The following is a 57199-nucleotide window of genomic DNA, read 5'->3' as shown; positions in this document are numbered from 1 at the left end:
CGCTCGCCTGGCGATCCTGGACCTCATCAGCCAGGCCATTGACGGTCCCGACGAGATGAGCCCGAACGCTCCTCGCATCATCACCGTCAAGGTTCCCGTCGACAAGATCGGCGAGGTCATCGGCCCCAAGGGCAAGATGATCAACCAGATCCAGGACGAGACCGGCGCCGACGTGACCATCGAGGACGACGGCACTGTGTACATCGCGTCTGCGGATGGTGCCTCGGCCGAGGCCGCCCGCACCATGGTGAACCAGATCGCCAACCCGCAGATGCCCGAGGTCGGCGAGCGCTTCGTCGGAACGGTGGTCAAGACGACCTCGTTTGGCGCGTTCGTCTCGCTGACCCCCGGCAAGGATGGCCTCCTGCACATCTCGCAGGTGCGCCGCCTCGTGGGCGGCAAGCGCATCGACTCCGTGGATGATGTGCTGCAGGTCGGCCAGCAGGTCGAGGTCGAGATCAACGAGATCGGCGACCGCGGCAAGCTGAGCCTGCACGCCGTCATCGATGGCGAGGCCGGAGAGCTGGAGGCCAGCGAGGGCGAGCAGAGTGAGCGTCGCGAGCGCCGTGATCGTTCGGAGCGCCGTGAGCGTCGCCCCCGGACCCGTACGCGCCGCCGCCGCGACGAGGACCGCGAGGACGGCGTCTCCGAGGAGTGAGTAACTCCCGGTAGCTGAATCAGACCGGTGGCCGGGACGGGGCATGTGCTCCGCCCGGCCACCGGCCCTTTTACGGCTACACTGTGAACGTTTCGTGCCAACCCCGCCCCCGGGGACGCAAGAGGAGAAAAATGACGCCGAAGCCGCTGCCGCTTGACGAAGCTCACCTGAGAATCGAGGACGGAGACACCCGCATCGATCGAACGATCCTGAGCTGCGGAGCGCGTGTTCTGTCGCAGGTAATCCCGGCGACCAAGAGCGCGGGAGTGTCCCTGTGGGTGCCCGTCGGCTCGCGCGACGAGGACGAGAAGACGGCCGGCTCGACGCACTTCCTGGAACACCTCCTCTTCAAGGGGACGCGCGCTCGTTCCTCCCTGGATATCGCGATTGCCTTCGACTCGGTGGGCGGGGAGTCCAACGCGGAGACCGCCCGAGAACACACCGCCTATTGGGCGCGCGTGCGCGACGCCGACCTGGACATGGCCATCGAGACGCTCGCCGACATGGTGAGCGACTCGCGCCTCGACGAAGCAGACTTCGCGACGGAACGCTGCGTGATCCTCGACGAGCTGGCAATGGGGGAGGACTCGCCCACCGAGACCGTTCACGATGCCTTCCAGCTGGCCGTTCACGGCGACCGCCCCATCGGTCGCCCCGTGGGAGGAACCGCGCGGGCCATCTCCGCGGTGACGCGCGACGACGTGTGGGACCACTACCAGGCGCACTATGGGCCCGCCTCCCTGATCGTGGCGGCCGCAGGCAACGTTGATCACGACCACGTGTGCGAGCGCGTGCAGGCCGCTCTCGACGCCTCACCATGGGACGAGCGCGCCGTGGCCTCCCCTCGGCCTCGCCGATCGACGCAGCGAAGCGCTCCCGCCGAGCACGACCGAGACATCACCCGCCGACGCGACGTGACGCAGGCCCACGTCATCATCGGCTGCGAGGGGCTACCCGCCACGGACCCCCAGGGACCGACGATGAGTGTCCTCCTGTCGATCCTGGGCGGGTCCATGTCCTCGCGCCTCTTCCAGGAGGTGAGGGAGAAGCGGGGCCTGGCCTACACCACCTACGCCTTCGACGTGGGCTATTCCGACACGGGAACCTTCGGCATGTACGCGGGATGCAGCCCCGACAACGTGGCCGAGGTCGAGACCATCATGCGCGCCCAGCTGCACGACCTCGCCAGCGACGGACCCACCGACGAAGAAATGACGCACGTGCGCGGCCAGGTTCGCGGCGGAGTCGTCCTCGGCCTCGAAGACAACTGGTCTCGCATGATGCGCCTGGGGCGCTCGGAGATCATTGGGCGCTACCGAACCATCGACGAGTCGTTGTCCGAGTTCGACGCGGTCGACGCCGCTGGCGTGCGCGAACTCGCCGCCTCCCTGGCGTCGACGATGGACTGCCGAGCGCTGGTGCTCCCCGAGACGTAGGGAACAACAGCAAAAGCCCCTCGCCGCGCGGTGTCGGAGGCGAACGAGGCGCGGGCACGCATACCCTGACACCAACCAATCAACGAGCGCAAGGAGAGCAATGATACGCGTGGCAGTAACCGGGGCAAAGGGACGCATGGGATCAAGCGTCGTCGACGCGGTGAGCAACGCCCCCGACATGGAGGTCGTGGCCCAGCTGGACGCGGGCGATGAGATCAACGCCGACAGTGTCAACGGCGCCCACGTCGCCGTCGACTTCTCCGTCCCCACCGTGACCGAAGCCAACGTGCACGCCCTCATCGATGCCGGCGCGGACGTGGTCGTCGGTACGACCGGGTGGACGCCGGAATCCTACGCGCGCGTCCGCGATCACGCCCGCGAGGCGGGGCGCGCCGTCCTGATTGCACCCAACTTTGCGATGGGCGCCGTCCTGGCCATGAAGTTTGCCGCGCTCGCGGCCCCGTACTTCGAATCCGCCGAGGTCATTGAGATGCACCATCCCGGGAAGATGGATGCCCCCTCCGGCACGGCGGTTGCGACGGCGCTCGGTATAGCGCAGGCTCGCAGACAGGCGGGCCTGGGCGAGCTTCCCGACGCGACGCAGACCGACGAGCTGGGCGCCCGCGGCGGCCGCGTGGACGGCATCCCCGTCCACGCCGTTCGCCTGCGCGGGCTCACCGCCTCCGAGGAGATCCTCCTGGGCAACGAGGGCGAGCAACTCGTCATCCGAACCGATTCCTTCGATCGCTCCTCCTTCATGCCCGGCGTGCTCCTGGGCGTGAGAAGTGTGCGCGGGCGCACGGGACTGACCATCGGGCTGGATCAGGTGATGGACCTGTGAGCGCGCCCGCGAGCGCGGATCGCTCGGTCAGGCCCGCCCAACGGGGCGACGAGGCCGCCATCGCGCCCCTGCAGTTGGCTTCGTGGCGGGCGCTGATGGGCGAGGAGACGCTCGCCGCCCAGGGAGTGAGCGAGGAGTCCCTCGCCCGCCTGTGGGGGCGGACCCTGGCCCGTCCCAGGCCCGCGGGAGGGACGACGCTCGTCGCCCTCCACGGCGCCCGGATCGTCGGCTTCGCTCTGGCCGGACCGGACGACGCCGCTGCCGGCTGCGAGCCCGAGACGGACCGAGAGGGCGCGACGCAGGTGTATGAGCTGGTGGTGGACGAGGACTTCCGGCGCTGCGGACACGGCTCGCGCATGCTCTCGGCGATCGCCGACCTCACCCGCGGGCAGTTGCGCGCGTGGATCGGGGACTCTGACGAGCAGCGCCAGCGCTTCTTCACCTCGGCGGGTTTCGCCCCCTCGGGCGCGGTTCGTCGCCTGGGAGAGGGGACGACACAGCACATGTGGTGGGCGCACCGCGACTAAAGGCCCGCCGCGAAGGCGAGGCGCGCTCATATGACGCTCGACATGCGACCGCCCCGGCTCTTCGGTTCCGCGCCGCGCGTAAGATGGGGAACATGAGCAACATTCCTCCCCGCCGCTTCGGTTCTCTTGCCGCCGCCATGGTCACCCCCATGACACAGTCGGGTGACGTCGACCTGGATTCCGCTCAGCGCCTGGCAACCAAGCTCGTCGACGAAGGATGCGACACGATCCTCCTGTCGGGAACGACGGGGGAGTCCCCGACGACTCATCAGCCCGAGAAGAACGACCTGACCGACGCGGTCCGCGAGGCCGTGGGAGATCGGGCGTTCATCCTGTGCGGCGCGTGCTCGAACGACACGGCGCACGCCGTTCGAATCGCTCAGGGAGCGCAGGAACACGGCGCGGATGGCCTCCTGGTCGTCTCGCCCTACTACAACCGGCCCTCGCAGGAGGGGCTGCGTGCTCACGTGCGGGCGGTCACCGATGCGACCGACCTACCGATCATGCTCTACGACATTCCCGGTCGGACGGGCATCGCCTTCTCCGACGCGACCCTGGACATCCTCGCTCAGCACCCCCGTATCCTCGGGGTGAAGGACGCCACCGGCGACGTGGAGACCGGCGTGGAACGCATGCATCGAACGGGCCTGGAATACTACTCGGGCGATGATGCCCTGAACTTTGCGTGGATGACCGGCGGAGCCTCGGGCTTCATCTCGGTCGTCACCCACGTCGCTTCCGCCCACTATCGTCGGATGATCGAGCTGCTCGACTCCGATCAGGTGTGGGAGGCCCGCGAGCTCTCGTACTCGCTGCGCCCCCTCGTGCACGCAATCATGGGCGGGGGACAGGGAGCGGTCCTGGCCAAGTATGCGCTCTGGCTGCAGGGCGTTATCGATAGCCCGACCGTCCGCCTTCCCATGGTAGGCATCAGCGACGATGAGGTGTCCGCCCTGCGTCGCGCCCTGCGTCTTGCCGGGCTCCTGTGAGTCCCGCTCGGCCCGGAGCGTGGCGCCGCGGACCGGCCTCGGCCCCACGCCGGAAGCATTGATGCGCCAAGTGTGAGGGGGGCGACCCGCCAACGGTGAGTCCCGATGATGGGAAAGAGGCCGCGACGTGGCAGACTGGCATCATGAAGTCTTTGTACGAGAACCTCACCGAACCCGCGCCCCTGGAAGAGGGCGCTCTGAGAGTCATCCCGCTGGGAGGCCTCGGCGAGGTCGGGCGCAACATGAACGTCCTGGAGTACCGGGGCAAGCTCCTGGTCGTGGACTGCGGCGTCCTCTTCCCCGAGGAGAGTCAGCCGGGTGTTGACCTGATCCTTCCCGATTTCTCGTGGATCGAGGATCGCATGGACGACGTCGTCGGCATGGTGCTGACGCACGGACACGAGGACCATATCGGCGCCGTTCCCTACCTGCTCAAGCTGCGAGGCGACATCCCCCTGTACGGCTCCGACCTGACCCTTGCCTTCGTCGCCCCCAAGCTGCGTGAGCACCGCCTGAGTGACCCTGGCTTCACCGTGGTCGCGGAAGGGGACCGCTTGAATGTGGGGCCCTTCGACCTCGAGTTCGTCTCCGTCACGCACTCGATCCCCGACGCGCTCGCCGTGTTCGTGCGCACCCGGGCCGGCAATGTCTTGATCACGGGCGATTTCAAGATGGATCAGCTGCCCCTCGACCGACGCCTGACGGATCTTCGTGCCTTCGCGCGCATGGGCGAGGAGGGGGTCGACCTGTTCATGGTGGACTCCACGAACGCCCTGGTTCCCGGTTTTATCACGCCGGAGCGCGAGATTGGCCCGGTTCTGGATCAGGTGTTTGGCGAGGCTGAGGGCGGTCAGATCGTTGTCGCTTCGTTTGCCTCGCATGTCCACCGCGTCCAGCAGGTCATCAACGCGGCCGCCCACCACGGTCGGCGCGTCGCCTTCGTGGGTCGTTCGATGGAACGCAACATGCGCATCGCCGAGGAGAAGGGCTACCTGTCGATTCCCGACGGCGTTATCGTGGACCTTAAGGACATCGGCGACCTGCCGCGCTCGCAGCGCGTGTACATGGCGACGGGTTCGCAGGGAGAACCCATGGCCGCCTTGTCGCGCATGTCCGTGGGATCTCACCGCACGGTGAGCATCGAGCCGGGCGACATGGTCGTTCTCGCCTCCTCTCTCATCCCGGGCAACGAGAATTCCGTCTATCGCGTCATTAACGATCTGACCCGCCTGGGCGCACGCGTCGTCTCGAAGGAGAACGCGAAGGTCCACGTGTCCGGTCACGCCAGCGCGGGGGAGCTCATCTACTGCTACAACATCATTCAGCCCAGGAACGTGATGCCCATCCACGGCGAGGTTCGCCACCTGGTCGGCAACGGTCAGCTGGCGGTCAAGACGGGTATCGACCCGCGGCACGTGGTCCTCGCCGAGGATGGCGTGACTGTCGACCTCAAAGACGGCGTCGCGCGCGTGTCGGGCGTTGTTCCCTGTGAGTACGTGTACGTCGATGGCCGCTCGATCGGCGAGATCTCCGAGGACGAGCTCGCTACGCGCCGCACCCTGGGGTCGGAGGGGTTCATCTCGATCTTCGCGGTCGTCGAGCGTGATTCGGGGACAGTCCTGGCCGGCCCGGAGATTCGTGCGATCGGCATGGCTGAGGACGACGACGTGTTCGAGGAGATCCTTCCCGACGTCACGCAGGCGCTCAAGGAGGCCGCCGCACCCGGCGGACAGGACCCCTACGTCCTGCAGCAGGCGATGCGTCGCGTCATCGGACGCTGGGTCGCGCGCCGTCTGCGTCGCCGTCCTATGATCGTTCCGGTGGTTACCGAGCAGTAAGCCGAATCGATCCGCCGAGGGACACGGTGCCCGGCGGAGCCGCGCGGACAAGAAAGGAAGATTCGTGTCGGGCCGTTTTATTTCGACGCACTCCGTTGCGCTGGTGTTGCCGATGCATATCGCGTACATGCCTGAGCGCGGCGGGTCGGTGCACGCCGATGCGGCGAGTTCACGGCCCGGTGGGGGCTTCACGACGCTGTGTGCTGCGGCCGCCATGGGCGTGCCCACGGCGGCCGCCTCGCCGCTGGGCACGGGCCCGAACTCCTTCGCGGTCCGCCAGCAGCTGGTCGAGGCCGGGGTGGACGTTCTCACCCCGGAGTTGGTCGGCGATATCGGCGTGGTCATCCAGCTCATTGACGAAGACGGGGCCATGCGATCGGTCGTCACAGCCGGCGTGGAATCCGAGCCGTCGAAAGCGACCCTCGAGCACATTGAGCTGCGCGAGGGGGACGTCGTTCACGTGGCGGCCTCCGACATGACCAGCGCACACGCGGCGTCCGAACTGAGCGAGTGGGCGGCTGCCCTGCCGGCCTGCGTGAGGCTCGTCGTCTCGGTGTCTCCGGCAGTCGCCCAGGTTCCGGTCGAGGCGTGGGAGACGATCTTCCCGCGGGCAGACGTCGTGACGATGAACAGTCGGGAGGCGTCGGCGCTCGCCGGGATCCTGGACGCCTATCGCCATGGGTCGACGATTCGTTCCTACCTGCGTGCCGACGCCGCGACCGTGCGGCGCGTGGGCGCGCGAGGAAGCGAGATCCAGCAATACGCCGACGCCCCCGTCGTGTCGATCCCCGCGTTTGAAGCGCGCGTCGCCGATACGGCGGGCGTGGGGGACACGCACATTGCCGAGATGTGTGCTGGTCTCCTCCTGGACTACGACTTGGAGACGGCATGCCTGATGGCCAACGCCGGGGCGGCCCTGGCAATCTCCCACGAGTCAGCGCTGCCCGTGCCGACGCGTGAGCAGGTGGAGAACGTCCTCGAAACCGGGGTAGTTACTAATATCCTGCGCTGAGGGAACGCGGCGCGCCTCCTGCCGGGGGGCGGCTCGGGCGATATCGTGGAGCAATCATGGCATCATCGTCTTCACGTTCCTCCTCCGGTAAAGGCCCGGCGCGTCCGCGCACGAAAGCGGCCTCCTCCCGATCCGCCAAGGCACCCCAGGGGCAGGGGGCGAAGCCGGGATTCCTGGCACGCTTCTTTTCTGCCCTCGGTCGGGCGGCTCTGGGTGCCCAGCGGGCGTGGAAGGCCACCGACCCTCAGGTCAAGCGCGATGCGGCGGCCTTCGTCGCCGTAGCGGCGGCGATCGTCATCGCCCTACGAGAGTGGTTTCAGATCTCCGGCGAGGCCGGAGATGCCATCCATCATGCCTCGGCGGGCCTCTTCGGCATCTTCTCGGTCGTCGTTCCGCTCCTTCTCGTCGCCTTGGCCGTCGAGTTGGTCTCGGCGCGGTCCGGTCGCTCGGCCCTGCCCCATCACGTTGCTGGCGGGATCGGAATCTCGCTGGCCCTGACCGGCCTGGTGCACATCTCCCACGGGAACCCCGGCCTCGAGCAGGACCCCGGCATTGAGGCGGCCGGGGGCGTCCTCGGCTGGTTCATTGCTCGCCCGCTCGTCCTCCTGCTGTCCGGGTGGGGCGCCGGCGCCCTCATGATCCTGCTCCTGGTGTACTCGATCCTGCTCGCCACGCGGACCGCCGTTGCCGACGTTCCCGCTCGTCTGCGCGATTTCGCGGCGCGACTGGGCGGGGCGGATCACAAGGACGGCGACGCGAGCGAGAGCGATCCAGCCAAGGAAGCGCGCCGGAAGACGCGCAGGGACCTGGCAGCCGGAGACGACACGTTCCTCGACGAATACGACGGGGACGAGTCCTTCCGCAAGGCCACCGACACGGAGTCCGGCGCGCAGACTCAGCTCCTCGAATCCGGTGCGGTTCCGACGACCCAGCCGGCCGACGCCCCGACGCCCCGGCCTCGCCCATCCTCGCCCGATGCGCCGACGGAGATGCTCACCCAGATGCGCCCCGCCGTCGCTTCCGCCGAGGAGCGCGAGCCTGCACGCGTGCCCGCGCACGTCCCACCGGCCGAGGAAGAACCCGCGGCCCCTCCGATCACCGACGAACCCGAGGGAGCATTCCAGCCCGACCTCGACGAGGCCATCTCCTACACGCTTCCATCCGACGACCTCCTGGTGTCCGGGCCGCCCCACATGACGCGTTCGGCGGTCAACGACCAGGTCGTGGCCGCGCTCGGTCAGGTTTTCGCGGACTTCAATATCGACGCGCGCGTCACCGGGTTCTCCCGCGGCCCGACGGTCACCCGCTACGAGGTCGTCCTGGGGGCAGGCGTCAAGGTCGACAAGCTCACGAACCTGTCCAAGAACATTGCCTACGCGGTCGCGTCGGCGGACGTTCGTATCCTCGCACCAATCCCGGGCAAGAGCGCCATCGGCATCGAGATTCCCAACGCCGACCGCGAGAACGTTGCGCTGGGCGACGTGCTGCGTTCGGCCGCCGCACGCCGCAACCAGCATCCGCTGGTCGTCGGCGTGGGCAAGGATGTCGAGGGTGGCTACGTCGTGACCAACCTGGCTAAGACCCCGCACATGCTGGTCGCCGGCCAGACGGGATCGGGTAAGTCCTCCTTCGTCAACTCGATGATTACCTCGATCATGATGCGCGCGACCCCCCAGCAGGTGCGCATGATCCTCGTCGACCCCAAGCGCGTGGAGCTCACGATCTACGAGGGCATCCCCCACCTGATCTCACCCATCATCACGGATGCGAAGAAGGCCGCCGAGGCCCTTGAATGGGTCGTCAAGGAGATGGACGCCCGCTACGATGACCTGTCGGACTACGGCTTCAAGCACATTGACGACTTCAACAAGGCGGTCGCCGCGGGACAGGTTCAGGCCAAGCCTGGTTTGCAGCGCACGCTCCACCCCTACCCGTACCTCCTGGTGGTCGTTGACGAGCTCGCCGACCTGATGATGGTCGCCCCCCGCGACGTGGAGGCATCGATCCAGCGGATCACGCAGCTGGCGCGCGCCGCCGGCATTCACCTGGTGCTGGCCACCCAGCGTCCCTCTGTCGATGTGGTCACCGGCCTCATCAAGGCGAACATTCCCTCCAGGCTCGCCTTCGCGACCTCGTCGCTGACCGACTCGCGCACCATCCTCGACCAGCCCGGAGCGGAGAAGCTCATCGGGCAGGGTGACGCCCTCTACCTGCCGGCCGGCGCGTCCAAGCCGATGCGCGTGCAGGGAGCCTGGGTCTCGGAGTCGGAGATTCACCAGGTCGTCGCCCACGTGAAGGGACAGATGGAGGCGCACTACCGAGACGACGTGGTCCCCGATAAGAAGGAAGCCAAAGTCGCCGAGGATATCGGCGACGACCTCGAAGACCTCCTGCAGGCCGCCGAGCTCGTGGTGTCGACCCAGCTGGGGTCAACCTCGATGCTCCAACGCAAGCTGCGCGTCGGTTTTGCTCGCGCCGGGCGACTCATGGACCTGCTCGAATCCCGGGAGATCGTCGGTCCGTCGGAGGGATCCAAGGCGCGCCAGGTTCTGGTTGCTCCCGAGCAGCTGCCCGAGGTCCTGGCGATGTTGCGCGGCGAATCCGCGGGCATTGGGGCGGGGCAGGCGCAAGCCGACGACGCGGGCGAGCCGGCCGTCCCGGGCGCGGGTACCGAGAATGCGGCGGGCGCCGCGGACGGCGGTGAAGCGGTCGATGCGCCCGCCCGCGCGCAGGGGATGGAAGCGCCGCACGGTCACGACGCGGGCGCGTCCGAGCCCGGCGATTCGCGCACCGGCGGGTTAGACCCGTACTCTGGTCATAACTTTGGAGGTTCGTCACCTACGTGGGTCGATGAGGAACCCGACGACGATGAGGACGCTTGGCAGCTGACAGGCCGCTGAGGAGAAAGGAAACGGACATGACCGATAACGTGTCGCGTGTACAACGAGAGAGCAAGGTATCCGTTGTGAATCTGCCGAACGTGCTGACCGTGACTCGTCTCGTTCTGGTTCCCGTGTTCGTCATCCTGGGGCTTCAGGATTCGTGGACCGCCCGGTGGCTCGCCTTCGTCGTCTTCGCTCTGGCCGCCATCACCGATCGCTTCGACGGGCAGCTGGCCCGCTCGTGGGGTCAGATCACCGACTTCGGTCGGATCGTCGACCCGATCGCCGACAAGGCGTTGACGCTGTGCGGATTCGTCCTCCTCAGCCTCCAGGGCTATCTGCCGTGGTGGGTGACCGCGCTCATCGCTTGTCGAGAGCTTGGAATCACCGCGATGCGCGCGTTCTTCCTACGCAGGGGCGTCGTGGTGTCGGCGAACAATGCGGGCAAGCTCAAGACCTTCATGCAGATCATCGCGCTGGGCACTCTGCTGATCCCGTGGGCGCACTTCCTGGAGCTTGCGAGCACGAGCGAGGCCTGGGTCGTCGTCATGATTCGCCTCGGGCAGGCCCTGGCGGGAGTCGCGCTCGCGCTGACCCTCTACTCGGGTTTCACCTACGTCGTGGAGGGGGCGCGTCTCGTGCGCGACGCGTCTGGGCAGAGCGTCGACGCCGGGGATGAGGCTCGGGCCGAGGAGCCGGAGACCAAGACCGAGGGAAGAACCCCGGCCGGTCAGCACGTCCAAAGTTGAGCCTGGGTGACGCAATGCATAGGTGGGATCGCGTCCCGGCGGAATAGGCGCCAATGCGGGCGCGTTGATGAGGTATGAGCGCATTCGGCGTCGAGACTGCGGCCTCTTACGTTGGTCCGATGCGCGAACTGGCGATGCGACCCCCGATCGAGAACGGCTAGAGTAACACTATGGAAAAGACACTGAGCGAAAGGCCGCTGCTGCGCAGCGAACTCGGCGATGTCCTGCGAGGCATCCGCCAGCGCCAGGGTCGAACCCTGCGCGAAGTCTCTTCTGAGGCACAGGTCTCCCTCGGCTACCTCTCAGAGGTCGAACGCGGGCAGAAGGAAGCCTCCTCCGAACTCCTTGACGCAATCACCTCCGCCCTGCGCGTTCCCCTCTGGTTCGTCTTGCGCGAGGTGTCCGAGCGCATGGCGGTCATCGATGGTGCGGTTGTTCCCGACGCTGTTCCTGATGACATCATGCCCGTCACGCTCATCTCTTGACGCGTGAAGCATTCGGAGTTCTACGAGGCGGTCGAGGCGACCTTCGGGTCGGCCCTCGGCCGCTCCTATGTCAGTGACCTCTACCTCTCCCCGCTGGGGGCGACCGCCCGAGAGGCGCTTGCAGGAGGAGCGGATCCAGACTCCGTGTGGGAGGCCCTGTGCGGTGAAACGGGGCGTGATGACGCGCGTTGGATCCACCGCGTCGATCCTCGCGAGCGTCGGAGGTGACGCGAGGCGCGGCGTGTCGCGTGAGCATCGAACACCTGTTCCATCTAAGCTGTCCTGCGGCGAGGCATCCACGCGCGTTGCCCACAGGGTAGCGCGCATCGGACGCAAACGACGATGGCCGGTCGCATACTCGTCATGGCGCCTCGGAGAGGGGCGGCATCTGGGCCAGGACACCCGCAGGCCGGAGAGGCCTGAAGACGAAAGGAACATCATGGCAGCCCGTAAAGCACCCGCGGCAAAGACGATCGCCAACGATCGCAACAAGGCGCTCGAAGTGGCGCTCTCGCAGATCGATAAACAGTTCGGCAAGGGCTCTGTCATGCGATTGGGTGACGACAACCGTCCCCCCGTCCAGGTGATCCCTACCGGCTCCCTCGCCCTCGACGTCGCCCTCGGAATCGGTGGCCTTCCGCGCGGCCGCGTCATCGAGATCTACGGACCCGAATCCTCCGGTAAGACGACGGTTGCCCTGCACGCGGTCGCGAGCGCCCAGAAGGCCGGCGGCAACGCTGCGTTCATTGATGCCGAGCACGCCCTCGATCCCGTCTACGCCCGCGCACTCGGCGTCGATACGGACTCGCTCCTCGTGTCCCAGCCCGATACCGGCGAGCAGGCCCTCGAGATCGCGGACATGCTGATTCGCTCAGGCGGCATCGATATCATCGTCATCGACTCCGTCGCCGCGCTCGTCCCGAAGGCAGAGATCGAGGGGGAGATGGGTGACTCCCACGTGGGACTCCAGGCTCGCCTCATGAGCCAGGCGCTGCGTAAGATCACGGGCGCGCTGTCTGCGACGGGAACGACCGCGATCTTCATCAACCAGCTGCGCGAGAAGATCGGCGTCTTCTTTGGATCCCCCGAGACGACCACCGGCGGCAAGGCGCTGAAGTTCTACGCCTCGGTGCGTATCGACGTGCGCCGCATCGAAACCCTGAAGGAGGCCGGAGCTCCCGTCGGTAACCGCACGCGCGCCAAGGTTGTCAAGAACAAGATGGCGCCTCCCTTCAAACAGGCCGAGTTCGATATCGTCTACGGCAAGGGAATCTCACGTGAGGGCTCCATCATCGACATGGGCGTCGAGGCCGGCATCGTGCGCAAGTCCGGCTCGTGGTTCACCTACGGGGACGACCAGCTCGGTCAGGGTAAGGAGAATGTCCGTCAATTCCTGGCAGACAACCCCGAGCTCGCGAACGAGATTGAGCAGAAGATCCTGCTCTCGCTGGGAATCGGGGACGCCCCCGAACCCGAGGCGCCCTCGCAGGAGGCCTCGGCCATTGACCCCGACGAGGACGCGGGCTTCTAGGCCGTGGTTCGCTACCTGGATCCCGAGGACCATCCGGAGCTGGGGGAGGAGCGCGCGCCTCGTTCCTCCCCCGGTGAGAGGCTGGCGCGTGCCCGCGAACGCAACGCCGCCCTGAGCGGGACCGAAGCCGTTGAGGAAGCCCGCGAGGTGGCTCTTCGCAAGCTTGACGCCCGAGCGTGCTCGCGCGCCGAACTGGTTGCCGCGATGGTGGGGCGGGGGTTTCGCACCGAGGTCGCCGAGGAGGTCGTGGCGCGCCTGGAGGCCGTCGGCCTCGTGGATGATCAAGCCTACGCGGACGCTCTCGTCCGGTCACGCTTCGCGGCGACGGGCGCCTCCGGGCGAGCCCTGCGCGATACGCTGTCGCGCAAGGGATTGGGGGCCGACGTCATCGAGCGAGCCGTCGCGCAGATCGACCGCGACGACGAGGAAGCGCGGGCTGACGACCTGGTTGCCCGCAGGCGACGCTCACTGCAAGGAGTCAGCCGTCAGACCGCCTATCGGCGCCTGGCCTCGATGCTGGCACGCAAGGGGTACTCTCCGTCGGTCGCGTCGGCCGCCGTGTCGCGCGCGCTGGCGTCGTGGGAGAGCGAGGAGGCGGCGCAGGAGGAGCCGTGGGACACGCCGTGAGAATGGACGATGTGGCAGTGGCCGCGATCATCGACAAGCTGGCGGGTGCAGGGTGGACGATAGCCACGGCAGAGTCTCTCACCGGAGGTGGCCTCGTGTCGCGCCTCGTCGACGTTCCCGGGGCCTCCAGGGTCGTGCGCGGCGGAGCGTGCACCTATGCGGTGGACACCAAGGCGTCGGTCTTGGGAGTGTCCGAGAGGCGCCTGGCGCAGACGGGACCGGTCGACCGGGAGGTTGCCATCGAGATGGCGCAGGGCGCGCGCACGCTCTTCGGCGCAACCCTGGGCGTGGCGACCACGGGCGTTGCCGGACCCGGAGCATCCGATGGCTTTCCTGCGGGCACGGTTCACGTCGCCTGCGCGTATCCGGGGGGACACGCCCATCGGCTGCTTCGCCTGGAGGGCGATCGAGCCGCCGTTCGCCGCGGTGCGATCGACGCGGCGCTGCGCCTCGTACGTGACGTGCTCGACTGAGCTTGCGCGCGGGCGGGCGACTAGACTTTTGGGCGATGAATACGATGACACCCCAGGACGCTGTGCTGCCTCGCACCTACGCGGTGCGCACGCTCGGCTGCCAGATGAACGAACACGACTCGGAGCGAATGGCGGGCCTGCTTGAGCAGGCGGGCTTGATTCCCGTGGAGAAGGTCCCCGAGGCCGCCGCGCGTGCCACCGACGCGGGGGACATGGGCGCGGACGTTGTCGTCATCAACACGTGTTCGGTCCGGGAAAACGCTGCGACCCGCCTCTTTGGGAATCTCGGCCAGCTGGCTGCCGTCAAGCGCAAGCGCCCCGGCATGCAGATCGCGGTCGGTGGGTGCCTCGCTCAGCAGATGCGTGACGGCATCGTGGAGAAGGCACCCTGGGTGGACGCCGTGTTCGGAACCCACAACATCGATGTTCTTCCCGCTCTGCTGCGCCGAGCCGAGCATAACAGCGAGGCGGCCGTCGAGATCGAGGAATCCCTGAAGGTCTTCCCGTCGACCCTTCCCACCCACCGCGAGAGCGTCTATGCCGCGTGGGTATCGATCTCGGTGGGCTGCAACAACACGTGCACGTTCTGTATTGTTCCCCGACTGCGCGGCAAGGAACGCGATCGGCGCCCCGGCGACATCCTCGCAGAAGTCGAGGCGGTCGCATCCCAGGGGGCTATCGAGGTGACCCTCCTCGGGCAGAACGTCAACTCCTACGGCGTTGGCTTCGGTGAGCGCGGTGCGTTCGCCGACCTTCTGCGTGCCGTCGGGCGAGTCGATGGCATCGAACGCGTGCGCTTCACCTCGCCGCACCCGGCGGCGTTCACAGACGATGTGATCGAGGCGATGGCGAACACCCCGACCGTGATGCCCAGCCTGCACATGCCGCTGCAGTCGGGCTCCGATGCGGTCCTTCGACAGATGCGCCGATCCTACCGGCGGGAGCGCTTCATGGGGATTCTCGAGCGCGTACGCGCCGCCATCCCGGATGCTGCGATCACCACCGACATCATTGTTGGATTCCCGGGAGAGACGGAGGAGGACTTCCAGGCCACGCTCGACGTCGTTGAGCAGGCGCGTTTCACGTCAGCTTTCACCTTCCTGTACTCTCCGCGCCCGGGCACCCCCGCCGCGGATCGCGAGGACCGGGTTCCCGACGACGTTGCGCTCGAACGCTACCAGCGTCTCGTGGCTCTCCAGGAGAGCATCTGCGCGCAGGACAATGCCGCATTGGTGGGAACCGACGTGGAGGTCCTCGTCTCGTCCGGCGACGGGCGAAAGGACGGGGCGACCCATCGAATCTCGGGCCGGGCGCGGGACAATCGCCTCGTTCACGTGGCCCTGCCTGCAGGCTTGGCAGCGGGTGAGCGGCCCCGCCCCGGGGACATGATCCGGGCGACGGTGACTTACGGCGCACCCCACCACCTCATCGCCGACTCTGGAACTCACGGAGGCCTCTTCGAGGTGCGGCGCACCCGAGCGGGGGATGCGTGGCAGGCTCGCCAGGCCTCGCCCGAGTCCGACGCAACGGTTGCCCTGGGAATGCCAACGCTTCGGGTCGGCCCCGTGCGCTAGCGCGCCTCGCAGCCGTGGGCGCACCTGACGGGTGTGCCGCAGCGGCCGTGCACGTTTGCGCGGTGGAGGCGGCGAAGCTGAGAAAACGTCAGCGCCAAACGTGCATGTGATGCAGTGCTCATGAGCTACCTTAGCTTCGTGGCGATCGTCACGACGATGAGACGATCGGCATGCGGGAGCACTCTTGGCAGTGCGGGTCGATCCGAGCCCCCCGAGCGATCGGTGCCTCGGCCGTTAGCGCGGCGCGCGTCGCACCGTCGCAAGTGGTCGGCGCACGCTACCAAGAGTGCCCCGCTCCCGGCGCGCAGTTCAGAGCCGGCAGCGGGGCACGGGTGGCGGGAGACGGCCCTCCCTCACGCCTCGGGCGTGCGATCCTGGCCGAGAAGGCCGGGCAGCTCACGCGCTGCCGATAGCCCGATGATGAGTCCCCTGCGCAGCATTGCGTGAATCTGTCGATCCGACAGCCCCTCACCCACGAAGAAACGCGAGGCAGCCACCATCACCCACTCATCGGAGTTTTCGATGGGAAAGACGGTCGGCTGCAGGTGGTCGGTGTTCCACCGATTCGCGACCTCCTGCAAAGACGCCTCGGTGTGGCCCTCGCCGACCGGAACAATACGCGTCTCGATCTGCGCCCACGGCGAGTCAGCCGGCTCACGGTGGATCTGGAAGCGTACATCCTCCAGCTCGGTCACGGCGATGAACTCGCCCGAGCCGTGCGGCAAACCGTCGCCCTTCAGGACGTTCTCGATACGCTCGATCGTCACCTCGGCGACCTCGGTGCCCCACTTGGCCGCGAAGTCGTCGGGCTCCATCGCGGGAGTCGGCGCGGCGGGAGCGGGCATCGCAGTGCCTCCCTCGCCGACGGTAAAGCTCTTCCACTCAGGCATCGCGGCCCTCCTTGGTCCACTGGTCGGGGAACGTCACATCAAGCTGGTTCATCATGGCCACCGATGCCATGATGAACTGGGAAACCTCGGCGGTGACCTGGGCGTCGGTGGCGCCGGCCACCCAGTTGAAGGTGTGTTGTAAACGCAGCGCGATCGTTCCCGCATCGGTGGGCGCGGAAGTGATCTTCGGTAGGTAGGTTGATGCGTTGAGCCGACGAACGGCGGACGCGATCGCTTCGGCGTGAGAGGCATCAAAGAAACGCGGGTACTCAGCGACCCCCTGAACGGGGTGTCCTTCGGGCACGGCGATGCGCAGGGTTCGGTTGGGCAGGATCGCCGCGACCTGACCGGTGGCGGACACGAAGGGGATGAGGCCCGCGGCCTCGACGGCGTGGGTGACTCTGTCGAGAGTCACCGGGGGCGTGTCTGTTGTACTCATGGCCCTAAGCCTAGCCGCTGCCCGGCGGTATCGGGCGCACCTGCCCGTACACTGGTTCTCATGGAGTCTTCGGTCAATCGCGCCTCTGACGTGCTCTGTGCGGTCGTGGGACCCACTGCATCGGGCAAGTCGGATCTCGCCCTCGAGCTGGCCCTCGTGCTTCCCGACGTGCTCGGCGCGCCGGGCCACGGGGAGATCGTGTCCGCTGACGCGCTGCAGCTGTACCGGGGAATGGACGTGGGAACCGCGAAGACTCCCGTGAGCGAGCGCCGCGGGATTCGCCACCACCAGATCGACGTGCTCAGCGTCCGCGACGAAGCCTCCGTCGCCGCCTACCAGAAGCACGCGCGAGCCGACGTCGCCGATATTCACGAGCGCGGCGGCGTGGCAGTGGTCGCCGGAGGATCGGGACTCTACCAGCGCGCCCTCCTGGACGTCATCGACTTTCCCGGCACCGATCCTCACGTGCGCGCCCGCCTGCAGCGTCAGGCCGAGGGCCCCGGCGGAGTCCGCAGCCTGCACGAGCGCCTCGCCTCCCTCGACCCGATCTCCGCGACCAGGATCGACCCGCGAAACGAGCGCCGCATCGTGCGTGCGCTCGAGGTCATCGAGGTCACAGGACGCCCCTATTCGGCTTCCATGCCGCGCCACGAGTTTTTCTCGCCTGCGATCATGGTCGCGCTGCGCCGCCCGCTGGAGTCTTTGGACAAACGCATCGGGGTGCGCACGCGGGCGATGATGCGCGCCGGCCTCATCGAGGAGGTCCGCTCCCTCATCGATGAGGGGCTGCGCGAGGCAAAGACCGCGTCCCGTGCGACCGGGTACTCGCAGGCGCTGGCCGTCATCGATGGCCAGATGAGCGAGGAGGAAGCCGAGGAGTCGATCGCGCGAGCGACGCGTCAGCTGGCCAGGCGTCAGTTGAAGTGGCTGCGCCCCGATCCTCGCGTCCACTGGCTGGACGTGGAGGAGCTCGGCGGGGAGGACGCCGTGGCCGCGCGGGCGGTGGACCTGATGCGCGCGCAGGCGGATCGGACGCCACGACGCGCCTAACGCGGTTTGCTCCTGCGCGGTAGAGCGCGAGGGCGCTACGGTGAGGTCATGGTGTTTCCCCAGCTTCCCCGTCACGCGCGCGTCTTCAAGGCCCACGGCGCGGGCAACTCCTTCGTCGTCGCGACCGATCAATTCGACCAGTACGACCCCAGCGAGGCTGAGGTGGCGACCCTGTGTTCGCCGGCTTTCGGCATCGGCGCCGACGGCTTCATCCGCGCGGTTCAACGCGACGGGAGTTGGTTCATGGACTATCGCAACGCCGATGGATCCAAGGCCGAGATGTGCGGCAACGGCGTGCGCGTGTTCGTCGATCACCTGAGGAGGGAGGGCCTCGTGGACCTGCCGCTCGGCGCGACGCTGGACGTGGTCACGCGCGGCGGAATCAAACGGGTCACCCCGCTGGAGGAAGATGGCGGGCACGGAGCCCACTACCGCGTCGACATGGGCGCGGCAGCTTCCCCCGCCAGCGAGACGATCGAGGTGCGGATCCCCGGCGTCGACGGCGTCCTGGGGGGCCTGTGGGTGGACATGCCGAACCCCCATACGGTCGTCGAACTGGCCGACGAGGAGACCCTGCGCGGCGTCACTCTTCCGACGATCGACGTGTCGCGCCTTGCCCCGGGCCAGCGCCCCTCCTACGCTCCCGAGCCAGCCTCGGGCACGAACCTCGAACTCGTCGTTGACCTGACCACGCCCGGCTCGTCGCTGGGCCACATCGCGATGCGGGTCCTCGAGAGGGGCGTGGGCGAAACCCAGGCCTGCGGAACCGGCTGCTGCGCGGCCGCCCTGGCAACGGCGTTGCGGCGCGGAGCGACGGCCCCCACCCAATGGGTCGTCGATGTCCCCGGAGGAAGGGTGAGCGTGGGGCTGGACGGAGTCATTGACTGGTCGGGGGGTACGCCGCGCGTGACGAACGCGTCCGTGCTGCTCACCGGTCCCGCGATGCGCGTCGCCGACATTCGGCTTGCGTGATCGCCCGGGCAACTCCGGCGTGCCCGCCTCCGGGAGCGGGGGAGGAGGAGCTGCCCCTCAGCCTCGGCGCACCTCGATGATGCGGTAGCCCTTCTTCGACGCGTACTTGCGCGCCGCCAAACCCTGATCGTTGAGCCACGCGATCAGCGAGTCCGCCCCGAGATGACGCTGGACCACCAGGTACGCGAACCCCTCGGGCGCCAGGCGCCCCAACCACTGCGAGAGCATCTCGTGCATCGCTTCCTTGCCGATACGCACGGGGGGATTGGACCAGATGACGTCGAAGAAGGTTGCTGAGCGCACAGACTCGGCGAGCGCTTCGCAGGCCTTGAGCGCGCGCACGCCGCTCGCTCCGTTGGCAGCCGCGTTTCGGGCCGTCAGGTCGACCGCCCGCGAGTTGACGTCCACCGCCCACACCTCGCAGCGGGGAGCCTCCAGCGACATGACGGTCGCTAGGGGCCCCCACCCGCACCCCAGGTCCAGGAGCGCTCCACGAGGGGGCAGGTCCGGGGCAACCTCAAGGAGCTGGCGCGTGCCGGTGTCCAGCTTGGAGGCAGAAAACACGCGAGAGGAGACACGCATCGACAGCGTGAAGCCGCGGGCGCTCACCTCAAGGAGGCGAGTCTCGTCGCCGCGTGCGGGGGAGGAGTCGGTGAAATACTGATCGTCCACGGCACTCAGCCTATCGCGGGCGCGTGCGACGGCGCAGATGAGGACCGTCCGTGCGACACTGGAATCCCCCCCATGAGAAGGACGGATATGGACACGACCCCCAACGGCTCCGACGACGCGACCGCGCGCCGCGACCAGCGCGTCAACGATGTTGTCGCGCGCATCCTTGCGCGTTCGGGGACCGCGCTCGCCTCGACCTCGGGGCAGGACCATTCGGGGGACGCCGGGGAACTCGAGCGCGAGGCGAGAGCGGGGACGCGGCGCGTCGATACGGGGGCCTCGGATCGCGACGACATTTCCGAGGTCGAGTACCGTCAGGTGCGCCTCGAGAAGGTCGTGCTTGTTGGACTGCGCACCACGCAGAGCGAGGAGGAGGCGGAGAACTCGTTACGGGAGCTCGCCGCGCTTGCTGAGACGGCCGGTTCCAGGGTTCTCGACGGCATCATTCAGCGCCGTTCCAAGCCCGACCCGGCGACCTACTTGGGGTCCGGAAAGGCGCGTGAGCTCGCCGAGATCGTTCGTGCCGTGGAGGCCGACACCGTCATCGTCGACGAGGAGCTAGCACCCTCCCAGCGCCGAGGCCTTGAAGACGTCGTGGATGCCAAGGTCGTGGACCGCACCGCCCTCATCCTCGATATTTTTGCCCAGCATGCCAAGTCGCGCGAGGGCAAAGCCCAGGTGGAACTCGCCCAGCTTGAGTACCTGCTGCCGCGACTGCGCGGATGGGGCGAGTCCATGTCCCGCCAGGCCGGCGGACGCGTCGCCGGGGGAGCGGGCATCGGGTCGCGCGGACCCGGCGAAACGAAGATCGAACTGGATCGGCGTCGTATCCGCACGCGCATGGCGAAGCTGAAAGCGGATATCGCCCGGATGGAGCCGGCGCGGCGCACGCAGCGTCAGTCTCGTCGCAGGGGGGCGGTGCCCTCGGTGGCCATCGCCGGGTACACCAACGCGGGCAAATCGACGCTGCTCAACCGCCTGACGGACGCGGGCGTGCTCGTCCAGGATGCGCTCTTTGCGACCCTGGACCCCACCGTGCGCCGGGCGCGCGCGGCCGACGGGCGCGAGTACACGCTGACGGACACCGTCGGATTCGTGCGAAACCTGCCGACCCAGCTGGTGGAGGCTTTCCGCTCGACCCTGGAAGAGGTGGGGCAGGCGGATCTCATCGTCCACGTCGTGGACGCCGCCCACCCTGATCCGGTGTCTCAGGTTCAGGCCGTTCGCTCCGTCATCGACACGATCGAGGGCGCCCGCGACATTCCCGAGTTGATCGCCCTGAACAAAGCGGACCTTGCCTCCCCCGAGCAGATCGCGCTTCTGCGCACCGTGTTTCCCGGGGCGGTGGCCCTGAGCGCGCGCACCGGATGGGGCGTGGACGCGCTGCGCGCCGCCGTGGAAGACATGCTGCCGCGCCCGCGGGTCTGCGTTGACGCTGTCCTGCCTTACTCGGCTGGCTCCCTCGTGCATCGGATCCACGAGGAAGGAGAGGTGGAACGGGAGGAGTACGTGGAGGCCGGTACTCGGATCGTCGCACGCGTCGATGTAGCACTGGCGGCCGTCGTCGCGCGTGAGGCGGTGCGCGGAACCGTCGCCGGCACGGCGGTGACCGGCGCGTGAGCGACGACCTGGTCGAGGCGTCGGGGCGAGTCCTCGATGCCGCCGTCGCCGCGATGGGCGGGGTCACCCGCGAGGGACAGGCATCGATGGTCTCCGAAGGGGCGGCCGCCCTGGAGGATCGCACGCACCTGCTTGTCCAGGCCGGCACCGGGACCGGCAAGTCGCTCGGATACCTCGTGCCTCTGCTGACGCACTGCGCGACGCGCGGGGTCAGGGGCGTCGTGTCGACGGCGACCCTTGCGTTGCAGCGCCAGATTCTCGTCAAGGATGCGCCCGTGGCGATCGATGCGGTCGCGTCGGTGACGGGTGTGCGGCTGAAGGTCGCGGTCCTCAAAGGCTGGCAGAACTACGCGTGCATGCACAAGCTCGACGGAGGGTATCCGGCCGAGGGGACGCTCTTCGAGGGCCGAGACCTGGAGGCGGGGCCGACGGGACAGCTCGGCGGCGAGATTATGCGCATCCGCGAGTGGATCGGCGAGACGGAAAGCGGGGATCGCGACGATCTGACGCCCGGTGTTTCCGACCGCGCGTGGCACCACGCGTCGGTGACCAAGCCCGAGTGCCTGGGCAAGCATTGCCCGCTCATTGACGAGTGCTTCGCTCAGGAGGCGCGCACGCAGGCCACCGAGGCGGATGTGGTCGTCACCAACCACTTCCTCTTCGGCATCAACGCGTGCACGGAGGGCGAGCTCTTCGGAGACTATGACGCCGTCGTCGTCGACGAAGCCCACGAGCTGGCCGATCGCGTGCGATCCCAGGCAGCCGCCGACCTGACGGTGGCACGCGTGAGCCGCGTGGCCCGTTCCCTCCGCTCCAACCTGTCGGTGGATTCGGCGGACCTCGACGAGGCTGGGGTAGGCCTCGGGGCTGCCCTTGCCCCCCTGCCCGAGGGCCTGCTGGAGTATCGGCCCGAGGCGCTCACGCACGCCATGACGGCGCTGGATGGGGCCGCCCGGCGCGCAAGCCACGAGGTCTCAGACGCGCAGGGGGAGCCGGCCGCCAAGGCGCTGGCGCGCGCGGCGGTTGACGAACTGATCGGAGCCATCGACGAATGGGGACGCGACCCCGACCGCTCGATTGCCTACATCACGAAGGATGAGTCCGAGAACGCGCGCCTGACGGTGGGGCCGCTCGACGTGTCGGGCGCCATCGGCGGCGTCGGAATTGGCCAGCGCCCCGCGATACTGACGTCGGCGACTCTGGCACTGGGAGGGAGCTTTGAGTATATTGCCGCCCAGGCGGGGATGGCGGTGTCGGGGGTGCCGTGGCACGGCATTGACGTGGGGTCCCCCTTTGACCACGCCCAACAGGGGATCCGGTACGTGGCAACCCACCTGCCGCCCCCGGGGCGCGAGGGCCCCTCCGATCAGCTGCTCGACGAACTCGTCGATCTCGCCCGCGCGTCGGCGGGGGGAGTGCTTGCGCTCTTCGCGTCGCGGCGCGGCGCCATCGCGGGCGCTCAGGCCCTGCGAGAACGCACGGACCTGAGAGTCTACCTGCAGGGGGAGGAGACTCTCGCTCACCTGATTCAACGCTTCCGCGACGAACGCGACTCGTGCCTGGTGGGTACCATCTCACTGTGGCAGGGCGTCGACGTGGTGGGGGATGCCTGTCGCCTGGTCGTCATCGACAAGATTCCTTTCCCGCGCCCCGATGATCCCGTCGCCAAGGCGCGCTCCATGGACGTCGAGCGCCGGGGTGGCAACGGTTTCATGTCCGTGTCGCTCACCCATGCGGCGCTCATGATGGCGCAGGGGACGGGACGGTTGCTGCGCTCGAACGAGGACCGTGGGGTCGTGGCGATCCTGGATCCGCGCGTTGCGACAAAGCGCTACGGCGGCTTCATCATGCGTTCCCTGCCACCCATGTGGCCGACTACCGACCCGCAGGTTGTGCGTGGTGCCCTGCGGCGGCTCGCCGCTTCCCGGAAGGAATAGATGCGGGAGGCCGGCCGGAGTAAAACGTCGTGCAGATTACGGTCGCGCCCGGGGCACTATCTGCGACAATAGAAATGCCCGCAGACTCTAGGAGACACTCGTGGAAAATCAAGCGCAGACCCTGTACCCGGCAAAGTCCTCCGGACGACCCTCCAAGATTGCCATCATCGGCGCCGGCGCCGTTGGCACGGCAGTCGCCTATGCGTGTGCAATGCGTGGCGATGCCCGTTCAATCGTCCTGCAGGATATCAACAAGGCCAAGGTTGAGGCCGAGGCCCTCGACATGGCCCACGGTATCCAGTTCACTCCGGCCGGATCGATTGAAGGATCCGACGACGTGGAGATCGTCGCCGGATCTGACCTGATCATCGTGACCGCCGGAGCTAAGCAGCAGCCCGGACAATCCCGCCTCGAGCTTGCCGGTTCGACGGTGAACCTGATGAAGAAGATCGTTCCGAACCTGCAAAAAGTCGCTCCCGACGCGCGCTTCATGTTCATCACGAACCCCGTTGACGTCGTGACCTACGCTGCGCTGAAGATCACTGGGCTGCCCCGCAACCAGGTCTTCGGATCGGGCACGGTGCTTGATACCTCCCGGCTTCGTTACCTCGTCTCGCGTGAGACGGGCGTGGCCACTCAGAATATTCACGCCTACATCGCGGGCGAGCACGGCGACTCCGAGGTGGCCCTGTGGTCCAGCGCGGAGATCGGCAACGTTCCCCTTTCGCAGTGGGGACCGACCCTCAGCGGCGGAGTGTTCGATTCCGCGCTGCGTGCCTCGATCGCGCAGGAAGTTGTGCAGAGCGCCTACAAGATTATCGAGGGTAAGGGGGCCACGAACTACGCGATCGGCCTGGCCGCCTCGAAGATCGCGGGTGCTGTCCTGCGAGACGAGCAGCGCGTCCTGACGATCTCAACGCTGCTCGAGGACTGGGAGGGCATCTCCGATGTCGTCATGGCGGCGCCAACGATCGTTGGGCGCGACGGCGCCGGGCGTGTGCTCAACCCGCCGCTGACCCTCAACGAGCGTGACGGACTGACCGCGTCTGCCGAGCGACTGCGCCAGGTCGCTCGTGACCTCGGCTTCTGACGGCGGATTCTCCTCATGGTGTGGCGCCGCCCCCTCGGGGGCGGCGCCACACCATTGGCCTAGAGCGAGCGAATGACGGTGACGACCTTGCCGAGGATGGTGGCCTCGTCGCCCGGGATAGGGGAGTAGTCCCGGTTGTGCGGAAGCAACCAGACGTGCCCGCCCGTGACGGAGAGCTCCTTGACCGTGGCCTCCCCGTCGATCATCGCCGCGACGTACTCGCCGTTGCGCGCCTCGTTCTGCGAGCGGATGACAACGTAGTCTCCATCAAAGATGCCCGCATCGACCATGGAATCGCCGCTGACCTCGAGCATGAAGAGATCCCCGTGTCCGGTCATGGACGTCGGCAGGCGGAAGACATCCTCGACGTGCTGTTCGGCCGTGATCGGTGCGCCGGCCGCGATGCGCCCCACGAGGGGGATTGGCGTACCCTCCTCCTCCACGTGCGAGATCGGGACCTCGATGCGAACAACGCCGCTCGACACAGGCGCGGAGCCGGTGATGCCGAGCTCTTCGCGTGCGCGCTGAGTCAGATCGAGGGCGCGGGGCAACCCCGGCTCGCGCACCAGGTACCCCTCCGCCTCGAGGGCGTCGAGGTGGTGCTTGACGGTCGAAGGTGAGGCCAACCCGACGGCAGATGCGATCTCGCGCACAGAGGGGGGAAAGCCGTTGGAGCTGAGCTTTTCGTTGATGACGCGCAGGATGGCGCGGTGTCGATCGCTGATAGGACGCTCTGTCATGGGCTCTCCTTGGTCTCGAGGCGGACGCAGATGTGCATGCAGTGGAGTCCACTGGATGCGTCAAGGATATGACGAGATCTGCCGGTCATGAAACACATGTTCGAGCGGGTCTCGACATTGGGTTCTACACATGCTATCGTACACGTGTTCGACGAACAGATGTTCGATTGAGTTGTCTTGGAGGTTCCTCATGAGTGTTCCCTTCGCTTCGAAGCACGCCGTCTCCTTCCCAGCGCGCCGCTCGCCGCTGCGTGCCGTGGAGGACTCCCCCCTGGCGACGGTTCGTGACATTTCCTCCGCGCCCTCGGCCCGGCGCCGCCTCTCGGCGCAGCGCGGCGATGATCCCTCCTTCCTTCGCGTTCCCGTCGCCCCCAGGCGGAGGGAGCGTTCCTCGCGGCGAGGCCTGGTAATGGGAGCAATCACCACGCTCGCCCTGACGGTGGGCGCCGGGGCGCTCGGTGTGGCTCTTCAGCCGAGCGCCTACGACGGTCCGACGGTCACGAAGTCTGTCGTCAGCGGAGACTCGGTGTGGTCGCTGGCCCAGGGCGTCAATACTGAACGCCCCCTCGAGGAGGTCGTCGCCGACATCGAGCGACTGAATGATGTGCGCGGTGCGCTCCAGCCCGGTCAACGCGTAGTCGTCCCCATCCGCTAGGAGCCTTTGTGGCACTGACAGGGCGCGGGGTGAGCGTGTACCGTTGAGGGGTGCACTGCCCGTTTTGCCATAACCCGGACTCGCGCGTCGTGGATACACGCATCGCGGACGACGGCGCGTCGATTCGGCGTCGTCGCGAGTGCACGCACTGCAAGAAGCGCTTTACGACGCTCGAAACCTCGTCCTTTCAGGTCGTCAAACGCTCGGGTGTGGTCGAGTCTTTTTCCCGGAACAAGGTTGTTTCCGGAGTGAAGAAGGCCTGCCAAGGCCGTCCCGTGTCGGATGACCAACTCGCCATCCTCGCCCAGCAGGTTGAGGAACAGCTGCGATCCACGGGCGTATCCAATGTGTCAACCAACGAGGTCGGCAAGGCTATCCTGCCGTTTCTGCGCGATCTCGACGTCATCGCCTATCTGCGCTTCGCTTCCGTCTACCAAGCCTTCGACACCCTCGAAGACTTCGACGAAGCGATCCAAGCGCTGCGGGAGCGGTCGACCGGCGGCGCACGGAAACAGACGGTCTCGGACGGGGCCCCCGCCTCGCCGTCGCAGCCCGCGAAAAAGCCGCGCAAAGCCCGCGCAGCGCGCAAGCGCACCGCGAACGCTCCCACCCTCCTGGGCGACGAGTAGCCCGTGCACGCGAAGAAGCGGCGTGCCCGGAGGCGCCGCTAGGGGCGCTCCTCGCTGCCCGGTTGACGCTCGTTGACGCGCGAGGTGAAGCGGCGCACCGCTGCCCCCGCTTCCGCAGACGCTCCCGACGCTGCCTCGCGGGCGCCGGCCACAGCCTCCGACAGAGACTCCCGGGCCCCTGCTACGGCCTCGGACAGCGACTCGCGCGCGTCGGCCACGGCCTCGGAGACGGACTCGCGGGCCCCAGCCACGGCCTCGCGCGCTCCGGCGGCCGCATCCGAGGCCGCCGCCTGTGCACCCATGATCTGCTCGCGGACCTTCTTGCGCATGACCTTGCCCAGCTGAGAACGGGGCAGCTCGCTCATGACGACGATCTGGCGGGGCAACGCGTAGTGCGCCAGCGACTTCTCTGCCCACGTGCGCAGATCCGACAGGGTCACGGACGCTCCCGCTTCCAAGACGATGGCGGCCACGACGTCCTCACCGGATTCACCGGCGGGAACCCCGATCGCCGCGACGTCACGCACGCCCGGCATGGAGCGCACCGCATCCTCGACCTGAGAGGGGTAGACATTGAACCCCGAGGAGTTGATCATCTCCTTGCGGCGGTCGGCCATGTAGATGAACCCGTCGCGCACCTGGACCAGGTCGCCCGTGCGCAGCCATCCATCGGAGGTGAACGCCTCGGACGTCTCCTCCTCCTGGTTCCAATAGCCGGAAAACACCTGAGGCCCTCGAGCGATGAGCTCGCCGACCTCGCCGAGCGCCACGTCCTGGTCGGGATGCTCGGGGTCGACGATGCGGACCTGGGTCGACGGGTAGGGGATCCCCAGCGCGCCCCGCGCTCGAGAGGAGGCCAGGGGCGACCCCAGGAGGATCGGGGAGGCCTCCGTCATCCCGTAGCCCTCAATCATGAGCCCGCCGGTGGCCTGCTCCCACTTGTCAGCCAGGGATGCCGACAGTGGCATGGCGCCCGAGAGGGAGAAACGAATGGAGGACAGGTCGGCCTCCCCTCCTGCGGCTGCAGCGAGCAGCCGCTCGTACATGGGGGGAACGCCGAGGAAGAAGGTGCAGGGCAGGCGTCGCTGGGCGGTGAGAACCATCGCCGTGTCGAACTTTGGGAACATCGCGATCGTTGCCCCCAAACGCAGGCCTGCGAGGAATCCGATCGTGAAACCAAAGGCGTGGAAGAGAGGCAGGATGCAGTAGAACACCTCGGCGCCCTCGTGCAGGACGGGCACCCATGCGATGGATTCTTCGACGTTGGCCATCAGATTCGCATGCGTGAGTGCGGCGGCCTTAGGCACGCCGGTCGTTCCTCCCGTGTGGATGAGGAGCGCGACGTCGCCGACGGCGGCGGGGCAAGAACCCTCCCACGGGGTGGCCTCGCGCAGGGCGCGGGCCCAGGAACGCACCCACCGCGGGTGCGGGCTCGAGAGCATGTCGCGCTTCTCGCGGGCCGCCTTGAGCGGCAGGCGCAAGGCCCAACGCGAGGCCGCGGGCAGAGCCGTCGTCAGATCCAGCGCAAAGGTCGTGTGCCCCCTGCCGAGAAAGGTGAGCTTGTCGAGGGACTTCGACCAGGCGATCGTGACGCGCGCCCCGTGCCTGCCGTACTCCCCTCGCAGTTCCTCCGCCGGTGCCAAGGGATTGTGTTCCACCACGATGGCTCCGAGGAGCATCGTGCCGAGCACGGCGACCGCGTGCTGCGGGCAGTTCGGGATTACTAGGGCGACTCGGTCGCCGGGGCGAACCCCCGCCTGGCGGAGCGCCCCGGCGCACCTGCGCATGTCCGCGACCAGCTGAGAGTAGGTGAGCGGGCGGGCGAAGAAGTCGATCGCGGCGCGGCTCGGGTAGCGGGCGGCAACCTCGGCGACCATGTCCGGTATGGTGCGGTCCGGGGTCGCGATCTCGTACGCAACACCGGGCGCGTACAGGGCGCGCAGCGACGACGTAAGCTCCATCTGTTCTCCTTCGGCAGCAATGACCCTACGATACCGTAAGTTCGGCGGACGTTTGGCCAGCTCGGGAGGCGATGAATGCGACAGTCCTATAGCGGAGTGGCAATCAACCGCACGGTCTCGGGCATATGCGCCAACTCTTCGAGGGCGCCACGCCCGAGACCCGCCGAAATGTCCGTGAGCGCGTAGCCCACCTCGTCGACGGTGGCCAGGATCTGCGCGTCGACGTTGGCCTGTGAGCTGGCGAAGATCTGATTGACGCGGGCCATGACGCCCGGCACGTTGCGGTGGATCAGGCGCACGCGGTAGCGCGAACGCGGCGCGGAGTTCATCGTCAGGTTCGGCAGGTTCACGCTCATGTCGGTGGAACCACTCGCCTGATACTCGCCGATCTTGGCCGCGACGAACCGGCCGATGTCGTACTGAGCCTCCTCGGTCGAACCGCCGATGTGTGGGGTGAGGATCACGTTGTCGAGCGTCGCCAGGGGAGAGGTGAAGGCGTCGCCGTTCGCGCGCGGCTCCGAGGGGAATACGTCGATGGCGGCGCCCCCAAGGTGTCCCGAGACCAGCGCGGCGTGAAGGGCCTCCACGTCGACGACGTGCCCGCGGGAGAGGTTGATGAACAGGGTCCCGGGCTTCATCAACGCAAACTCGTTGCGCCCGATGAGGTTGGTGTTGGATTCTTGGCCGTCAACGTGCACGGAGACGATGTCGGCCTCACGCAGGACGGCCTCCATGGTCGGCATCTGCGTCGCGTTGCCCAGGGCCAGGCGTTCGGCGGCGTCATAGAAGATGACGTTGAGCCCCATGGCCTCGGCGAGGACGGACAGCTGGGTGCCGATGTTGCCGTAGCCGATGATGCCCAGCGTGTGACCGCGCACCTCGTGCGCGCCGTCCGCGCTCTTGTCCCACACGCCGCGGTGCAGGCGAGAGTTCTTCACGGTGACCCGGCGGGACAAATCGATGATCTCGCCGATCGCCAGCTCGACGACGGAACGCGTGTTGGAGTAGGGGGCGTTGAACACGGCGATCCCCATCTCGGTTGCGGTCGCCAGATCGATCTGGTTGGTACCGATGCAAAACGCGCCTATCGCCGTCAGGTGCGGACGCGCGCGTAGGACCCGTTCGGTCACCTCCGTCTTGGAGCGCAGCCCCAGGTAATCGACGCCCTCGAGAGCGTCAATGAGGTCCTCCTCGGACAGTGCTCCGGTGACGCGGGTGACCTCAATGCCGAACTTAGCGAAGATGTCGTCGGCGATGGAGTGCGGGTTTTCAAGCAGCAGTGCGCGTGTCATGGTCCCATCATGTCAGATGAGACCATGCCGGGCGTGGGCATGCCGCCGTGTGGTCACGACGACCACTCGTCCATGCCCGCCGGAAGCACCTCGGCGTGGACAACGTGGACGTCGTGGGTGGCCCGAGTGAGCGCGACAAAAAGATCCCCGATGCCGTCCGCGGCGATCTCGCCGGGCTCAACGAGGACCACCGAGTCGAACTCGAGGCCCTTCGAGGCGACGGCCGACAGGAGGCTGACGCGCTCAGACAGCGCGGTCTCGCCCCCCAGGTCTGCCCCCCACGCCCGTGCGCGCTCCTCGCCCACGATGATCGCAATGCGGCCCCTGGAGGCCCCCGCCTCGCGGTCGAGTCGCTCCTCCGCCTCGCGGCGGGCGGCCTCGACCCCCTTGCGCAGGGCCTCCTCCGTCCGCGAGGCGGCTGCCCGGGTGGTTGGTTCCACCCGGGTCACTCGGTAACACCCCTCGACGTCGCGAACTGCCGTCATCGGATACAGCACGGGAGCGCCCGCACGGGCGAGCACCCCCTCGGCGAGCTTCGTGAGCGTCGCCGGGGTTCGGTACGAGACCGTCAGCGCATACTCTCCCGCCAGCGCCCGCGCGGCTGGCCCCAGAGCCTTCTCCCACGACGGCGGCCGCTCGTGGCCGCGTCGCTGATCCAAATCACCCACGACGGTGAAAGAGCGCGACGGGCACCTGCGCAGCAGGCACCGCCACGCCATCGGGGACAGCTCCTGGGCCTCGTCGACGACGATGTGCCCGTACGCCCACGTTCGATCCTTCGCGGCACGCTCGGACAGCGGAGTCCAGGAAGGCTCGTCTCCGACCGAAGCAGCGAGCATCTCGGCGGTGACGATGCCCCCGCCCAGGTGCTGTCCCTCGATCGCGGCGCGGGCCCGCTCAACGTCGGCGGCGTCCGCCTCGCGGGTCGGAGCCGAGGCGGGCATGGGACCAAGAAGCTCCTCGCACTCGTCCAGGATCGGCACATCCTGCACGCTCCACGGGGCATTGCGCGCTCGACGCACGGCGGCCAGCTCCTCGGCGCGCAGGGGAGACCCGGCTCGCCTATTGGCCGCGGCCAGCACCTCGGGACGCGCGTAGAGCCTACGCAGCAGGGTCTGGGCGCTCGTCGGCATCCACGCCGAGTTAATGGCGCGCCGACAGTCCACGGAGTCGCGGATCTCCGCAAGCCACGAGCGCCTCACCTCCGCTTCGACCACCCCGTCGCTGTCGGCGTCCCCGGCCTCCGTGGCCAGACGACGAGCGAGGACGTCCATCAGTTCCCTCGCGAAGGACTCCCGGGCCGTGTTGTGGGGGCGGCCCGAGCGCTTCGCCCTGCGCCTGGCGGCCTCCACGTCGGTGCGCCGGAGCGTGACCTCCCGGTTCCACACGCGCAGCACCTGGTCGCCCTCGGGCAGCTTCGCCAGTGCGCGCACCGCCTCGCGGATGATTGTTGCCCACGCGGGAAGTCCCTTGATCCGGGCGACCCTTTCGTCCTCGCTCGCGCGAGCGCGCACCCCCGGCACGAGATCACCCAGGGTCACCGAAACCACGCCCGTCTCGCCCAGGGAGGGCAGCACCTGCTCGATGTAGCGCAGGAACAGGGGGGAGGGGCCAACCAGGAGAACACCCGAGCGCTCCAGGCGCTCGCGGTGCGCGTACAGGAGATAGGCGATGCGATGCAATGCGACCGCCGTCTTTCCCGTTCCCGGCCCGCCCTGCACGACGAGGAGACCCCTGTCGGAGGCGCGGATGATCCTGTCCTGCTCGGACTGAATGGTCGCGACGATGTCTCCCATGCGTCCGTCGCGGGCCTCGCTCAGCGCGTGCATGAGGGCTCCCTCGCCCTGCAACTCCAGCCCCGAGGCGCGCGACGCGTCCAGGAGCTCGTCTTCCAACCCGGTCACGCGGCGCTCGCGGGTGGAGATGTGGCGGCGCCGAACGACCCCGTCCGGCTCTGCCGACGTCGCCTGGTAGAAGGGCCTCGCGGCGGGAGCACGCCAGTCCACGAGCAGCGTTGATCCGTCTTCTCGGGTCAGCGACAGGCGGCCGACGTGACGGACGGACCGATCCGCTAAATCGAGGCGACCAAAGACCAGCCTTTCTTCTACGCCCTCGAGGCGCGCAGCCATCTCGCCCAGGTGGGCGGACAGCGCTTCGCGTTCGGTCCAGCCCTGCGCGTTACCGACCCCGTGGGTCGAGTGAACCCGGCCCTGGCGCGCCCTGTACGAGGCGCGAAGAGAATCCAAACGCTCGTAGGCGCTGTCGACGAAGTCCTGTTCGGGCAGGGGACGATCCGTCGAAAACTCCTGGTCGGCGCGTGTTGCCATGGGGCCTCCTCGTCTTTCGTGGCCTTCTATTGTTGCTCACTTTTCCCTCCCGTGCTCCCGTCTGCGTGTCGGTGTGTGCGACTTCGCCTCAAGCTCAAAACACGCTCCCGCGTGACGAGGAGGGGGCCTCGCAGGTACGTTAGAGGCGAGGGAGAAGAGCGAGCACCAGGAGGATACGTGAGCATCACTGCCGCCGACCTATACGCCGATGGGCCAGCCGTCGGCGCGAAGGCGAAGATTCTCCTCATCCATTTCGATGGGGCGATCGATGCCGGTGGGGCCGGACGCATGGCGATCGCTCAGATGCTGCGGTCCCTGCACAACGAGAGGGTCGCCACCTTCGACGCGGACGCTCTCATGGACTACCGCTCTCATCGGCCCATCGTCACCGTCGACAACTGGGTTGCCTCGCCGGACATGGTGATGCCCGAAACGGTCCTCGACCTGGTCGAGGACGACATGGGCAATCCGATCCTGGTGCTGCACGGAGCGGAACCGGATGCTCACTGGGAGTCTTTCACAAAGGCGATCAGTGAGATCAGCGAGCGGGCGGGAGTCGAGATCACGTTCTCCCTGCACGGGGTCCCCTCCGGGGTTCCCCACACGCGGCCCACGCCCGTCCACGTCCAAGCCACCGACGCCTCGCTTCTGCCGTCGGGCGTGCAGGTGACCAATCACATGCAGTTCCCCTCGCCCCTGTCGACCTTCGTGCAGATACGAATGGGACAACGAGGCATCGGCGGGCTCGCGCTCCTCGGCGCGGTCCCGTACTACATGGCCGACACCGCCTACCCCGCGGCCTCGTCGGCGCTGCTGACCTCGCTGGCCAAGTTTGCCGACCTGTCGCTGCCCGTCGGCGACCTCGAGCAGGGGGCGGCCCAGGACCAGGAGAACATTGAGAAGCTCGTCGAAGGAAACCCCGAGGTCTCCCACACGGTCTCCGCGCTTGAGGAACACTTCGACGCCTGGACCGGAGGAACTGGCGCCATCCCGTTGCCCGGGATGGGAGAGCCTCCCCGCGTCGGGCGCGACGACAAGGCCCCCAAGGACATCGGCGACGTTATCGAGGCCTATCTTGCGCAGGTTTCTCGCGCCCAGGATGAGGGCGGCGGGTCGGTGAATGCTCCCTCGCGTGCCCCGCAGGACCAGGGCCCGTCGAAGCCGGACACGATTGAGGACGTTCTCGCGCGTATCGAGGCACGCCGCAACGGCCAGGGACCCGGCCCCTCCACGCCTCGCCACCGCGCCTGAGGCGACTACCCCGGCTGGTCGCCCTCCTCGATCGGTGAGGTGAGGCGGGCAGGCCGGTAGCCGATGGCGGCATCGGTGAGCGCGGGAGTGCCCGCGACCCAACGCTCCAGCTGGCTGGGCCGCGTGATGCGCGCGGGCAGTGCCAGGGTGCGAAGCGAGCGATCCACCTCGTCGGCGTCGACAACGCCCGGCTCGCACGCGAGTGCCACCACGTTTCCTCGGCGCCCGCCTCGTCCGACCTTCGGGTCCTGGATGGAAGCGACGAAGGGGAAGACGGCACGCAGAGCCGCAATGTCTTGCCGAGCGTTTGCGTGGCCGCCGTGCGCGCAGTTGACCAGGTAGACGCCGCCGCTGCTCAGGACGCGCCGGGCGTGGATGGCGCACTCGATCGTGCGCAGGTGGTCCGGCGTGACACCGCCGGCGAAGGCGTCGCGTGCGATCACGTCGAACGCCCCGTCGCGCACCGTTTCCATGATCTCGCGTCCGTCACCCACCCGGATCTTGACCTGAGGCGAGGTCGGGATGGGGAAATGGTCGCGGACGGCCTGGGCCAGGAGGCGATCGATCTCGACGGCGACGTGGCGCGAGCGCGTGTGCGAGGCGGACCATGCGCACGCGAGGGCGCATGCCGCACCTCCCAGGTGGAGGGCGCGGAATCGCTCGTGTGGCCCCCACAGGGAATGGACCACGGCGGACATGTGCTGCATGTACTCGAACTCGAGGTAGGTGGGGTCCGAGGCATCAAGGGCCGAGGACTCAACGCCGTCGAGGAACAGTGTCGCGCGCGGGCCATCCCATCGGATGCGCGCCGATCCCACGTCCGTGTCGAAGATGAGGTCGCGTGACGAAGACGAGCGTGCCATGGTGGACACTGTAACTGCGTGAGATGGAAGCGGGCACGGGAGGTGACATGTCGAACGCGCCGAGGGACCAGCGGGCAAAGCGCGACTGGGGATCGGATGATTCGCACACCCCGATCCTCCACGTGGACATGGATTCCTTCTTTGCGCAGGTTGAGATGTTGGAGGATCCCTCCCTGCGGGGGCGCCCCATCGTTGTGGGGGGAACCTCGGGGCGAGGTGTTGTGACATCAGCTACCTATGAGGCCAGGGCGCTCGGGGTTCGCGCGGGCATGCCGACCGCCCGAGCTCGCGCGCTGTGTCCCACGGCCGCGTTCGTCCCCGGGAAACGCTCGCTGTACCGGCACTACTCCGCGCGGGTCATGGGGATTCTCGCGACCGTCACCCCGGTGCTCGAACAGGTGTCGATCGACGAGGCGTTCCTCGACGTTCGGGGCGCGCGGCGCAGGCTCGGGTCACCCGCACAGATCGGGGCGCGGATCCGTTCTCAGATTCGCGAGAGCATCGGCCTGCCCGCGTCCGTCGGGGTCGCCTCCACCAAGTCGGTCGCGAAGATCGCCTCGTCGCACGCCAAACCCGATGGGTTGCTGCTCGTTCCCCAAGAATCGACGGTGGAGTTCCTGCACGGGCTTCCCGTGGGAGCGCTGTGGGGTGTGGGCGGAAGGACCGGGGCCGCCCTCGAAAGGGAAGGAATCGATACCGTCGGAGACCTGGCCCGGGCCCCCGTGGCGCGCCTGACCAGGCTCCTCGGCGCTGGCGCAGCACATCACCTCCACGATCTGGCGTGGGGGATCGATCCGCGTCCCGTGACGACCTCGCGCGAGGAGAAGTCAGTCGGCACCGAGCGTACCTTCGACGACGACATCCGCTCGCGGGCCGACATCGAGGAGTTTATTTTGGCCGCCTCCCACGACTGCGCGCGCAGGCTTCGGGCCGCCAACGTCGTTGCGTGGACGGTTGTCATCAAGATGCGCGGGGCGGACTTTCACACCATCACTCGCAGCGTGAGCCTCGTGGCACCGACCGACACCGGTCGTGATATCGCGCACGCAGCGCGCGCCCTCTTCGCGCGCGAGGACATGCCGCTGGGGGGAGTTCGCCTCTTCGGCGTTCGCGCCGAGGGGCTTCAGGCGCGTTCCGTCGGCGTTGCCGTCACGCTGGACCGAGATGAGCGGCCCGCCGCTTCGGAGCGCGCCATGGACCAGATTCGCAGCAAGTTTGGTGCCGGAGCGCTCGAACCCGCGACCCTCCTGCGCAAGGCTGCCTCGGGCGAGCGCCTTGAGCGCGAAGTCGGCCCGGCGGGGAGCCGTGGCGGGGAAAGAGAACCTGGCCGCGGCCTTCCCAACGGGCGCCACGTTCGGGCCAACGGCGGGGGTGAGCAGGGGCGACTCCTGTGAGCTGGTTGGTCTCGGGCGCGTTCCACGCGCTAAGCTGAGGTCATCATTCGTCCGAAAGGGGCAGCCAATGGCTCTCACCGAGTATGAGAAGAAGATCCTCGAGCAGATGGAAGCATCGCTGCGCGAGGAGGATCCGGCCTTGGCCTCGCAGATGTCCGCCCCCGCGCCCGATGACAAGGGAAGCGCGCGGCGTGCTCCCCGGCGCCTCGCGACGGGCATCGCGGGTGCTTTTCTCGGAATGGTGGTCCTCGTCGTTGCCGTGTCCCTGGGCTACTCTGTCCTCTCGATTGTGATCGGAGTCGCTGGTTTTGCGTTGACGGTGGCGGGGATTCTCTACGCCCTGGCCAGGCCCTCGCGGCGGGGTTCGGCTGCGGCTGACGGTGCCGCCTCACGCAAGAAGAGCGGACGCGGCGGCTGGGATTCTTTCATTCAGGATCAGGAGCGTCGCTGGGATGACCGCAAGGGGGACGACTAGTCGCCGCGGCGCGTCATAGCGTCGCGGGGGTGGGGCGCGCCGGATTGTCTGGCTCGCCCCACCTTCTTCTGTCTCCGTCTTTCCATGGTGCTCCCCACGGTGCTCCCCATGGTGCTCCCCATGATGCTCCCCACGGTGCTCCCCACGGTGCTCCCCATGGTGCTCCCCACGGTGCTCCCCAGTGTGCTCCCCAGTGTGCTCCCCACGGTGCTCCCCACGGTGCTCCCCACGGTGCTCCCCACGGTGCTCCCCACGGTGCTCCCCACTGCGGCCCCCACGGTGCTCCCCACGGTGCTCCCCACGGTGCTCCCCACGGTGCTCCCCACGGTGCTCCCCACGGTGCTCCCCACGGTGCTCCCCACGGTGCTCCCCACGGTGCTCCCCACGGTGCTCCCCACTGCGGACCCCACTGCGGGTGAGTGCGCGCGTCGGCTCCCCCGGCCTCGTTGAGATCCTTCAGATTCCAAGGGGTTGGCGATGCGTTAAGCGGGATGATCCCGTGGTGGCGGAGGGGCGGATGCGGCCGAGAGCGCCGTAGTGTGTGCAAGATTTCCCCACTCTTCTCCACCGGTATTTTTCCTTGATTTTTAGCTCTTTCTAAAGGCCTTCTGACGCGCCACGCCGGATGTTTCTCCGTTGATATGGGGTGGAGTGGGTTAAAGTGGGGGGAAGTTCCGAAGAAGGGAGGGTGGCGACATGTTCCTCGGTACGTACGAGCCCAAGCTCGACGACAAAGGACGCATGTTCCTACCCGCGCGCTTCCGCGAGGACATGGAGGGCGGCATCGTCCTCACTCGCGGGCAGGAGCACTGCGTGTACGCCTTCCCGGCAGCGGAATTCGAGAATATGACGGCGGAGCTGCGCCGCGCACCCCTGTCGTCGAAACAGGCGCGTGACTGGATCCGCGTCATGCTCTCGGGAGCCTACAAGGAGATTCCGGACAAGCAGGGGCGTATTAGCGTCCCCGCAGACCTGCGTGCGTACGCCGGCCTGGAACGTGAGCTCGCCGTCATCGGCGCCGGGTCACGAGCCGAGATCTGGAACGCGTCTTCCTGGCGCGAGTACCTCGCAGTTCAGGAGGAGGTCTTCTCCAACACGGCCGAAGAGATCATCCCCGGGATGTTCTGACCCGTACTCCCAGGTCTCCGCCCGCTGTTCCGATACCACTTCCCCGGTAGCGGAGCACGGTGGGGGACCTGGATGGACGGGTCAGGCCCGACATGCGTGAAGGAGGCACGACATGACCGAAGCATCGACGTCGGTGCGCGCTTCGTCGTACCTCGCCGACGCCTCCCGTCCGGCGCGAGAACGCCACGTTCCGGTCCTACTCTCCGAATGCCTGGACATGCTTGCCCCGGCTATTGGCGCTCCGGGTGCCGTCCTCGTCGACGCGACCCTGGGCATGGGCGGGCACACGGAGGGAGCGCTGGAGCGTTTCGAGGATCTCACCGTCATCGGAATTGATCGCGACCCGCAGGCGATAGCACTCGCCTCGGATCGGCTCGAGCGCTTCGGTGCGCGCTTCCGGGCCGTTCACGCGACATACGACCACATCGACCGGGTCATCGAGGAACAGTGCGGCCCCGGATCGCGCGTCGACGGCATCCTCATGGACCTGGGCGTGTCCTCCCTCCAGCTTGACGAGGCCGACCGGGGCTTCGCGTACTCGAAGGACGCCCCGCTCGACATGCGGATGGACCCCACGACGGGTCCCAGCGCGGCAGATCTCCTGGCCAGCGCGTCTGAGGGTGAGATCGTCCGCATCCTTCGCACCTATGGTGAGGAGCGCTTCGCCCCCCGGATCGCGCGCCTCATCATCCGTCGCCGCGACGAGGCGCCGATCACTCGTACCGGCGAGCTCGTGGATATCGTCCGCTCGGCAATACCCGCACCGGCCCGCCGCAGCGGTGGAAACCCGGCCAAGCGCACCTTTCAGGCGCTGCGTGTAGCCGTCAACGATGAGCTCACCATTCTTGAGCGTGCCCTGCCGCGCGCACTCGCGAGTCTTCGCGTGGGCGGACGCCTGGTCGTCGAAGCCTACCAAAGCCTCGAGGACCGAATAGTGAAAGACGTGCTGCGGCGGGGAGCAACCAGTGCCGCTCCCCCCGGGCTGCCGATCGTCCCCGACGAGATGGCGCCCAGCCTGAGGCTTCTCACGAAGGGCGCCAACAGGGCGGACCAGGCCGAACAAGATCACAACCCTCGATCTGCTTCCGTGCGACTGCGCGGAGCGGAACTACTGAGCGAATGGAAGGACAACTCATGAGTGCAGCAACAGCGAAGGCGCGCCCCGCAACTCGCCCCGAGCCGCGCCGTGACGACGTCCGCGAGCTGCGCATCGTGGAGGGGGCGCGCCCGCGTCGGTCCGTCCTTGCCATCCTCGTCCTCCTGGTCATCGTCGCGATGGCCTCCGTGGTTGCTTCGATGGTGCTCAACACCCGCATGGCGCAGACCTCCTTCGAGATCCGCGAACAGCAGCTGGCCCTGAACGAGCTGGAAGCGAAGTCCTGGACGATGCGTGCCGAGCTGGATCGCAAGGCGTCGCCCACCGAGCTCGAAAGGGCAGCCAAGGCCAACGGAATGGTCCCCGCGGGCAGCCCGGGGTTCATCTCGCTCGACAAGGGCACCGTTGAGGGCGGGACGCCGGCCAAGTAGCTCGGAAGCGGGTGCCTATGGATAGCGTCATGACGCGTTCGCGTTGGATCTTGGTGACACTGGTCGTCGCGCTATGCGTGTGCGGCGTGCGTTTGGTGCAGCTGCAGATCATCGAAGGACCGTCGTTGGCCGCGCAGGGGCAGCGCGTGCGCACCGCATCAACGGCGGTGGCCGCAGCCCGCGGGACGATCACGGACGCGACGGGAGTCGTGCTGGCCAATTCCATCCAAACCTACGACATCGCGGTCAATCAGGTGAACATCCGTTCCTACGTTCACCGTGACGACGACGGCAACGAAGTGGGCCGCGGCCCCGCCGAGGCTGCCCGTCAGCTGGCTCCCCTCCTGGGGATGAACGAGGCGGAGCTGGGCGGCATGATGCTGGGTGACTCAACCTACGAATACATCAAACGCAACGTTGATGCTGTGTCCTATCGTGAGATCCGTAAGCTCGACATCTACGGGATCGAATGGGAGTCGGTGTTCGAGCGCGAGTACCCCAACGGTAACGTCGCAGCGCCAGTGATCGGAACCGTCAACGCCGAGGGACAGGGGTCCTCGGGCATGGAGGCTCAATTCGACGCGCTCCTGACGGGTACGCCGGGCGCGCAGGCCTTTGAGATCGCACCCAACGGTGCCGTCATGCCGGGAGGCAAGAAGACGACGGTCGAGCCGAAGAATGGCGGCTCGGTGGAACTGACCCTGCACGCGGACCTGCAGCACCAGGTCCAGGACCTCCTGGACGCGCGTGTCACCAAACACCAGGCTGACTGGGGGGCCATCGTTATCGAGGACGTTGCCACCGGTCACGTGCTCGTCATGGCCGACTCGAACTCGACCGAACCGGACAACGCCAGCCCCCAGAAGGTGCATGCGGTTCAGGATGCGTTCGAGCCCGGCTCGGTCGGGAAGTTGATCACCGTGGGAGCCGCCCTCAACCAGGGGACGATCACACCGACGAGTGTCTTTCAGGTGCCCTACGCCCTCGAACCTCCCGATGCGGGCGGGCCCATCACCGATTTCCACGAGCACGAGGGCGAAACGCTGACGCCGACGGGGATCCTGGCGGAGTCGTCGAACACCGGAACGGTGCTGATCGGTCAGACGCTAGGGGATGAGCAGCGATACTCAATGATGCGTGCCTTTGGATTCGGGCAGGAAACCGGGGTCGAACTACCGGGAGAGTCCGCCGGACTGCTGCGGGACTGGCAGCAGTGGGCGGGACGCGACCGCTACGTCACGATGTTCGGTCAGGCCTACGCGATCACCGCGATGCAAGAGGCCTCGGCGCTGGCCACGATCGCCAACGGGGGAGTGCGGATCGCTCCGCACGTTGTCAAGTCGTGGACGAACGCCGATGGGACCGTCGAGGTGCCGGAAGGGAGCCAGCCGGTTCAGGTGATGGAGCAGGCGGCCGCCTCCCAGCTGCTGACCATGATGGAGTCGGTCGTTGAAGACAAGCGCGGCACCGCCGGAGCCGCGAAGGTTCCGGGATACCGCGTCGGCGTCAAGACCGGTACCGCTGAGACCGTCATTGACGGGGCCGCAGGACTCGTCTCCACGACGGCGGGAATCATCCCCGCTGACGCCCCGCGTCTGGCAATCGCCGTTGTTCTCTACAACCCGAGGGTGGCATCGATCTCATCGGATTCGTCGGCCCCCCTGTTTGGTGACGTTGCGCGCACGGCCGTCAGTAACCTGGGTATCCCAGCTTCCACGGGGTCGGCTAACCTGTATCCGACGACGCCGTGAGTGCGAAGGAGAGAAACATGCAGGCATCGGCGCAGTGGATTGCAGACGCAGTATCGGGCCGCTTGGTGGGACCCGATGCGTGCGTCACCGGAACCGTTGTCACGGACTCTCGGGAGGCGTCGGCAGGATCGCTCTACGTCGCGCGCAGAGGTGAGAACGCGGACGGGCACGCCTTCGTGCACGGCGCGATCGAGCGCGGCGCGGTTGCCGTGATCGCCGAACGCGAGCTTGAGGAGGCCGTCGCCCAGATCATCGTTGAGGACTCCACTCGGGCGCTCGGCGACCTGGCGCGCGCCCACGTGGACGCGCTTCGTTCGCGCGGCACACTGGACGTGATCGCGATGACGGGATCGGTGGGTAAGACCACCACCAAAGACCTGCTGCTCCAGATCCTGTCCGAGGACGGGCCGACGGTGGCGCCCAAGCTCTCCTTCAACAACGAGGTCGGCCTTCCCCTGACCGCCCTCCAGGCCGACGAAACGACGCGACACCTCGTGCTTGAGATGGGAGCTTCGGGGCCGGGACACATCTCCTACCTGACCGACATTGTCTCCCCGGACGTGGCGATTGAGCTGTGCGTGGGACACGCGCACGTGGGAGGGTTCGGCGGTTTCGAGGGCGTCGCGGCCGCAAAAGCCGAATTGATCGCGGGAACGCGACCGGGTGGACCCGTCATTCTCAACACCGACGACCCCAACGTTGAGGCGATGGCGCCGATGGCGACGGGGCCGATCGTTCGATTCTCCGCCTTGGGTGAGCCGCGCGCCGATGTGCGTGCCGAGGAGGTGCGGACCGACCGCGCCGATCGGGCCTCTTTCACGCTCGTGACCCCCCGCGGCAGCGCCCCCGTCTCGCTGGCGCTTGTCGGACGTCATCACGTCTCAAACGCGCTGGCAGCCGCGGCCGGTGCTCTCACCCTCGGCATGGACCTCGACACCGTGGCGGCGGTACTCTCCGGGGCGCGAGCGCTGAGCCCGCATCGCATGGACGTTCACGATCTCGACATCGAGGGGACGGCGCTGACCCTCATCGACGATTCGTATAACGCAAACCTGGACTCGATGCGAGCGGGGATCGCTGCGTTGGCCTCGATCGGGCGCGACGCGGTCAGGATCGCCGTTCTCGGCGAAATGCTGGAGCTGGGGGAGGAATCACGGTCGCTCCACGAGCAGGTCGGCGCGCTGGTTGCCGATGCGGGGGTCGACACACTCATTGGCCTGGGCGCGCACTCCCACTACTATCTAGAGGGAGCCTCCGGCGTGGCCAATCGCACGGTCGCCTCCGATCCAAGCGACGCCGCACGCCTGGTGGCGCGCTTCGCCGAGGAGGGCGCCGTCGTCCTCGTGAAGGGCTCCTACGGTTCACAGTCATGGCAGGTAGCTGACATCCTGCGGGAGAAGGGAACGACCCGGTGATTGGACTCATTGCCGCGTTCATTATCGCGATGGCGCTGTCCGTGATGAGCACGCCGCTGCTCATCCGATTCCTGGTGATGCACCAGTACGGGCAGTTCATCCGCCAGGACGGGCCGACGCAGCACCTGACCAAGCGCGGCACGCCGACGATGGGCGGTGTCGTCATCATCCTGGCGACGGTCCTCGCGTGGCTCATCGGATCCTTTGTCGCAGGCGCGGGACCATCGTGGTCCGGGGTGCTCCTCGTCTTCCTCTTCGTGGGATTGGGCGTCATCGGCCTGCTCGACGACGGAATCAAAATCATGCGCCAACGTTCCCTCGGCCTGCACCCCTCGGGCAAGATCATCGGGCAGGTGGCCGTGGCCTCCCTGTTTGCGCTGGGCACCCTCATCTTCCCCAACGACTATGACGAGTACCCCGGCACTCTCGCGATCTCGGTGGCGCGTCCGACCACCCTCACGCTCGGCTTCGCCGGCCTTGCCCTCGGAGTGGCCCTCTACCTCGTGTGGACCAACCTCATCGTCACGGCGTGGTCCAACGCGACGAACCTGACCGATGGCCTGGATGGGCTGGCCGCCGGCGTGTCCATCTTCGTGTTCGGCGCGTACACCTTCATCGCATACTTCCAGCGGATTCAGTCCTGCACGATGCCGGGAGCGAATCAGGCGAATTGCTACGCGACCCGCGACCCCCTGGATCTCGCGATCTTCTGTGCCGCCCTCATCGGTGCCCTCGCCGGATTCCTCTGGTGGAATGCGTCCCCCGCCCAGATCTTCATGGGTGACACCGGTGCGCTCGCCCTGGGTGGAGCCGTTGCGGGCCTGTCGATTCTCACCCAGACGCAGGTTCTCGCCATCGTCATCGGAGGTCTCTTCGTGGCCGTCGTCGTCTCCGACGTCATCCAAATCGGCGTGTTTAAGGCCACGGGCAAGCGGGTCTTCCGCATGGCTCCCCTTCACCACCACTTCGAGCTTCTGGGATGGAAGGAAGTCACCATCGTCATCCGTTTCTGGTTGATCGCCGCAATAGCCGCCGTCGCCGGAGCGGGGATGTTCTACGCGGAGTGGGTGTCCGCTCGATGAGCCGCCACGCCGCCGTCCTTGGGTGGGGAAAGTCGGGCCGGGGAGCCGCCGAGGCGTTGCTTTCGCGCGGCTGGAGGGTCAGCGCATTTGACGCGCGACCGCCCAAGGAAGAACACGTCAACGGCCTGGTCGACGTTGCCGTGCATGTCGAGGAAGACCCGGTGCCCCTCGCCGCCGCCATTATCGAGGCGCGCCCCGACCTCGTTGTTGTCTCTCCGGGCGTCCCTGCCCACCACCCCATTTTTTCCGCTTGCGAGGAGAGCGGGATCGACCTGTGGGGAGAAGTCGAATTCGCGTGGCGTTTGCAGGAGGAGGGTCCGCACGCCGGAAGGCCGTGGCTCACCGTTACCGGCACAAACGGCAAGACGACGACGGTGGGCATGCTCGGCCAGATCCTGACGAGCGCGGGAGTGAGGGTCCAAGAGGTGGGCAACATCGGCACGCCGATCACCCGTGCGATCGACTCCGACGCCGAGGTCTTCGCCGTCGAACTCTCCAGCTTTCAGCTGCACACAACACGTTCCGTCTCCCCCCTGGCGTCGGTCTGCCTGAACGTGGATTCAGATCACCTCGATTGGCACGGGAGCGCGCAGGCCTATGCGGCCGACAAGGCACGCGTGTATGAGAACACGGTGCGAGCCTGCGTCTATCCCGCCTCCGATCGGCGCGTGGAGGCGATGGTTGAGAACGCCGACGTCGTCGAAGGGGCGCGCGCCATCGGAGTGACCCTGGGGGTGCCCTCGGTGTCGCAGCTCGGCATCGTGGAGGGGATGTTGGTGGATCGCGCCTTCATCGACGATCGTGCGCGCCGCGGCCTCGCCCTCGCGCGTGTCTCGGACTTGGGCGGCGCCTACGGGGCGCACCCCTCGGCTGCGGCACTCCTTGACGCGCTCGCCGCGGCCGCGCTGGCGCGAGCATACGGGGTGGAGCCCGAGGCGATCGAAGAAGGCCTGCGCGCATTTCGGCCCGCGGGGCATCGCCGCGCGATCCTCGGTGAGGTCGCGGATCTGACGTGGGTGGATGACTCCAAGGCCACCAACGCCCACGCCGCCCGGGCCTCCCTCGCCGGTCTCCCCCCGCGCAGCGCGATCTGGATCGTGGGCGGAGACGCCAAGGGCCAGGACTTCACCGAACTCATCGGCCAGGTCGAGCCGCTTCTGCGCGGCGTCATCGTGATTGGCGCCGAGCGCGGCCCGCTGATTGCATCCCTGCGCGCTGCGGCCCCGGCGGTGCCCTTCGTCGAGGTTGACGGGCATGAGGACTGGATGTTCTCGGTCGTCAACGAGGCGGTTGCCCTGTCTCGGCCCGGCGACACGGTCGTGTTTGCCCCGGCGTGCGCGTCGTGGGACCAGTTTGACAACTATGGCCAGCGCGGGGACGCGTTTGCCGATGCGGTTGCGCGCCTGCGTGCCCAGTGGGGGAGTGCCGGTGGCGACGAATAAGCGCGGATGGCACGTCCCCACGGTGACGCTCCCTCGGATACGTTTCGGCTCGGGCCGCCAGCGAGAGGATAGCCCGGTCGCCACGTACTACCTGGTCGTGATCCCGGCGCTGCTGCTGTCCGTCTTCGGTCTCGTCATGGGCTTTTCAGCCCAGACGGTCACCGCCATTGCGCAGGGAGAGAACCCCTACGCGGCGTACTCGCGTCCGCTGCTCATCATCCTTTTCTCTTTGCTGATCGCGACCTTCGTTCAGCTGGTTCCGCAGCGTTGGTTCGTGCGCCTGGCCCCGTTCATCTTCGGTGCCGCCCTCGTATTCCAAGGCCTCGTTCTGAGCCCGCTGGGCAGGTCCGAGGGTGGAAACGCGAACTGGGTCAAGATCGGCCCCGTCATGGCTCAGCCCTCGGAGCTTCTCAAACTCGCCCTCGTGGTCTTCTTGGCGTTCATGGTCTCGAAGTCGGCGTCGAAGCGCTCCGACATCAAGACGATGGGCGTTGCCGTGGGCCTGCCGCTCGTTGTCGCGCTCGGTGCGGTCATGCTGGGCCGCGACATGGGAACCGCGATGGTCGTGGCGATGGGGGCCCTCGGCGCCGCGTGGGTCGCCGGATTGCCCAAGCGCTGGTTTGGTGGTCTCCTCATGGTGGCCATTCCGACGCTGGTGCTCCTCGTTCTGTCCAATCCGACGCGTATCCGACGCATCCTTGCCGTTCTTCCGGGGACCTCCAAGGGCCCCGATGAGTCGGCGCCGGAGCAGATCGATCACTCGCTGTGGGCGCTGGGATCGGGGGGCCTGACGGGGCTGGGACCGGGTGCATCGCGCGAGAAGTGGAACTATCTGCAGGCCGCGCATACGGACTTTATCTTCGCGATCGTCGGCGAGGAGTTCGGCCTCCTCGGAACGCTCGCGGTGCTGGTGTGTCTCGGGCTGCTCGTGTGGGGAATGATTCGTGTCGCTCGCGAGTCCACCGACCTCTTCGTCATCATCACCTCCTCCGGCGTGGCGACCTGGATCGGAGTTCAGACGATCATCAATGTGTTGTCGGTGACGGGGATGGGGCCGGTCATCGGTGTTCCCCTTCCGCTCGTGTCCTACGGCGGGTCCTCTTTCTTGTTCACGATTACCGCCGTTGCGGTCGTCGCCTCCTTTGCGCGGGCGCGCGCCGGAATGTGGATGATCGGCAGGCCGGACGAGGCCTCGGCCGGACGCGATCCGCGTGTGGCCCCCCGGCGACGCGCGGCTCGCTAGACTGGGTCACGCACACGGGTAAAGGAGACTCCATGGTCAAGGTTGTGATGGCCGGCGGCGGGACTGCCGGTCACGTGAATCCGCTGCTGGCGACTGCGACGCAGCTGCGCGAGGAAGGCGCCGACGTCGTCGTGTTGGGGACCCGGGCGGGGCTCGAGTCCGACCTGGTTCCTGCGGCGGGCTTTCCTCTCGTCGAGATACCTCGCGTGCCGCTTCCCCGGCGCCCCTCCCTGGCCTTCTTCACGCTTCCCGCGCGTTTCGCCGACGCTGTGAAGCGGTGCTCGCAGGCGCTGGAGGGGGCCGATGTCCTCGTCGGATTCGGCGGCTACGTGTCGACCCCGGCCTACATCGCGGCCAAGCGAGCCGGGGTGCCCATCGTCATTCACGAGCAGAACGCGAGACCCGGGCTGGCGAACAAGGTGGGGGCTCGCCATGCAGCGGTGGTGGCTCTGACGTTCCCCTCAACGCCGCTCGCCGCTCGAAGTGGACGCACGGTCGTCACGGGTCTACCCCTGCGCGCCGCTATCGCGGAGCTGGCCGCGTGTCGGCGGGAGCACGATGGCGCTGCGCGTGCTCGCCGTGAGGCCGCGCAGCGCCTCGGTGTCGATGCCGAGGCTCCCACACTCCTCGTGACGGGAGGCTCCCTGGGCGCCCAACACGTGAACGAGTCGATGACGGAGGCTGCGCGGGCGCTTCCCGACGGTGTGCAGGTCATTCACCTGACCGGACGCGGCAAGGATGCTCCCGTGCGCGCGGCCATCGAGCAGGCCGGGCTGACGGCACGGTGGCACGTGATCGACTATCTGACGACGATGGAGGACGCGCTGGCGGTGGCGGACCTCGTCGTGTGCCGGTCGGGGGCCGGGACCGTGGCGGAGATGGAGGCCCTGGGACTGCCGTGCATGTACGTGCCGTTGCCGATCGGCAACGGCGAGCAGCGCTTGAACGCCGCCGACCACGTGAGCGTCGGCGGCGCTCAGCTCATCGACGACAAGGATTTCACCGCGGACTTCGTCTCGTCCAACGTGTTCGGTTTGCTGGGATCGACCAGGCTCTCCGACATGGCGGCGGCGTCGCGGTCTTTGGGACGCGCGGGGGCGGCGGGTGCCCTCACGGAGTTAATCATGGAGCAGGCAAGAAAGGGCGAACATGAGTGAGCCGAGCCTTCAGGATCGTTTTCATCTGATCGGCGTCGGCGGAGCGGGGATGAGCGTCGTTGCCGAACTGCTGGTGTCTCGCGGAGCGGTCGTCGCGGGCTCGGACCGCGAAGAGTCGCAGGTTCTCGATCACCTGCGTTCCGTGGGCGTGCATGTCGATGTTGGGCACGATGCCTCCCACGTCGATCCCGAAGCGGTCGTCGTCGTGTCGAGCGCCATCCGAGAAGACAATCCCGAGCTGGCTGTCGCGCGCCGACGCGGACAGCTGGTCATCCATCGCTCCCAGGCCCTGGCGCTGGCGGCCTCCGGGATGCGCTTCGTTGCGGTGGCCGGGGCGCACGGGAAGACCTCCACGTCTGGAATGCTCGCGATCGCTTTGAGGGCATGCGGGCTGGATCCGTCGGTGGCGGTCGGCGGCGTGCTCCCTCAGTTGGGAACGGGAGCGCATCTGGGCGGCGGCGAGGTCTTCGTCGCAGAGGCCGACGAGTCCGACGGGTCGTTCTTGAACTACTCCCCGGCGATTGAGATCGTGACCAACGTGGAGCCCGATCACCTGGATCGCTACCACTCGCGCGAGGAGTTCGAGGAGATCTTCGTGGAGTTCGTGCGCCGACTCGTTCCCGGTGGGTTGCTGGTCGCGTGTGCCGAGGATCCGGGCGCGGCACGTCTGGCGGACACCGCCAAGAGCCTCGGCGCACGCGTCGTGACCTACGGGAGGGAGGAACACTCGCAGTGCGAGGCCGATGTCCTCATCTGCGATGTGAGCGTCGACGCTGAGGGAGCCTCGGCGTCGCTGGCGTGGGGTCCGCGCCGTGCTCGCCTGAGGCTCGCGGTCCCCGGCGAACATCATGTGCTCAACGCGGCGGCCGCCTGGGTGGCCGGCATCGAGTGCGGCGTCGAGCCACAGGCAATGGCAGACGGCTTGGGAACGTATGCGGGTGCGGCGCGACGCTTCGAATCGCGAGGGGCCGTGGGCGGCCGCCGGCTGTTCGACGACTACGCGCATCACCCCACCGAGGTCGAGGCGGCTATCGAGCAGGCCCGCGTGGTTGCGGCAGGAGGAGAGGTCACGGTCGTGTTCCAGCCCCACCTGTATTCGCGCACGCGCATCTTCGCCGAGCGCTTTGCCAGCGCCCTGTCGCGAGCGGATCACGTTGTTCTTGCCGGGATATACGGGGCCCGTGAGGATCCGGAACCCGGAGTCGACTCGGGGATGATTGCCTCGCGCGTTGTCGGTGCCTCCTACGCGGAGGACATGCACGAGGCGGCTCGCCGCGCCGCGAGGCTCACCCCGCGAGGCGGGGTCTGCGTCACGATGGGTGCTGGCTCGATCACTCGCTGTGGACAGGACGTTCTCGATGAGTGGAAACGGATGGATTCATGAGGCCGCCGACGCCGCGACGGCCGGGGGGATCTCGCCCGCAGGCCGCCCAACCCGTCGGCGAGCACACGGGCGGGGCACGCGCGAGCGAGGACGGTGAGGCCTCGCCCGAAGAAGCGACGTCGAAAGATCCAGGCCGTGCCCGGCAGGGCACGGCGTTGGAGCCTCGCACGGTGCGAGACGCTCTTGCCACTCCGGTGGCAGCCACCGATGCGGCTTCCCTCCTGGGAGGAGAGAACACGACCGACCTGAGGGATCGGCTGCGTGAACGCTCGCGCGCGCGCCGGGTGCTCCTCGTGCGTCGCATCGTGATCGCCCTCTTCGTTGCATCGGTTCTCGCGGGGACGACGTGGGCGGTCTTCTTCTCGCCGCTCTTCGCCCTGTCTTCCTCCTCCGTCGTGGTCGCCGGGCAGGATGGGACACTCGTAACGCCCGAAGCCGTCAGGTCCTCGATCGCTCCCTTTGAGGGGGTTCCGTTGACTCGTTTGAATACGGATGCCGTTGCGCGAGCGGTCGAATCCAACGTCGCAGTCAGATCGGCGTCGGTGTCGCGCCGCTGGCCGACGAGCCTGCGCATTACCGTGTCGATGCGCGTGGGGGTCGCCGTGGAGGAGTCTGGCGGCGGATACTGGCTGATCGACGATCAGGGCGTGGCCTTTGAGCAGGTGAGCGGTGCGGGATCCTATCCGATCGCGACGCTGCCGCAGGAACGAGCCCAGGGGGCGTCCGACATCGCGTCGGCTCTGGGCGCCCTGGACGAGGGGACCCGTTCGCAGGTGGCCGCCATTACGTCGACCGGATCGCAGGTCAGCTTCACGCTGCGCGGCGGTCAGGTTGTCAAGTGGGGGACCAGTGCAGACGCGCCGCAAAAGGCGCGGGTGTTGGCCACTCTCTTGGCCAATGTCACAGCGTCCACGTACGACGTCTCGTCGCCGAATCACCCCGTGACCAGTTGAGTCTTCTGCTTTGCCCGCGTGTTGGCTTGAAGGTTCACGCGCGGACCCCTAACTTCTTTCCGACACAAAGCACACGAAACATCAACCTTCAACTAAAGGTTGAGGGTTTGATGCAAGGGAGACATCCATGGCGACACCGCAAAACCACCTGGCAGTGATCAAGGTCGTTGGCGTTGGCGGCGGCGGCGTGAACGCCGTGAACCGAATGATCGAGGTTGGCCTCAAAGGTGTTGAGTTCATCGCGGTCAACACCGACGCCCAAGCCTTGCTCATGTCCGATGCCGAGACGAAGCTCGATATCGGTCGCGAGTTGACCCACGGCCTCGGCGCTGGCGCTGATCCCGCCGTTGGTCGTAAGGCAGCGGAGGATCACATCGACGAGATCACTGCGGCGCTCGAGGGTGCCGACATGGTCTTTGTGACCGCGGGTGAAGGCGGCGGCACGGGCACGGGTGCGGCTCCGGTCGTGGCCAAGATCGCCCGCGAGGCCGGTGCGCTGACCGTCGGCGTTGTCACCCGTCCCTTCTCCTTCGAGGGCAACCGCCGCGCGGCTCAGGCCGAGGGAGGGGTGACGACCCTGCGCGAGGAAGTCGACACGCTCATTGTCATCCCGAATGATCGTCTTCTGGAGATCTCCGACGCCAACATCTCCGTGCTCGACGCCTTCCGCGCGGCAGACCAGGTGCTCCTCTCGGGCGTTCAGGGCATCACGGAACTCATCACCACTCCCGGCCTGATCAACGTGGACTTCAATGACGTGAAGTCGGTGATGAAGGATGCGGGATCGGCGCTCATGGGCATCGGCGCTGCCACCGGCGAGGACCGAGCCCTGCGGGCGGTCGAGAGCGCGATCTCCTCGCCGCTGCTCGAGGCCTCGATCGATGGCGCCCACGGCGTGCTGATGTTCTTCCAGGGGGGGTCGGACCTGAGCCTGCAAGAGGTCTACAGCTCCTCGCAGCTGGTGCGTGAGGCCGCCCATCCCGAGGCCAACATCATCTTCGGTAACGTCATTGACGACGCGCTCGGCGACGAGATTCGAGTCACGGTCATTGCCGCCGGCTTCGACGACGCGACCGATGCCACCCGCTCGCGTCCGGTCGCTCGGGTGTCCGCCCCTGTCGCGCAGCAGCGTCCCGCGGTGCCCGAGGCCAAGGCGCCCGCGGCGGAAACCACTCGGATCAACCAGCTGTCGACGCGCCGCCCCCAGCACCGCCTGGATGTTGCCGCTCCTGTGCGCGAGAGTGCGCCGGCCGCCGAGGCTCCCGCACCGAGCGACTACGAGGAGACAGAGCCCGAGCGCTCCTTCGAGGTTCCTCGCGTCTACCCGGAGGCGCCGGAGAAGGAAGAGCTGGACATTCCCCCCTTCCTGCGTTGATATCATTGCAGCCATGGGCCGGTGCCCGGGTCCACCTGACCGAGGTGGACCCGGGCACCGGTGCGCTATGCGGCAATGTTGGACTGCACGTCGGCGACGACGAGGAAACCGTGAGGACACGCCGCGCAGCGCTCGCCGCGGCCCTCGGTCGCAGCGTCGTGTGGATGAATCAAACCCACTCAACGACCGTGGAGACGATTCTTCCGGGAGAATCGGGACCCGTGCTCGCCTCCGGTGCGCGTCTCGACCGGGACGGGGCTGGTCAGTGGGGCCCCGTTGATTGCGACGGCATCGTCATCGACGCCCGAGGATGGTCACGTGCTCCCTGCCTCGCCGTTCAAACCGCCGACTGCCTGCCGGTTGTCTTCTCCGCAGATGCCGGTGGCGTCGTCGCAGCGGTCCACGCCGGCAGGCGCGGTCTCCTGGGGGGCATCCTCGCGCGCGCCGTCGATGCGATTCGCGCGCGCACGCGAGGACCCATCCGCGCTCTGATCGGTCCCGCGATCTGCGGCGGGTGCTACGAGGTTCCCGAGAACCTGGCCGAGGCGAGCGACCTGCGGATGCCGGGAATCCGAGCGCTCACCTCCTGGGGAACCCCCTCCCTCGATCTGCCCGGCGCCGCGGCCAGGTTCCTGACGGCCAGAGGGGTCGAGGTCACCCGTGACGGGCGCTGCACTCTCGAGGAGCTCGACCTGTTCTCCTATCGGGCCAACCCGGCGTGCGGTCGCCAGGCGCTCGTTATTGCTGCCGCGTCACCGGCAAACGACCAGTCACTGCGGTCCTCCCACGCGTAGCTCCTTGCGACGCGCCGGGCTTCCTGCGCCTCGATCGCCGTCGGTAACTGTACGTTGTGCCTAAGCGACGGATGAAGGAGGAGCAATGAGTGAGTCGTTCGGTGCGCGCGCACGTAAGTTCATGGGCTGGTACTCACCCGAGGAGGCCATCGATGAGTTCGAAGAGTTCGACGAGGTGGAAGAGGTAACACCCGTGGCAGACATTACGCCCGTGTCCCGACCGACGCTGACCAGCATCCGGCGCGAAGAACCCGCCGAGGACATCACTCGCATCGTCACGATTCATCCGACGGCCTACTCCGATGCCGTCACGATCGGCGAGGCCTTCCGTGACGGCACGCCGGTCATCATCAATCTCACCGACATGGGCGAGGAAGAGGCGCGACGCCTCGTCGATTTCGCCGCCGGACTCACGTTCGGCCTGCACGGAGTGATCGAGAGGGTGACCAACCGCGTCTTCCTCCTGTCCCCCGCGTCGATCGAGGTTGCGGGCGACTCCAGCCCGGCGCGTCGCGGTTCTCTCTACAACCAGGGCTAGGGGCCTCGTGATCGTCCTTCGCTACGTCGGAGTCGGGCTCAGCGTCCTGCTGAACTTCTACATGATGGTGCTTCTCGCGCGCGTGATCATGGACTGGGTCCAGTTTTTCGCGCGCGGGTGGCGTCCTCGGGGCATTGTGTTGGTCGCCGCGAATCTCCTCTATGCCCTGACCGATCCACCCATTCGGTGGATCCGACGTTTCATTCCGCCTCTGCGCCTTGGCGGCATGGCGCTTGACGTTGGTTTCATGGTGTTGTTCCTTGTCCTTATTGTTGCGCGACGCTGCGCTATGCTTCTGTATCTTCTGAGTTACTAGGAGTCACGCGCCGAAATGAGAGGTCCCACATTCGTCCCGCTCATGTCGTGATGGATGTTGCTAGTGTGACAATTTCGGTTATTATTTTTGTGACGTGACAGAGGGCGGCCTTCCCGGTCGTCCAGACATGCGGCCACAATCGCATGTCCAATCGAAACGACCGAGAGGCGAAGAAATGGCCCTGCTCACTACCGAGGATGTCCTCAACAAGAAGTTCCAGTACGTCAAGTTCCGCGAGGGCTATGACCAGGACGAGGTTGATGAGTTCCTCGATGAGGTTGTCTCCACCATCTACTCCCTCCAGGTGGAGAACCAGGATCTGAAGGAGAAGCTCGAGGCCGCAGAGCGGCGCGTCGCCGAGCTCTCCAACTCGGACTTCACTCCCGCCGAGACGCCCGCCCCTGCGGCCGCCCCGGCACCCGAAGCTCCCGCCCTGTCTCTCACGGGGCCCCAGGACGCGGAGTCCGCTACCTCGATGCTCGCCCTCGCTCAGCGCGTTCACGACGAGTACGTGCGCGACGGCGAAGAGCAAAGCGCGAAGATCATTGCCGAGGCCAACGCCGAGCGCGATTCGATCATCGCCGACGCCCAGAAGCAGAAGGACACTCTTCTGTCTCAGCTTGACCAGGAACGCGAGCTGCTGGAGAACAAGATCAACGGCCTGCGCACCTTCGAGTCCGAGTACCGGTCGAACCTGCGCAACCACCTTGAGTCGCTTCTCAACGAGGTGGGCAACGACGCGAACTGAGCGCGTTTCGTCTGACGGTGGCGACGCACCCTTGGTGTGTCGCCACCGTCATTTATGATAGGAAACTATGGCTGACTCTTCCCGCGCGCACCTCACCCGCATCCAGTGGCTCTGGGCCGCTTTCGTGTGTGTCTTGGCCGTTGCCGCCGACCAGGTGACTAAGCTCTGGGCGCGTTCCGCGCTCGGAGACACCGCGCCGCGTCCACTGGTGGGGGACTGGCTTTCCCTCAGGCTTGTGCACAACTCGGGAGCCGCCTTTTCTCTCGGCGCGGATCGCACCTGGGTGCTCACGATCATCACCGTGGTGATCATCGCTTTGCTCGTTGCGCTTCTGACGCGCATCCGTCGCTTTTCTGCGCTCCTGGCCATTGCCCTGCTGATGGGGGGAGCGTGGGGAAACCTCATCGATCGGCTGACCGCGCAGCCCGGATTCGGCGTCGGCCACGTCACCGACTTCATCGCCTACGGCAATGCCTTCGTCGGCAACGTCGCGGACATCTGGATCGTTGTGGGCGCGGCCTGGCTCGTATTCGCTCTCTCCCGTGAAGGCACCAAGGAGCAGCAGTGAGTTCCTCGCGCATGCTCCCCGTGCCCGACGCCCTCGTGGGCGAGCGCGTCGATGCTGCCCTGGCGCGCATGCTCGGGCTCTCGCGCTCGCGATGCGCGGAGCTCTGTGCGGCTGGATTGGTTCTGATCAACGCAGTGAGCGCCGACAAGTCTGCTCGCCTGGGAGCCGACGACATCATCGAGGTGACGATCCCCGAGCCGGAGAACAAGCCCGCGCCCGTGACCGACATGGAGATCCTCTACGACGATGACGACATCGTTGTCGTCGACAAGCCGGTCGGAGTGGCAGCACATACCGGACCCGGTTGGGAGGGACCCACCGTTCTGGGCAACCTCGAGGCAGCGGGGTATCGCATTACCAGCCACGGCCCCCCCGAACGCCAGGGCATCGTCCACCGCCTGGACGTGGGAACCTCCGGGGCGATGATGGTCGCCAAGTCCGAGCTGGCCTACTCGGTCATGAAGCGAGCCTTCAAGGAACGCAGGATCGACAAGATCTATCACGCTGTCGTCGCCGGTCACCTCGATCCTCCGTCGGGAACCATTGACGCCCCCATCGGGCGCCATCCCTCGCGAGAGTGGCGCATGGCCGTCATTGACGGCGGCAAGCGAGCCGTCACCCACTACGACACCCTCGAACTCATGGCGGGCGCTCAGCTGACCGAGGTACACCTGGAAACGGGGCGTACCCACCAGATTCGCGTCCACATGGCCGCCGTGGGACACCCGTGCGTGGGAGACACCTTCTACGGCGCGGATCCCACGCAGGCGCAGCGCCTCGGGCTGGCGCGGCAGTGGCTGCACGCCGTGCGCCTCGGCTTTGCCCACCCCCGAACGGGCATGCCGATGACGGTGTCGAGCCCCTATCCCCGCGACCTGCGAGATGCCTTGGAGCAGCTTCGCCACCCGGGAGGGTCCTCCAGGCGCTGAGAGCAAGGCCGACGCCGCGCCAGGCTGGTCTGGCCGCGCCGCGGTCCAACCTGGTGCGAGGACGAGCAAGCGCCTCGTGAGTACGGGGGCGGGCCGTGAGATGAACGACCGTTTCCGGGGCTCTTGTTCGACCGGGCCAGGGCCGCAGACAGTAGAATCGTGGCATGGCTGATTCCTTCGTGCACCTTCACAACCACTCCGAGTACTCGATGCTCGATGGAGCGGCGAAGACGAAAGCAATGGCGGAGGAAGCTGCCAGGCTCGGGCAGCCAGCGATTGGCTTGACGGACCACGGTTATCTCTTCGGGGCCTACGACTTCTACACCAACTGCGTGAACGCGGGAGTCAAGCCCATCATCGGCCTCGAAGCCTACGTGACGCCGGGTACGTCTCGCTTCGATCGTCAGAAGGTCCTGTGGGGGGAGCCGTGGCAGCGCTCCGACGATGTGAGCGCCGGTGGATCCTACAATCACCTGACCCTCGTGGCCTACAGCACCGAGGGCATGCTCAACCTGTTCCGCCTGGGATCCTACGCCTCGACGGACGGACAATTCGGTAAGTGGCCGCGCGCCGACAAGGAGCTCCTCAGTCAGTTCCACGAAGGCCTCATCGTCTTCACCGGATGCCCCTCGGGAGCCGTGCAGACGCGGCTGCGCTTGGGCCAGTGGGACGAGGCGGTGGCTGAGGCGGCCGAGCTTCGAGACATTTTCGGCCCCGAGAACTTCTACGTCGAGGTCATGGATCACGGCATCGACATCGAGCGGCGCACCCACCAGCAGGTGCTGGACATCGCCAAGCTCATGAACGCCCCGCTCGTGGCTACCAACGATTCCCACTACGTCAAGAGGGACGACCGCAAGATCCAGGACGCGCTGCTGTGCATCAACTCGGGTTCGCGCATCAACGATCCCGACCGCTTCAAGTTCGACGGAGACGGCTACTACATCCGCCCGTCGGAGGAGATGCGCTCGCTGTGGAGCGAATTGCCCGGCGCGTGCGACTCGACCCTCGAGATCGCCGAGCGCTGCGACGTGCGATTCACGACGACGAAGGAGGGGGCCAACTACATGCCCGAGTTCCCCGTGCCCGACGGGGAAGACAAGACCTCCTGGTTCGTCAAGGAGGTTGAACGCGGCCTGCGGGATCGATTCCCCAATGGAATCCCCGACGCCGTGCGCAAGCAGGCTCAGTATGAGGAAGACGTCATTATTTCGATGGGATTCCCGGGGTACTTCCTCACCGTCGCCGACTACATCAACTGGGCGAAGTCCCAGGGCATCCGCGTGGGACCGGGCCGCGGATCGGGCGCGGGCTCCATGGTCGCCTATGCCATGAAGATCACCGAACTCAATCCGCTGGAACACGGCCTCATCTTCGAGCGTTTCCTGAATCCCGAGAGAATTTCGATGCCCGACTTCGACGTCGACTTTGACGAACGTCGCCGCGACGAGGTCATTGCCTACGTCAAGCGCAAGTACGGCGAGGACCGCATCAGTCAAGTCGTCACCTATGGGACGATTAAGACCAAGCAGGCGCTCAAAGACTCCGCGCGCATCCTGGGCAAGGACTTCAAGGTGGGAGAGCAGCTGACCAAGGCCCTGCCGCCGGCGATCATGGGCAAGGACATTTCGGTCCACGGCATCTTTGACGAGAAGGACAAGCGCTACGCGGAGGCCGCTGAGTTCCGCAAGTTCTACGAGGAGAACCCCGACACCCACGAGGTCGTCGACTACGCGCTGGGGCTGGAGGGCCTGACCCGCCAGTGGGGCGTCCACGCGTGTGCGGTCATCATGAGCTCGCACACGCTCACCGACATTATCCCGATCATGAAGAGACCCCAGGACGGGGCCATCATCACCCAGTTCGACTACCCGACGTGCGAGACGCTGGGCCTGCTGAAAATGGACTTCCTGGGCTTGCGCAACCTCACGGTCGTGTCCGACGCGCTGGAGAACATCGCGATCAACGGCAAGCCGGATCCCGACCTCGACCACCTCTCCTTCGACGACAAGAAGACCTACGAGCTGCTGGGGCGGGGTGAGACCCTCGGTGTCTTCCAGCTCGATGGCGGCGGCATGCGCGATCTCCTCAAGCTCATGAAGCCCGACAACTTCGAGGACATCTCCGCTGTCGGTGCCCTGTACCGACCCGGCCCGATGGGCGCCAACTCGCACACCAACTACGCGCTGCGCAAGAACGGACGCCAGGAGATCACGCCCATTCACCCCGAGCTCGCCGAGCCGCTTGAGGAGATCCTGGGAACGACATTCGGATTGATCGTCTACCAGGAACAGGTCATGCAGATCGCCCAGAAGCTCGCGGGCTACACGCTGGGGCAGGCCGACATCCTGCGCAAGGCGATGGGCAAGAAGAAGAAGGAGGTCCTGGATCAGCAGTTCAAGGGCTTCCGCCAGGGCATGATCGACAACGGCTACTCGGAGGAATCCATCAAGGCCCTGTGGGATGTCGTCGTTCCCTTCTCTGCCTACGCCTTCAACAAGGCGCACTCGGCCGCCTACGGCCTCGTGTCGTACTGGACTGCCTTCCTCAAGGCGAACTACCCGACGGAATACATGGCGGCCCTGCTGACCTCGACCAAGGACAACAAGGACCGTCGAGCCCTGTACCTGGCGGAGTGCCGCCACATGGACATCACCGTTCTACCCCCGGATGTCAATGCCTCGATGGGCAATTTCGCTCCTGACGGGGAGGCCATCCGATTCGGGCTCAATGCCATTCAGAACGTGGGAGGCCCGGTCGTCGACGCGATCGTTGGAACCCGCGCGGAAAAGGGACGCTTCGCCTCCTTCCAGGACTTCCTGGATAAGGTCCCGCAGGTTGTGTGCAACAAGCGCACCATCCAGTCCCTGATCCGTGCCGGCGCGTTTGACTCAATGGGCCACACACGCAGGGCACTGCTGGCTCGCTGCGATGAGGCTGTCGATGCGATCATCGACGTCAAACGCAACG

The 57199-nt window shown here is 67.0% G+C and carries 53 protein-coding genes (2 of these 53 running past the window's edge); 45 read left to right on the top strand and 8 right to left on the bottom strand.

Annotated features, from left to right (window positions below):
- From HMPREF9006_RS01785 to miaB, 15 genes are all read left to right on the top strand, one after another.
- A protein-coding gene (locus HMPREF9006_RS01785) for a polyribonucleotide nucleotidyltransferase (RefSeq protein WP_009211816.1) crosses the window boundary here: on the top strand, positions 1 to 658 show its 3' portion. It extends 1685 nt beyond the left edge of the window; 658 of the gene's 2343 nt are visible here — the last part of the coding sequence; its start codon lies beyond the left edge, outside the window; its stop codon occupies positions 656 to 658.
- 131 nt (positions 659 to 789) lie between these two features.
- Positions 790 to 2094 (top strand): M16 family metallopeptidase, encoded by a 1305-nt coding sequence (locus HMPREF9006_RS01780; RefSeq protein WP_009211815.1) that lies wholly within the window; start codon positions 790 to 792, stop codon positions 2092 to 2094.
- 100 nt (positions 2095 to 2194) lie between these two features.
- On the top strand, positions 2195 to 2935 hold the full coding sequence (gene dapB / locus HMPREF9006_RS01775; RefSeq protein WP_009211814.1) for a 4-hydroxy-tetrahydrodipicolinate reductase: 741 nt from the start codon (positions 2195 to 2197) through the stop codon (positions 2933 to 2935).
- Positions 2932 to 3462, top strand: coding sequence for a GNAT family N-acetyltransferase (locus HMPREF9006_RS01770; RefSeq protein WP_009211813.1), 531 nt, complete (start codon positions 2932 to 2934; stop codon positions 3460 to 3462). The genes dapB and HMPREF9006_RS01770 overlap by 4 nt, the downstream gene beginning before the upstream one ends.
- Before the next feature lie 92 nt (positions 3463 to 3554).
- Complete coding sequence (dapA, locus tag HMPREF9006_RS01765) at positions 3555 to 4451, top strand: 4-hydroxy-tetrahydrodipicolinate synthase (protein ID WP_034230844.1); 897 nt, start codon at positions 3555 to 3557, stop codon at positions 4449 to 4451.
- 143 nt (positions 4452 to 4594) lie between these two features.
- The gene (locus tag HMPREF9006_RS01760; RefSeq protein ID WP_034230843.1) at positions 4595 to 6289 is read left to right on the top strand and encodes a ribonuclease J; all 1695 of its coding nucleotides are present in this window, start codon (positions 4595 to 4597) and stop codon (positions 6287 to 6289) included.
- A gap of 112 nt (positions 6290 to 6401) precedes the next feature.
- Positions 6402 to 7301 carry a PfkB family carbohydrate kinase gene (locus HMPREF9006_RS01755; protein ID WP_009211810.1) on the top strand — a complete coding sequence of 300 codons (900 nt, stop codon included), beginning with the start codon at positions 6402 to 6404 and terminating at the stop codon, positions 7299 to 7301.
- 56 nt (positions 7302 to 7357) lie between these two features.
- The gene (locus HMPREF9006_RS01750) at positions 7358 to 10201 is read left to right on the top strand and encodes a DNA translocase FtsK (RefSeq protein WP_009211809.1); all 2844 of its coding nucleotides are present in this window, start codon (positions 7358 to 7360) and stop codon (positions 10199 to 10201) included.
- Positions 10202 to 10218: 17 nt separating this feature from the next.
- A complete protein-coding gene (gene pgsA, locus HMPREF9006_RS01745) occupies positions 10219 to 10932 on the top strand; it encodes a CDP-diacylglycerol--glycerol-3-phosphate 3-phosphatidyltransferase (RefSeq protein WP_009211808.1) in 714 nt (237 codons plus the stop codon).
- Positions 10933 to 11102: 170 nt separating this feature from the next.
- On the top strand, positions 11103 to 11417 hold the full coding sequence (locus tag HMPREF9006_RS01740; protein WP_009211807.1) for a helix-turn-helix domain-containing protein: 315 nt from the start codon (positions 11103 to 11105) through the stop codon (positions 11415 to 11417).
- Between the two features lie 3 nt (positions 11418 to 11420).
- On the top strand, positions 11421 to 11645 hold the full coding sequence (locus HMPREF9006_RS01735) for a DUF3046 domain-containing protein (protein WP_009211806.1): 225 nt from the start codon (positions 11421 to 11423) through the stop codon (positions 11643 to 11645).
- Positions 11646 to 11856: 211 nt separating this feature from the next.
- The gene (gene recA / locus HMPREF9006_RS01730; RefSeq protein ID WP_009211805.1) at positions 11857 to 12948 is read left to right on the top strand and encodes a recombinase RecA; all 1092 of its coding nucleotides are present in this window, start codon (positions 11857 to 11859) and stop codon (positions 12946 to 12948) included.
- Between the two features lie 3 nt (positions 12949 to 12951).
- Positions 12952 to 13575 carry a regulatory protein RecX gene (locus HMPREF9006_RS01725; protein WP_009211804.1) on the top strand — a complete coding sequence of 208 codons (624 nt, stop codon included), beginning with the start codon at positions 12952 to 12954 and terminating at the stop codon, positions 13573 to 13575.
- Between the two features lie 2 nt (positions 13576 to 13577).
- Complete coding sequence (locus tag HMPREF9006_RS01720; RefSeq protein WP_009211803.1) at positions 13578 to 14048, top strand: CinA family protein; 471 nt, start codon at positions 13578 to 13580, stop codon at positions 14046 to 14048.
- Positions 14049 to 14083: 35 nt separating this feature from the next.
- Positions 14084 to 15622, top strand: coding sequence for a tRNA (N6-isopentenyl adenosine(37)-C2)-methylthiotransferase MiaB (gene miaB, locus HMPREF9006_RS01715; protein WP_009211802.1), 1539 nt, complete (start codon positions 14084 to 14086; stop codon positions 15620 to 15622).
- 353 nt (positions 15623 to 15975) lie between these two features.
- Here miaB and HMPREF9006_RS01710 read toward each other — a convergent pair whose 3' ends face one another.
- On the bottom strand, positions 15976 to 16512 hold the full coding sequence (locus tag HMPREF9006_RS01710; RefSeq protein ID WP_009211801.1) for a YbjN domain-containing protein: 537 nt from the start codon (positions 16510 to 16512) through the stop codon (positions 15976 to 15978).
- Entirely contained in the window at positions 16505 to 16951 is a 447-nt protein-coding gene (locus HMPREF9006_RS01705) for a histidine kinase (protein ID WP_009211800.1), read from the bottom strand. The genes HMPREF9006_RS01710 and HMPREF9006_RS01705 overlap by 8 nt, the downstream gene beginning before the upstream one ends.
- Positions 16952 to 17011: 60 nt before the next feature.
- Here HMPREF9006_RS01705 and miaA point away from each other — a divergent pair, with 60 nt between their 5' ends.
- Both miaA and dapF read left to right on the top strand, forming a co-directional pair.
- Positions 17012 to 18001, top strand: coding sequence for a tRNA (adenosine(37)-N6)-dimethylallyltransferase MiaA (gene miaA / locus HMPREF9006_RS01700; protein WP_009211799.1), 990 nt, complete (start codon positions 17012 to 17014; stop codon positions 17999 to 18001).
- A 48-nt stretch (positions 18002 to 18049) separates the two neighbouring features.
- Positions 18050 to 18973 (top strand): diaminopimelate epimerase, encoded by a 924-nt coding sequence (gene dapF, locus HMPREF9006_RS01695; protein WP_009211798.1) that lies wholly within the window; start codon positions 18050 to 18052, stop codon positions 18971 to 18973.
- 57 nt (positions 18974 to 19030) lie between these two features.
- Here dapF and HMPREF9006_RS01690 read toward each other — a convergent pair whose 3' ends face one another.
- Positions 19031 to 19645 carry a class I SAM-dependent methyltransferase gene (locus HMPREF9006_RS01690; protein WP_009211797.1) on the bottom strand — a complete coding sequence of 205 codons (615 nt, stop codon included), beginning with the start codon at positions 19643 to 19645 and terminating at the stop codon, positions 19031 to 19033.
- A gap of 87 nt (positions 19646 to 19732) precedes the next feature.
- Between HMPREF9006_RS01690 and hflX the strand changes: the two genes are divergently transcribed.
- The 3 genes from hflX (at position 19733) to HMPREF9006_RS01675 (ending at position 24292) form a co-directional block, all read left to right on the top strand.
- A complete protein-coding gene (gene hflX / locus HMPREF9006_RS01685) occupies positions 19733 to 21265 on the top strand; it encodes a GTPase HflX (RefSeq protein ID WP_034230842.1) in 1533 nt (510 codons plus the stop codon).
- A complete protein-coding gene (locus HMPREF9006_RS01680; protein ID WP_009211795.1) occupies positions 21262 to 23202 on the top strand; it encodes an ATP-dependent DNA helicase in 1941 nt (646 codons plus the stop codon). The genes hflX and HMPREF9006_RS01680 overlap by 4 nt, the downstream gene beginning before the upstream one ends.
- A gap of 100 nt (positions 23203 to 23302) precedes the next feature.
- Positions 23303 to 24292, top strand: coding sequence for an L-lactate dehydrogenase (locus tag HMPREF9006_RS01675; RefSeq protein WP_009211794.1), 990 nt, complete (start codon positions 23303 to 23305; stop codon positions 24290 to 24292).
- Between the two features lie 59 nt (positions 24293 to 24351).
- Here HMPREF9006_RS01675 and lexA read toward each other — a convergent pair whose 3' ends face one another.
- Complete coding sequence (lexA, locus tag HMPREF9006_RS01670; protein WP_009211793.1) at positions 24352 to 25032, bottom strand: transcriptional repressor LexA; 681 nt, start codon at positions 25030 to 25032, stop codon at positions 24352 to 24354.
- 190 nt (positions 25033 to 25222) lie between these two features.
- On the opposite strand from lexA, the gene HMPREF9006_RS01665 reads away from it, so the two are divergent.
- Together HMPREF9006_RS01665 and nrdR are read left to right on the top strand one after the other, a co-directional pair.
- Positions 25223 to 25687, top strand: coding sequence for a LysM peptidoglycan-binding domain-containing protein (locus HMPREF9006_RS01665; RefSeq protein ID WP_009211792.1), 465 nt, complete (start codon positions 25223 to 25225; stop codon positions 25685 to 25687).
- Between the two features lie 50 nt (positions 25688 to 25737).
- Positions 25738 to 26316 (top strand): transcriptional regulator NrdR, encoded by a 579-nt coding sequence (nrdR, locus tag HMPREF9006_RS01660; protein ID WP_034230840.1) that lies wholly within the window; start codon positions 25738 to 25740, stop codon positions 26314 to 26316.
- Positions 26317 to 26354: 38 nt separating this feature from the next.
- On the opposite strand, the gene HMPREF9006_RS01655 is transcribed toward nrdR, so the two are convergent.
- The 3 genes from HMPREF9006_RS01655 to HMPREF9006_RS01645 form a co-directional block, all read right to left on the bottom strand.
- A complete protein-coding gene (locus tag HMPREF9006_RS01655) occupies positions 26355 to 28277 on the bottom strand; it encodes an AMP-binding protein (RefSeq protein WP_009211790.1) in 1923 nt (640 codons plus the stop codon).
- An 86-nt stretch (positions 28278 to 28363) separates the two neighbouring features.
- A complete protein-coding gene (gene serA, locus HMPREF9006_RS01650; RefSeq protein WP_009211789.1) occupies positions 28364 to 29569 on the bottom strand; it encodes a phosphoglycerate dehydrogenase in 1206 nt (401 codons plus the stop codon).
- Between the two features lie 53 nt (positions 29570 to 29622).
- Positions 29623 to 31896, bottom strand: coding sequence for a HelD family protein (locus HMPREF9006_RS01645; RefSeq protein ID WP_009211788.1), 2274 nt, complete (start codon positions 31894 to 31896; stop codon positions 29623 to 29625).
- Positions 31897 to 32073: 177 nt separating this feature from the next.
- Here HMPREF9006_RS01645 and HMPREF9006_RS01640 point away from each other — a divergent pair, with 177 nt between their 5' ends.
- Entirely contained in the window at positions 32074 to 33147 is a 1074-nt protein-coding gene (locus HMPREF9006_RS01640) for a PAC2 family protein (protein ID WP_009211787.1), read from the top strand.
- Between the two features lie 5 nt (positions 33148 to 33152).
- On the opposite strand, the gene HMPREF9006_RS01635 is transcribed toward HMPREF9006_RS01640, so the two are convergent.
- Positions 33153 to 34010, bottom strand: a complete 858-nt coding sequence (locus HMPREF9006_RS01635) for a spermidine synthase (RefSeq protein WP_048727957.1) — start codon at positions 34008 to 34010, stop codon at positions 33153 to 33155.
- Positions 34011 to 34057: 47 nt separating this feature from the next.
- Here HMPREF9006_RS01635 and dinB point away from each other — a divergent pair, with 47 nt between their 5' ends.
- The 22 genes from dinB to dnaE all read left to right on the top strand — a co-directional run.
- Positions 34058 to 35404, top strand: a complete 1347-nt coding sequence (gene dinB / locus HMPREF9006_RS01630) for a DNA polymerase IV (RefSeq protein ID WP_083806963.1) — start codon at positions 34058 to 34060, stop codon at positions 35402 to 35404.
- Positions 35405 to 35471: 67 nt separating this feature from the next.
- Positions 35472 to 35879 (top strand): DUF3040 domain-containing protein, encoded by a 408-nt coding sequence (locus HMPREF9006_RS01625; protein ID WP_009211784.1) that lies wholly within the window; start codon positions 35472 to 35474, stop codon positions 35877 to 35879.
- A gap of 108 nt (positions 35880 to 35987) precedes the next feature.
- Positions 35988 to 36329 carry a hypothetical protein gene (locus HMPREF9006_RS10505; RefSeq protein ID WP_156794377.1) on the top strand — a complete coding sequence of 114 codons (342 nt, stop codon included), beginning with the start codon at positions 35988 to 35990 and terminating at the stop codon, positions 36327 to 36329.
- A gap of 246 nt (positions 36330 to 36575) precedes the next feature.
- Positions 36576 to 37007, top strand: coding sequence for a division/cell wall cluster transcriptional repressor MraZ (gene mraZ / locus HMPREF9006_RS01615; protein WP_009211782.1), 432 nt, complete (start codon positions 36576 to 36578; stop codon positions 37005 to 37007).
- Positions 37008 to 37119: 112 nt separating this feature from the next.
- The gene (gene rsmH, locus HMPREF9006_RS01610) at positions 37120 to 38145 is read left to right on the top strand and encodes a 16S rRNA (cytosine(1402)-N(4))-methyltransferase RsmH (RefSeq protein ID WP_009211781.1); all 1026 of its coding nucleotides are present in this window, start codon (positions 37120 to 37122) and stop codon (positions 38143 to 38145) included.
- Entirely contained in the window at positions 38142 to 38534 is a 393-nt protein-coding gene (locus tag HMPREF9006_RS01605; protein ID WP_009211780.1) for a hypothetical protein, read from the top strand. Before rsmH ends, HMPREF9006_RS01605 begins: the two co-directional genes overlap by 4 nt.
- Before the next feature lie 17 nt (positions 38535 to 38551).
- A complete protein-coding gene (locus tag HMPREF9006_RS01600; protein ID WP_009211779.1) occupies positions 38552 to 40285 on the top strand; it encodes a peptidoglycan D,D-transpeptidase FtsI family protein in 1734 nt (577 codons plus the stop codon).
- A 17-nt stretch (positions 40286 to 40302) separates the two neighbouring features.
- On the top strand, positions 40303 to 41700 hold the full coding sequence (locus HMPREF9006_RS01595; RefSeq protein WP_009211778.1) for a UDP-N-acetylmuramoyl-tripeptide--D-alanyl-D-alanine ligase: 1398 nt from the start codon (positions 40303 to 40305) through the stop codon (positions 41698 to 41700).
- Positions 41697 to 42782, top strand: coding sequence for a phospho-N-acetylmuramoyl-pentapeptide-transferase (mraY, locus tag HMPREF9006_RS01590; RefSeq protein WP_009211777.1), 1086 nt, complete (start codon positions 41697 to 41699; stop codon positions 42780 to 42782). Before HMPREF9006_RS01595 ends, mraY begins: the two co-directional genes overlap by 4 nt.
- Positions 42779 to 44224 carry a UDP-N-acetylmuramoyl-L-alanine--D-glutamate ligase gene (gene murD, locus HMPREF9006_RS01585; RefSeq protein ID WP_009211776.1) on the top strand — a complete coding sequence of 482 codons (1446 nt, stop codon included), beginning with the start codon at positions 42779 to 42781 and terminating at the stop codon, positions 44222 to 44224. The genes mraY and murD overlap by 4 nt, the downstream gene beginning before the upstream one ends.
- Complete coding sequence (locus tag HMPREF9006_RS01580; protein ID WP_009211775.1) at positions 44172 to 45467, top strand: FtsW/RodA/SpoVE family cell cycle protein; 1296 nt, start codon at positions 44172 to 44174, stop codon at positions 45465 to 45467. Before murD ends, HMPREF9006_RS01580 begins: the two co-directional genes overlap by 53 nt.
- Before the next feature lie 32 nt (positions 45468 to 45499).
- Positions 45500 to 46624 carry an undecaprenyldiphospho-muramoylpentapeptide beta-N-acetylglucosaminyltransferase gene (gene murG, locus HMPREF9006_RS01575; protein ID WP_009211774.1) on the top strand — a complete coding sequence of 375 codons (1125 nt, stop codon included), beginning with the start codon at positions 45500 to 45502 and terminating at the stop codon, positions 46622 to 46624.
- Positions 46617 to 48008, top strand: a complete 1392-nt coding sequence (gene murC / locus HMPREF9006_RS01570) for a UDP-N-acetylmuramate--L-alanine ligase (RefSeq protein ID WP_009211773.1) — start codon at positions 46617 to 46619, stop codon at positions 48006 to 48008. Before murG ends, murC begins: the two co-directional genes overlap by 8 nt.
- Positions 48005 to 48961: a cell division protein FtsQ/DivIB gene (locus HMPREF9006_RS01565; protein ID WP_009211772.1), complete on the top strand. Its 957-nt coding sequence runs from the start codon at positions 48005 to 48007 to the stop codon at positions 48959 to 48961. Before murC ends, HMPREF9006_RS01565 begins: the two co-directional genes overlap by 4 nt.
- A gap of 127 nt (positions 48962 to 49088) precedes the next feature.
- A complete protein-coding gene (ftsZ, locus tag HMPREF9006_RS01560) occupies positions 49089 to 50336 on the top strand; it encodes a cell division protein FtsZ (protein ID WP_009211771.1) in 1248 nt (415 codons plus the stop codon).
- Positions 50333 to 51130, top strand: a complete 798-nt coding sequence (locus tag HMPREF9006_RS01555; RefSeq protein ID WP_009211770.1) for a polyphenol oxidase family protein — start codon at positions 50333 to 50335, stop codon at positions 51128 to 51130. Before ftsZ ends, HMPREF9006_RS01555 begins: the two co-directional genes overlap by 4 nt.
- A gap of 85 nt (positions 51131 to 51215) precedes the next feature.
- On the top strand, positions 51216 to 51668 hold the full coding sequence (locus HMPREF9006_RS01550; protein ID WP_009211769.1) for a cell division protein SepF: 453 nt from the start codon (positions 51216 to 51218) through the stop codon (positions 51666 to 51668).
- Positions 51669 to 51675: 7 nt separating this feature from the next.
- A complete protein-coding gene (locus tag HMPREF9006_RS01545) occupies positions 51676 to 51984 on the top strand; it encodes a YggT family protein (RefSeq protein WP_009211768.1) in 309 nt (102 codons plus the stop codon).
- A 175-nt stretch (positions 51985 to 52159) separates the two neighbouring features.
- Positions 52160 to 52732, top strand: coding sequence for a DivIVA domain-containing protein (locus tag HMPREF9006_RS01540; RefSeq protein ID WP_009211767.1), 573 nt, complete (start codon positions 52160 to 52162; stop codon positions 52730 to 52732).
- Positions 52733 to 52799: 67 nt separating this feature from the next.
- Positions 52800 to 53300, top strand: a complete 501-nt coding sequence (gene lspA, locus HMPREF9006_RS01535) for a signal peptidase II (protein WP_009211766.1) — start codon at positions 52800 to 52802, stop codon at positions 53298 to 53300.
- Between the two features lie 11 nt (positions 53301 to 53311).
- Entirely contained in the window at positions 53312 to 54229 is a 918-nt protein-coding gene (locus tag HMPREF9006_RS01530) for an RluA family pseudouridine synthase (protein ID WP_034231911.1), read from the top strand.
- Between the two features lie 164 nt (positions 54230 to 54393).
- Positions 54394 to 57199, top strand: the 5' portion of a protein-coding gene (gene dnaE, locus HMPREF9006_RS01525) for a DNA polymerase III subunit alpha (RefSeq protein WP_009211763.1). Its footprint extends 737 nt past the window's final position; 2806 of the gene's 3543 nt are visible here — the first part of the coding sequence; its start codon is at positions 54394 to 54396; its stop codon lies off the right edge, out of view.

It is taken from the genome of Actinomyces sp. oral taxon 180 str. F0310 (genome assembly GCF_000185285.1).
Taxonomy (GTDB): Bacteria; Actinomycetota; Actinomycetes; order Actinomycetales; family Actinomycetaceae; genus Pauljensenia.
This window is presented reverse-complemented; position numbering and strand designations above follow the sequence as displayed.

What these genes read in the sequence shown, in the direction of transcription:
- HMPREF9006_RS01710 (WP_009211801.1), bottom strand. Translation starts at nt 16,512, where the DNA reads ATGCCTGAGTGGAAGAGCTTTACCGTCGGCGAGGGAGGCACTGCGATG.
- HMPREF9006_RS01780 (WP_009211815.1), top strand. Translation starts at nt 790, where the DNA reads ATGACGCCGAAGCCGCTGCCGCTTGACGAAGCTCACCTGAGAATCGAG.
- ftsZ (WP_009211771.1), top strand. Translation starts at nt 49,089, where the DNA reads ATGGCGACACCGCAAAACCACCTGGCAGTGATCAAGGTCGTTGGCGTT.
- HMPREF9006_RS01750 (WP_009211809.1), top strand. Translation starts at nt 7,358, where the DNA reads ATGGCATCATCGTCTTCACGTTCCTCCTCCGGTAAAGGCCCGGCGCGT.
- HMPREF9006_RS01580 (WP_009211775.1), top strand. Translation starts at nt 44,172, where the DNA reads ATGCGGTTGCGCGCCTGCGTGCCCAGTGGGGGAGTGCCGGTGGCGACG.
- murG (WP_009211774.1), top strand. Translation starts at nt 45,500, where the DNA reads ATGGTCAAGGTTGTGATGGCCGGCGGCGGGACTGCCGGTCACGTGAAT.
- HMPREF9006_RS01740 (WP_009211807.1), top strand. Translation starts at nt 11,103, where the DNA reads ATGGAAAAGACACTGAGCGAAAGGCCGCTGCTGCGCAGCGAACTCGGC.
- HMPREF9006_RS01635 (WP_048727957.1), bottom strand. Translation starts at nt 34,010, where the DNA reads ATGGCACGCTCGTCTTCGTCACGCGACCTCATCTTCGACACGGACGTG.
- HMPREF9006_RS01605 (WP_009211780.1), top strand. Translation starts at nt 38,142, where the DNA reads ATGAGTGCAGCAACAGCGAAGGCGCGCCCCGCAACTCGCCCCGAGCCG.
- HMPREF9006_RS01530 (WP_034231911.1), top strand. Translation starts at nt 53,312, where the DNA reads ATGCTCCCCGTGCCCGACGCCCTCGTGGGCGAGCGCGTCGATGCTGCC.
- lexA (WP_009211793.1), bottom strand. Translation starts at nt 25,032, where the DNA reads ATGACAGAGCGTCCTATCAGCGATCGACACCGCGCCATCCTGCGCGTC.
- HMPREF9006_RS01540 (WP_009211767.1), top strand. Translation starts at nt 52,160, where the DNA reads ATGGCCCTGCTCACTACCGAGGATGTCCTCAACAAGAAGTTCCAGTAC.
- HMPREF9006_RS01760 (WP_034230843.1), top strand. Translation starts at nt 4,595, where the DNA reads ATGAAGTCTTTGTACGAGAACCTCACCGAACCCGCGCCCCTGGAAGAG.
- HMPREF9006_RS01665 (WP_009211792.1), top strand. Translation starts at nt 25,223, where the DNA reads ATGAGTGTTCCCTTCGCTTCGAAGCACGCCGTCTCCTTCCCAGCGCGC.
- HMPREF9006_RS01645 (WP_009211788.1), bottom strand. Translation starts at nt 31,896, where the DNA reads ATGGCAACACGCGCCGACCAGGAGTTTTCGACGGATCGTCCCCTGCCC.
- pgsA (WP_009211808.1), top strand. Translation starts at nt 10,219, where the DNA reads ATGACCGATAACGTGTCGCGTGTACAACGAGAGAGCAAGGTATCCGTT.
- dapF (WP_009211798.1), top strand. Translation starts at nt 18,050, where the DNA reads ATGGTGTTTCCCCAGCTTCCCCGTCACGCGCGCGTCTTCAAGGCCCAC.
- HMPREF9006_RS01565 (WP_009211772.1), top strand. Translation starts at nt 48,005, where the DNA reads ATGAGGCCGCCGACGCCGCGACGGCCGGGGGGATCTCGCCCGCAGGCC.
- serA (WP_009211789.1), bottom strand. Translation starts at nt 29,569, where the DNA reads ATGACACGCGCACTGCTGCTTGAAAACCCGCACTCCATCGCCGACGAC.
- mraZ (WP_009211782.1), top strand. Translation starts at nt 36,576, where the DNA reads ATGTTCCTCGGTACGTACGAGCCCAAGCTCGACGACAAAGGACGCATG.
- dinB (WP_083806963.1), top strand. Translation starts at nt 34,058, where the DNA reads ATGTCGAACGCGCCGAGGGACCAGCGGGCAAAGCGCGACTGGGGATCG.
- HMPREF9006_RS01600 (WP_009211779.1), top strand. Translation starts at nt 38,552, where the DNA reads ATGGATAGCGTCATGACGCGTTCGCGTTGGATCTTGGTGACACTGGTC.
- hflX (WP_034230842.1), top strand. Translation starts at nt 19,733, where the DNA reads ATGGACACGACCCCCAACGGCTCCGACGACGCGACCGCGCGCCGCGAC.
- HMPREF9006_RS01595 (WP_009211778.1), top strand. Translation starts at nt 40,303, where the DNA reads ATGCAGGCATCGGCGCAGTGGATTGCAGACGCAGTATCGGGCCGCTTG.
- HMPREF9006_RS01720 (WP_009211803.1), top strand. Translation starts at nt 13,578, where the DNA reads ATGGACGATGTGGCAGTGGCCGCGATCATCGACAAGCTGGCGGGTGCA.
- murD (WP_009211776.1), top strand. Translation starts at nt 42,779, where the DNA reads ATGAGCCGCCACGCCGCCGTCCTTGGGTGGGGAAAGTCGGGCCGGGGA.
- dapA (WP_034230844.1), top strand. Translation starts at nt 3,555, where the DNA reads ATGAGCAACATTCCTCCCCGCCGCTTCGGTTCTCTTGCCGCCGCCATG.
- dapB (WP_009211814.1), top strand. Translation starts at nt 2,195, where the DNA reads ATGATACGCGTGGCAGTAACCGGGGCAAAGGGACGCATGGGATCAAGC.
- HMPREF9006_RS01625 (WP_009211784.1), top strand. Translation starts at nt 35,472, where the DNA reads ATGGCTCTCACCGAGTATGAGAAGAAGATCCTCGAGCAGATGGAAGCA.
- rsmH (WP_009211781.1), top strand. Translation starts at nt 37,120, where the DNA reads ATGACCGAAGCATCGACGTCGGTGCGCGCTTCGTCGTACCTCGCCGAC.
- miaA (WP_009211799.1), top strand. Translation starts at nt 17,012, where the DNA reads ATGGAGTCTTCGGTCAATCGCGCCTCTGACGTGCTCTGTGCGGTCGTG.
- HMPREF9006_RS10505 (WP_156794377.1), top strand. Translation starts at nt 35,988, where the DNA reads ATGGTGCTCCCCATGATGCTCCCCACGGTGCTCCCCACGGTGCTCCCC.
- HMPREF9006_RS01705 (WP_009211800.1), bottom strand. Translation starts at nt 16,951, where the DNA reads ATGAGTACAACAGACACGCCCCCGGTGACTCTCGACAGAGTCACCCAC.
- recA (WP_009211805.1), top strand. Translation starts at nt 11,857, where the DNA reads ATGGCAGCCCGTAAAGCACCCGCGGCAAAGACGATCGCCAACGATCGC.
- HMPREF9006_RS01655 (WP_009211790.1), bottom strand. Translation starts at nt 28,277, where the DNA reads ATGGAGCTTACGTCGTCGCTGCGCGCCCTGTACGCGCCCGGTGTTGCG.
- HMPREF9006_RS01755 (WP_009211810.1), top strand. Translation starts at nt 6,402, where the DNA reads ATGCATATCGCGTACATGCCTGAGCGCGGCGGGTCGGTGCACGCCGAT.
- lspA (WP_009211766.1), top strand. Translation starts at nt 52,800, where the DNA reads ATGGCTGACTCTTCCCGCGCGCACCTCACCCGCATCCAGTGGCTCTGG.
- murC (WP_009211773.1), top strand. Translation starts at nt 46,617, where the DNA reads ATGAGTGAGCCGAGCCTTCAGGATCGTTTTCATCTGATCGGCGTCGGC.
- miaB (WP_009211802.1), top strand. Translation starts at nt 14,084, where the DNA reads ATGAATACGATGACACCCCAGGACGCTGTGCTGCCTCGCACCTACGCG.
- HMPREF9006_RS01550 (WP_009211769.1), top strand. Translation starts at nt 51,216, where the DNA reads ATGAGTGAGTCGTTCGGTGCGCGCGCACGTAAGTTCATGGGCTGGTAC.